We start from the raw sequence: 50181 nt of genomic DNA on the forward strand, positions 1-50181 counted from the left end.
TGCGCCAGCCTACCAATCATCGCCTTGTTCTGGATGGGATATTCTGGATTTCACGCACTGGATCACCTTGGCGAGATTTGCCCGAGGAGTTTGGTAAATGGTCCAGTGTTTACCGCCAATTCCGGCACTGGACGATGGCTGGGCTGTGGGAGGGCATACTCGAAGCCCTGAACCAAAGCGGGGCCGTTCCAAACGCTCTCCAAATGATCGACAGCACCGTTATTCGCGCGCATCATCAAGCAACGGGCGCAAAAGGGGACTCCGAGACAGGGTTTTGGCCGTTCAAGAGGTGGCGTCACGACCAAGATCCACCTCCGCGTCAACGCGCATGGGTTGCCCATGAGAACAGACTTCTCACCGGGGCAAACTTCGGACTACTTTGGTTCTTAATCTCGTCATCGCTGATAATCTGCCTGAGCCGAAAGTGCTACTGGCAGATCGAGTCTATGATGCTGATCGCATTCGGTAAAACATGAATGTACGGGAAATCCTGTCCCGAATTCCGATGCGAAAGACCTGCAAAATGCGCGTCGGTTTGGATCATGGGCTGTACCGATTGAGGAACCTGATCGAACGCTGTTGCAATAAGCTCAAAAATGCCCGCCGCGTCGCCACCCGGTATGACAAAACTGCAGAACGTTACCTCGGGTTCATCGACATCACATCCATCCGGCTCGGGGTGCACCATTTGTCAACATGACCTAGGCACATACATTTCAATTACATTCTCATAGTTTCTCCACGAATGCCGGTTTACGCGAACTATGGAAATACCTTTTTTAAGAAAAACTTTGAGGTCAACGCTAGCTACGTCCGCATGGCTGTCATCTAGTCTAAATTTTTGACGCAAGGGTCGCAAATGTCCGGTCTTCTCGAGGCCTTGCAGCGCGTTTAGGCTGAAACGGCTGGGTAAGGCACTGACTTTTCAAACTCCGCTTTATGCGCAGAGCTGTCATACGTGCTTGGCGCGACGTTCTGCAAAACTGACACAAGTCAGAGTAAAGGCAGTATTAACCAAACATGGCCAATAATCGACCTGCTCGCCAGAGGAGGATATCGATGCATTTTTTGATATACAGCAGTACCGCGCTCGTCCCCGAAACTGATATCGTCGCGCATGATTCCATTCTTTTGTCCGCTTTGGATGTAAATCCTCGGCTTGGCCTAACGGGTTTCTTGCACCGCGAGCGGCAGTTTTTCCTGCAGTATTTGGAAGGTGATGAGCAAAAAATCGATATCCTAATGGAGAAAATCTGGTGTGACAAACGGCACAAGGATATCCACATTTTGGCCCGTGGTCCTTTGAAAGGGCGTCTTTTGCCGGATTGGTCGATGGGGTTCGTCAACGGTCATCAACTCGCATTGAGAGACATGCTGGAAAGCGATGAGAAAGGGTTACGTATTCGAGGCCACGATCCAGTGGAACTTGTGCAGTTTTTCGTGATTAATGCGGATTCTCTTAGCCAAAGGCTTGCTGCTTGAACGCCACCACTGCCGGGTTTGGTCTACGCTGGAGTTGCAAAGCAAAGAAGTTCTGTCCGTTCTAGGGCAATTGGTGACTGCACTTGCAGCGAAGGTCTGCTCCTTCCCCTATCGTACAGCATTGGACCACTGCCCAGCAGCGAGATTCCTCAGATTTGCAAAACTCGCTTTCTGCGCATTCCTGACCTGGCATCCTGCGCAGCATTGGTGTTCTGGCCGATTGAGTTTCCAATGGCTACTTCCACCGAAGCTCCCGAAACTTTCGCGACTGCAGAGAACGTCAGCTTTCCGCCCATCTCACCTTGTGCAACACGCGTTTCGATAACCTTGGGGAGTTGCGCGACAGCCTCGGCCAGTGCTGGAACGGGGGCAGGTTTGCGCCATCTTCCCCAAGTTCTTGATCGATGACTTGGCGCATTCAGTGGCCAAATTTGCGGCCATGGGCGTTATTTTCTGTTTCATAAAGCTCTGTGAAAACACTGATTTGTTTGTTTTTTCGTGCTTTACCGACATAGTCGAAAAAGCCTCTGTCAATCATTTCACAGTGGATCGGAATTATGCGGCGCGATGATAGTTTTTTGATGGGGCGCAACTCGGATTCCTAAATGGAACAGCACCAGATGCCGCAATCTCAATAATGTCAGACAGCGCAAGTCCTGCGATTTCTTCGCGCCGCGCACCTGTGTATGCGCCGATCAGAGGGCACCAGTAGATGCTCCTCGGATCGTGAACCAGTCCAGACGGGAATTTGAACAACCGCATGAAGCAGCTCAATGGAAAACGCTTCGCGTTTATCACGCGCGCAGACGGTTTCTTTTCTAGCAGCTTGGTAGGGTTGAGGTCTGGATCAAATAGGCAGCCCCTTCATCTCGTGCCCATTCCGGAGTTTGGTTGCAGTGTTCAAGAGAGCGGATGACGGTTCCGACAGACAGGCCAACCTTTTCCGGCTTTAAAACGGCGGCTTTTGCCATGAACTTATCGCGGTTTCGGTTTGATCCTTCGGGCTTTTGTCCCAGCTTTTAGGCATCATTGATAGATCCGCGCGAAAAACTTGCCAGTCTTTGGCGATGTTATCAATGCCGGACAATACCGAGAACAGCATCGCAAAATTTTGGTTTTGACGACGCAATTTTTTTCAATACCTTCATAGCGTTAGATGACGCTCCTGCGGTCAGCCACGTCGATTATTTCGGATGATGGCAAATTCCGACAAGAGGTAGGCGTTTCAGGTTGAACCGGCTGAACGACAAGATCTAATTCACCGCCACCGCCACCGCCACCGCCACCGCCACCGGCCCAAGCCTTGGCCTTTCCGGAGACGGAAAAATCAAGAACCTGAGCGTACTCCAATGCCGAAAGGCTCTCGTGATAGGTTTTTTCTTGGAAAGCACTGGTGATGGTTTTTTGTGGAGAGCGCTAGTTAGATTCTTACGGATCAATTCCATGTTGTCACGGACCAAATCGGAAGTCTCCGGGGCAGGGGCATGGCTCAGGCCACTTGTTGAAATCCGATCCCAAGACTCAGCCATTGCGGCGTCATTACCAGCGTCATCCTCTCGATCAAGGCAATCCACACGTGCCAACATCTACAGTCGTTCGATCTTAGCACGTTCCTTGCGGATCACGGCAGCCAGAAAAGCCCGCCTACGTTCGGGTGTGATACGATTCTTAACGATTTATTCCATGTTCAGATCACTCTCTACGCATACTTTTGATATGTACGTGATGGCGATCCCTCGTCCCCAAGGAGAGCTTGATATCAATATTTTCTGTGGAAAATTGCCGTGTTTTACGCTGCCATTGCTAGACCGGGCTACGTTTCGACAGGTGACACTGCGTGTTCATAGTCGTGCCGTTCATCAATAAACGAATTGGACACTTTGTCTGAGTTAGTGGAACACGGTTGTGCAGCATATAAAGACCAACTTCCTCATAAGGTCTTATAGTTCAAGTTCTTATGAGGAAGTTGGCTCCGGCGGTAGGGATCGAACCTACGGCCAATTGATTAACAGGGGATTGGTTTGTGGTGTGGGTTGATCGGATTTGATCGGTGATCATATTGAAAATATGAGGTAAATGCGGTTCTGCAACGAAAAACAAGTTGGTCTTTGTCGCATTGGATCGTATGTAATCGGTGATAAATGTTGCAGAGGATGTTGCAGAATGGCTCGATTGGAAACAAATCTGACTTCCCGACCCGCGATTGCGAAGATCAAAAACCCGCAAGCAGGCACCGACTTCTACTCACACAAAGGCGACGCCTTGAAAGGGATACGCCTTGCTGTTGGGGCGCGGTCGAAGGTGTGGATTTTATCGAAACGGATTGGCGGCAAGGTGCGGTCGATCAAACTCGGTGACTGGCCCGAAGTCGCAAACGGCGACAAGGCATTGATCTTTGCCCGCGACAAGATTGAAGAACTTGAAACGGGCACAGACGCGAAGGCGACAAACATCGCGACCCTGCACGATGCTTTCGAGTCCCATGCAGCACAATCAGATGCAAAGCCCGAGACCATCGCGAACTATAGGCTCCAGATCGCCAATCACCTCGACGACTTGTTCTCGAAACCCGTGGAACAGATCACGTTGCCGATGATGGAGGCCGCAATCAGCGGCAAGACAGTCTCGACGGCAAAGCACCTCGTTCAGATCATCAAGATGGCATTCCGCCGTGCCTCTATCGTCCGCCGCTGTTTTGACGTGTCTGCTGATCTCAAGGTGAAAGGTGCGAAGAAATACAAACCGTCGAACAATGTGAAATTTGATCCAGCGGAGCAATGGCCTGCAATCGACCTGATCTTCGAGTGCAACAGCCTTGTGCATCGAACCGCGTGGTTGCTGATGCTATTCACGGGCTTCCGTTCGATCAACGTGCGCACCCTAAACTGGGATCAAGTCGATCTCGACAAGAAGACAATCAAGCTGACTGCCATGAAGAATGGCCTCGACCGCACATTCCCAATCTCAGACGTTGTGTGCGCGGCGCTGATGCGCCTCCCGCATCGCGAGGGGTTCGTGTTCCCGGCTGACACACCACGGTCGAACACGGGCCATATCGACCAGCTTGCGGCTCGGACACGCGGTATTGAAATGTACCAAGGCAACGAGCGCCCAAAGAAGGCATTGCGACAGCATGATTGCCGCCGCCTGTTCACGACCGCCGCCCGTCGCGCGCGCCTCCCCGAGTATGTCATCGACGAACTTCGCGGTGACACGGCGAAGAAGGTTCAAGACATTTACGACCAAGGTTCGGCCAACCGCGGCGACGCCAACTTGATCGCTGAACGCATCTGCTCCGAATGCGGGATAACACCTGCTTTCGTACTTGAACGGATCAAAAGCGGCGCATAATCATGCGACAGTAATTCGCCCCATCTCACACGCGTCCTTCCGTGAGATGAGGCCGTGGTGCAGACGTCAGGATTAACGCCCGTCACGGGCCTTAGGCATACGCGATCCTGAGCGCGAAGGCATAAGCACACGGTCGAAGGCAACGCCAAGAAAGGCGAACCCTTTGACTACCTCAACAGATGAACTCCGCGCCCTGCGCGATACTGTCGGTCAATTGGCCGACCAACTGACCCGCATCGGTGTCGGTCCAAAACTCATGACAACGCCTGAGTGCGCCGAATTTCTTGGAGTCGGGAAAGACGTGATGTTCGAATGGCGGAAAAGCGGCGAGGGGCCTCCCTACCTGCACATCACCACCCGCACCCTCAGATATGATCGTGATGCTTTGCTCGAATGGGCACGGTCGCACGAAGTGAAATAAACGGAGCGAGGGTCGAGTCCCCGCTCCGGGTTAAGCGTGTCACGAAGTGTTTGGAATAACTGCTTTATAGCAGTTTTTGCGGTGCGCCAAAACCATGGTTTGAGGTGATTGACCACGCTCTCTTAGGAAAGAGAGAAATAGAATGGCCTATGAAAAACTGTTTGCAGGCAACCAAGATCGGTTCCTGACATTCGATCCCGCGAGCCTCAAGCCACGGGAAGAAGACGGCAAGCTCGTGCCTGACTATCGCACGATCAAGCGCGAAGTGTCGGAAAAGGTTTGGAAGCAGCAACTCGGCGGCATTGCTTCGTTGGGGTTGTCGCCGTTGCGCGATGGCAAAGTGAAGTGGGGCGCAATCGACATCGACATTTACCCCTGCCTCGAAACTGAGGACGAACTGTCGGAATTCCTCAAAAAGTGGAACGACCCGTGCCTGATCGCTCGTTCGAAATCGGGTGGTGTCCATGTGATTGCATTTACCAAGGATTGGGTGAGTGCGGAGGTGATGCGCGCCTATCTGACGGCAAAGCGTGACGCTGTGTTGTCGCCTGAATTTTTGGAACACGCAGACGAGATTTTTCCAAAGCAAAACGACGGGAATGGTTCACAGATGAACCTGCCTCAGTTCGGTTCAGAACGTCCCGTGCTGGCTTGGAAGTCACCGACCTTCGTTCAGTATTGCAACACCACAACGAAGTCGGGCGACGAGATCGGCGTTGATTGGGAAGCAGTCGAAAGACAATGTTCCGTGCCTGAGGCGCATATGGCGTCGGTCACGATTGCCGCCCTCACCAAAATGCCGAAACGGGCAAGCAAGGCGCGTGAGAAAAAGAAGTATGCAGGCGGGTTCAAACGCCCGACGAGCGGGCGTGGGATGGAGGGGCGCAATAGCTATCTGTTCAGTTGTGGCGCGTCGGCGCGGGCGCGCGGTGCAGACGAGGACGAAGCGGAGGCGATCATTCGAGAGGTCAACGAATGGTTCGGCGACCCGTCCAACGGTTTTACGAGCAAGGGACCGATTACAGACGAAAGGCGATTGGAGACGGTCATCAGCCAGGTGCAGAAATTGCCGCAGGGAGAGGTTGCCGATCTCGCATTCGACGTGGTCGAGCGGATGAATGCGGAATGGGCGCTCATGTTTGTGGACGGGGCGGCTGAGGTATTGAATACGGTAAAAGAGAAACCGTTTTCCTTGTCCGCCTTCCAACTCAAACTGCGCCCCTACAAATTGCGCGGCAAGGAAGTGTCGGACTTGTGGCTCGATGATCCCGACCGCCGCGAGTACGACGGGTATGTTATCGAAGCGCCTGACTATGAGGGTGACGGGTTCAACATTTTCCAAGGGTGGAAAGTCAAACCTACGAACGGCGATGCAACTCTATGGGAGCAATATGTCCGAGACATCCTTTGCTCAGGCGACGACGATCTTGCCCATTGGGTCATGTCATTCATTGCCGATGCCGTGCAACGCCCATGGTCGAAGCATCCGGGCACAGCAATTGCTCTGCGCGGTGGACAGGGCGGTGGCAAGTCGTTCCTCGGCAAAGCGATGCGCACGATCCTGCGCAGGGAGCAGATAGCCGAGTTCGCGCAATCGGATCGCCTTCTCGCGCAGTTCAACCGCTCCATGTTCGGGGCGACATTCATCCTCGCCGAGGAATCCTTTTTTGCAGGGTCGCGCAAGTTGGCGTCGGCATCGAAGGCGTTGGTTGAGGCTGATACGTGGACCTATGAGCAGAAGTATCTCGCCTCATTCGAAGGCAAGAATGTCCATCGCGTGATCGCCACGACCAACGAGGATCAGGCTGTTCACATCGACTTCGACGATAGGCGGTGGACGGTGATCGAGGTGCCAACAGTGTTCGACGACGAGAATAGGCAGGAGGGGCGTGATTGGTGGGATCCCTATTACAAACTGCTCCGCGATGATCCCGGTGCGATACTGCGCTTCCTTCTTGAGTATGATGTCGACCAAGACTTAATCGCTTCGCCGTGGGTGACAGCGGCAAAGGCAGCGGACAAAATCACGTCCGACCCTGTGGTCGCGTTGATGGATGAAATTGCGAGACACGGTTCCTGTCCCGATGACTTGCGCGGGGATGGGCGCATCTCAACAGCGACGCTTGCCAAGGAGGTTTGGGCGCGCGGTGCATCGCGCCAAGATGCGCCTCGGCGGTTTGCCAACCAAGTGCGCGACAAATTTGGTGGCGTGACAGAAGCGAACTGCATCAATATCGAAAGGGTCGAATACCGCCAAACCCCAGACGGTGTCCTGACGCCATACGTGCTCAAGCGGGCGGATCGTTCGGGAGTGCAACTTCCATCGCTGACCGAGTTTCGCCGCCTCGTGTCGAAGATCACAGGCGAGACGTATCCCGTCCATGGTGATTGGTCGGAATATCGCATCGCCGACCCTGAGACCGTCAACGACATCGACCCGAACGGCGGCGATGCGGACGCGGTGTTGCAGTACGTGAAGGAGAAGGGCGCTATCGTGAAAAACGATGATATTCCCTTCTGAGGCCACGGTAGCGTGGCAAATTCCCATGGACGTCCCACGGAAGGAATTCTTGCGTGGGACGTTTTTTTGTTTGGCATTCAAGCGGTTCGACGGTTTTCCCACGGAAGACACGTTTCCACGGTGGGTTTTGAGAAAGTGCTCTGGCTCGTTGTCGTCGATGCGCGTTGCATCGCTGCTATTATTTCAGAGTAGTTTGTCAAAAGTAGTGTGTGTTCCGTGGGAAGCGTGGTTTTGTCATAAAAATAAGTGGTTTGAACCTCCCACGGAAGAATTTGTAGCGTGGGAAGCATGTGACGTTCCGTGGGAACGCGTCGTTCTGGTTGCCTACCTCCCCCCGAAATCTCCGCCTACTTGTTGCGAGATGGTCGCAACTGAATGCCTGCGATCACGGCAATTGAACAGCAATCAACCGCCAACGGGGTCTAACCGATTCTTCTGAAAGTGGTTTGGTGGAGGCGGTGTTGCAGAACGCTTTGGCTCTGCAACAGACGCAAGTAAGTGAGTGGAAAGGTCACTTTCTAACCCACAGAAAGTGAGCAAATAGGTCAGATTTCTGCAAAGAAATCAGCACCTTCTTTTCTCCATGCTCCACCTCATTCCCCAGACCATCACCCCAACAGCGGATGATACGCAATTCATGCTGGGCCGGTGGCGTGCCGATAAAACACGCCACTTCTGCGCGCATCCGGTGCTCCAGTGGGCTGCATCCTTTCGGCCCGGCCCGCCGGGTGCGCGCGATCACAATGCGAAAGGACAACGCATGACCATCACCGCAACCATCGACGAGCACGAAGCCGTCACCCTCACCTACACGCGCATGAACACCACGTCGAACCTTGGCGTGCCCGATGCAGCAGCCTTCGCTGACGACCTGCTATCGACATTCAAGCCCGATCAAGGCGACATCTACCGCGACGCCTACAACGTCTTGGTGAAACCCGATGGCGTGAAGGTCGAGGTGCATCCCCATTCCTTCCCGATCCCGTGGCAGCATATCGCCGCCGTGGTCGATCAGCTCAAAGCCTGACATGCCCGTTGCACCACTATGGCGTGAACTCCCCCTGACGCGCGGCACGCTCCTTGAACGCGGCCTGCGCGTCCACGGCGTGTGGACAATGCAAATCGGCCTCGACACCCCACCGCGCGTCTATGTTGATTGGCAAGATGCCCCGAACAAGCACGAGATCGACGTTGCCGAACACCTCGTCGTTGCCCGCAAGATCGCCCACATCGAACCCGGCAGCAGAAAGCCGTGGATGGCATGACGGGCACGGCTGAGGGCGCGTTTGTCGCGGCCATCATCTCGCAAGCGTATTCCGACATGCTTGGACCGAATGACGAACACGCATACGCGGCGATAACGTTCCTGACCGCCCCCAATGGCCGACACGCCCGTTGGCGCAACAAACTGTTCGGTCTCTTGGGACTCGACGGTGACATTGCCGCCCGACGCATCGTCGAAGGCCTTGAAGGCAACGCTGATCTGCATCCCTTCACATTGGAAACGAGCGAGCAACACGCTGCTCAGGTCGATCTCGCGCGCAAGCGTTGGCAACACCTTAAATATCCTCAGGCATGCCGCGCTCCACCTTCTTTATCGGTCGAAGACGCTGAGTTTGCTCATTAAATTCAATTCATGAGCGCAACGGTGCGTCGCCTTTTTGATGTCCAATCAGACAAAGAGCGATNNATCGCTCTTTGTCTGATTGGACCAAAAAGGAATGACCATTGCCCGACGATACCACGGCTGCCCTGCAAGCCCTCATCAAGCAGGTTGAAACCCTCACCACAACCGTCACAGATCAGCAAAAGCGAATGGACGGCCTGCACGACTTCAACACCCGTATCCTTGACGAAAAGAAGGACATGCAGAGCCAGCTTGAACAGCAGACAGAGACGGACAAAAAGCTGGCCGATATGGGCTATCAACGCGCCCCTGACGGCAACTACTATCCGCAAGGGACAAAGCCTGCTCATACCTTGACACGGGCCGAGGCACGCGACCCACAGAAGTATCGCGCTGCCAAAGAAGCAGCGGCCAAAGCCGGTGCGACGCTTCAAATCGTAGATTCCACGGACGGTGGCGACACACACCGTCGGTCATCCCGCACAGAAACAGACACCTCCCTCACCACAACTCTCATTCGCGACGACGACCAAAAGGTCGCCTACATGCGCCGGGACGTGATGGGATCAGACGCGCGTCAATACCGCCAGCTTCGCGCTGATGGGTTCAACGTGCAGTCATGGGACAATGCCGACGACCTCCCGCAGCACATGCAAACGAAACTCGCGCTGATGGAGAAATCCAATGACGCCTGAGGACCGTGCCACTATCGAATGGGCCTACCGCGTCGTCCTTGGGTTCTCGGCGGAAGATGAAGTGATCGTGCTGCGTGACCTTACTGTAGTCACCCAGCACGATCACGCCCCCCTAAACCCGTCAGGCAGCAGTCAGGACGCCCTGATCGTTGCCCTCGCGCAAACGATGAAATTCCGCATCCGAGGATTGCAGTTTGGCGAATTGCGCCGCGATCTCATCGCGGCTGGTATGCGGGAACAGGTGGCAGATCGCGTTCATGATCATCTGGTGGATATCTCCGTTGAAGAATGGAACCGCTTGAAGCAGCGGATTGCTTGGTATCGCGACGATAAATGCTCGCCCATCACCCCCTCAACCACGCCTTCAGGAGAAACCTGATATGGCTGGCAACAAAGGATCGGGGCGGCGCGCTGTAATCGACATGCGCCCGGACAAGAACGAGATCGTGAAAATGATCATCAAGCGCGAACTCAAGACTCCTGACAGCATCCCATATGGGGACACTGCCAAGCGCATCGGCGTCGATTTTTCGACCGTTCAACGGTATCGGGAAGAAAAGATCACCGAGGAAATGCGGAGGAAGGTGATGGCCGATTTGCGTGTCGAAGACGTCGAGTCGGACACAGCGGTCCTCAACGACGAACGGATGGACGTTGCCCAAACCTATGAAAGCCTCGCGCGTCGGATCGAAAAGCTGATCACGAAGGCCGAGGACAACGAAGACGACGGGTTCGCTTTGGCCGCGATGGAAGGACTCAGAAAAATCCTCCGCGACATTGCGACTATGCACGGGAAGATGGCGACCAACCTAACAGTCACTCAGTCTCTCGCGGAATCGCCCGAATGGGTGACGCTCAAAGCCGTTTTGCAAGCTGTCTGCGACGAGGTTCCCGATGCGCGCGAGCCTCTCCTGCGCCAGATGCGCCACTATGTTCTCAGCGTCACAAAAGAGGGGTCGGTGCTATGAAGTCGCCCCATTCAGAATTCCTCGGTTGGGATCACTACGCACGCGAATATGCGAGGCGTCTGGAAGCCGCCAACTCGACGGGGCATCCCGAATGGGTTGAACTGCCCGCGACGCGACGAGACGCAAATGGGGCAGGCATGTATTTCACAGGCAAGCCGTGCAAGAACAGGCACATCTCCCCGCGTTATTCGATGGGTTGTTGCCGCGCCTGTCAGATGGGGCAGTAACATGCCTTTTGATGCACTCATACCGTGGTGCGAGGAACTTGAACGCTCGCTCGATCCTGCTGCGCGTCTACGCCATTGGATCGGCCATGAGCCTGATCCTTGGCAGATCGACGCTTTCACGACGCAGGCGACGGAAGTTGCTTTGCGCGTGGGTCGTCAGGCGGGCAAGACGTCCGTTCTCGCCGCCCGCTCGGTCGAGGAATTGCACATCCCGGAATCGTTGACCATCTGCGTTGCGCCTGCGGAACGACAAGCGAAGATCATCGCGCGAGAAATCGGGCGACAGTTGAAGCGCACCGAATTGGTCATTACCCGCTCGACTCTCACCGAACTCGAAATGTCGAACGGTGCGCGCGTCGTCGCGCTGCCGTCTACGTCGGACACCATTCGCGGTTATCCTTCGGTGTCGTGTCTGATCATTGACGAATGCGCATTCTTGCAAGGCGAAGGTGGCGGGGAAGACCTGATTGCGGGCGTCTTGCCGATGCTGACGGAAAAAGGGCAAGTCTACTTCTCGTCAACGCCTGCGGGCAAAAACAACTATTTCGCGCGGCTGTTCCTCGACGCAAAGCCCGGTGACGGTGTTCACCGCATCGTCGTCAAAGGCACCGACATTCCGCGACTGAAAGACAAAGTGGAGCGGATGCGCCGCACGTTGTCCGCGACGAAATTCCGCCAAGAGATCGAACGTGAACTGCTCTCGGACGGCACCAGCTACTTCGACCTCTCAATCATCGAAAACGCAACAAGCACGGAGGGCGCGATATGTCCCAAGATGTGAATTACGAAACCGCACTCGACCTCGTCTATCTGCCTGACGGGCGCGTGGTCAACGAGACCAACCAAGACCCGGCTATTGAACGCGTCACAGGACACCAAAACTATTGGGTGGCGGCTGATCTAGGACAGGCGAATGACTACACCGCCGTTGCCGTGATCAAAGACGAGGCGCTGCCTATCGTTGACGGGTCGAAGGTCATCGTCGGTCCGCGTCACAGATCAATAGTTTACGCCGACCGCTTCCGTGGTGTGTCCTATGTCGATGTCTGCGACCACCTGATCCGCTTGCGCAACGCACCGCCGTTCGGTGGAAAGTCGGAGCTTGTGATTGACGGAACGTCGCTCGGGCGGGTCGTGTCGGATATGTTCTGGGATCAATCAGTCGATCACCACGCCGTGCAAATGACGGGCGGACAGCAGTGGCGCAAGGAAAGCTCACGGTATGTAAACGCGGGGAAGTCTTTCATGATCGAGAACCTATCCGTGCTGTTTGCCTCCGGCGACCTCAAGTTTGCCCACGACCTGCCACTGCGCGACGAGATCGAATCCGACCTGGCTTCCTTTTCCTTGCAGACCACGGCAGCAGGAAACCAAATCATCACGCAGTCACGGTCAGCAGGCGGTCACGGTGATTTGGGGATCGCGGTCATCGTCGGCGCGTTCGCGTCGCAATACCTGCGCCCGAAAATGGTCACGACCCACACATTGCGCGGTTGGTATTGACGTCTCTCGATGATCTGATCCTCGTCACGCCTGTCGTTGCCCGACGAGGCGCACGAAACACAGGTAGACTCCCTCGTACAATCGCGCGCTGATGGGCGTCTTGGAGTATTGGGACCATAGCGCCTGCTGGCCCAGACCCCGCCTTAGACGCGTGCTAAACGAACGAATTAACCTTTGACACTGACAGCAGCCAAGTGACCTTGAGATTCGCCGCCTACCGCGTTTGCAGCTTCAATCTCCAAAATGCGTTGTCCAATAAAACGCGCAATTGGTGGTGCTACTGCGTTGCCAATGAATCGCCCTCTGCGACCGTCCATCCCTCTGGGAACCCCATCAGCTTCTCGCATTCGTTCCACGTCAAGTTTCTGGCCACATAGAATTGGTCGATCTGTGTGCCCTCCTTGATGGCGTCCAGTTTGGGCACGTAGCGTGGGGCTATAGCTTCTTGCTTGGGTAAACCCGAAGCCTCCGCGACGTTGAACCAAAAGCGGAGTGTTTGAAATAAACTCTTCCTGAATATTGGGTCCATTTTCCCGCCGCGCCCGTTCCGCCTCTCGCGGCGAATGATCCCTAAGCAGTTCGCCGCTGTCAGAATAGAATTGGTATACAAGGTCGGACTTATGACATCCGATAAGGAAGATTCTTTCACGGTTGTGGGGTAGGCCCGCGCTGAGAAGGTTGCACGTAAACCAGATCCCCATATACCCGATCTCTTCGAGCTCGTCGATAACTGACTCAAACGCTGTTCCTTTGTCGGCGCTGAGGAGCCCCGCGACATTTTCAAGGACAAGCCACTTCGGAGTAAGCTCTCGAGCAAGCTCCGCAAATCGGAAGAAGAGACCGCTTCTAGCTCCCTGTAGGCCTTCGCGCTGCGAGTTGGCGTGACTGAGGTCTTGGCAGGGCCAGCCTGCTGCCCAGAGATCAGTTTCAGGGATGGTTTTTGGGTCGAGCGTTTCGATGTCCCCATGAAGCGGAACCTCCGGCCAATGGCGTTTCAGGATTGTTTGGCAGTAGGGATCAATTTCGCAATGAAATGCGGGGTCCATCCCGGCTTGTTGAAAGCCCAGATCGAAACCACCGATTCCGGCAAAGAACGATGCAAAACGCATTTTGTTGTTATTGCTCACTGCTGACCACCTAGATATAGTTTTAGCTGAACATCGCGGTTTAGCGCGTCACTGTCAACGATGAAGGCGTTTGGTTAACACATGGCAAAGGCAAGATCGAGCAAGGGGTTTCTGACCACACCAGCATCAGTTCCAAACATGTCGGCAGAGCGCAGGCAGAAGTGGTTGGACGACGCGACTGCTGCTTTCGTCGGTAGCGCAGCCAACAAAACCTACTACCGTCTGATCCTCGATATGCTGTGGCCCGAGGGGCATGGCATACCTGGACCGCATGTGTCGCAAGCCGAGTTGCGAGAGGCTATCGACGCGGCTCGACAGGCCGAGGGAAAGAAGCCCTACGTTGATCCGTTTCGACGGATGCGAGAGTTGCAGGGCGAGGAAGGTTTCACGTCAATCATCAAAGAAGGTGTTAAGTATCAAATGACCTCGCTTGAGGTCACAGCGAAGCGTGAACCCCGCGCAAAACCACCTCCGAAAATGTGGGAACGAATAAAGGCCAAAGCCGACTTTCGTTGTTCACATTGCGGTCAGCAGGAACCAGATGTGAAGCTGAGTCCTGATCATCGCCAGCCCCGCGCACGGGGAGGCAGCAACGATGAAGAGAATTGGCAACCGCTTTGCGAGCAGTGCAACAATCTGAAAAGCTCAGCATGTCAGGGGTGCAATATGAATTGCATGACTTGTTCGTGGGCGTATCCCGAAACATACAAACCAATTAGCATTGCTGACGATAACAAAGTTCAGATTCAGCGGGCCGCTGAAAAACGTGGCGTGCATCAGTCTGATCTGGTGAATCAAATATTGCGCGAGCATTTCAACTCAAGCCGTTAAGCCTCCGAGATACCGAACGGTCAACTCGGGGTCACGCATCGCCTTCCCAACCTTCAACAGGCGGGATTGATCAACGCGCACTTCTCGCTTCCCGCCGACTAACAAATAGTGGCGATTGGGGTCGGTCAGCTCGACTTTCTTAATCACCTTTCGAGACGCCGCAACATTCTGCTGAGGCGACTTCTCGGGATCACCGCGATAGCGGTCAAATTCCCTGCGATCTTCAAGTTCAAGTTCGATTGTAGTGAAGGCTCTTTCACTGCTTCCGGGCTTTGTAGGATCATCACCACCGAACAGTCGAAACAAATCATCCTCTGACTTAATCATCCGGCACCGGGGTTCAAAGGGCGCAATGAGGCGCGGCGATCCCACAAATGAACACGCTCTGCGCGATCAAAGTTAGGAGAAAAGAATTTCGCTATGGCTTTGGCAACCTTCTTTGCGACTTTGGTTTCGGGGGCTGCGACCACCTCAACCGTGCGCTTGACGGTTACATAGAGAAAGCCATCTTCGACGCGCTTTTTCTCAATGCTCCAATCGTCGGCTTCCAGCTTTTCAAACGCGCCTTGGTGTTCTTCAAACTGGCTTTCAACATCCGCCTTTCGTTGATCGGTCACAAGTTTCGAGAATCTAGGCGTCAGAAGGCTTTGTTCGTCCGCGTCCAAGTCATCGCCGCGCTCATACTTGGCCATTGCCTCGTACTGTCGTTGATGATGCTCGTTGATAAGGTCAACCTCAGCATCCGCCTTGGCAATTTCATCTTCGATCTCGCTCAGACGGTTTTTGAGGCGGGCGACACGTTTCTCAGCCGCAGTCTTGGCCGAAACAGTTTCTTCCAGTGCTGTGACAAAGAGGTCGTCGAGACGCGGGTTCAGTTCTCCATCGCTCACACGCTGCGCGACCGCATCGTCTGGGTGGTAGAAGAAACCGTCTGTGTAAGTCTCGATCATGTACCGATTCTGCCCTTAGACGGTTTTACTATCAAGCCTTTTCCACCGGGGAGAGAAAAAGGGGTTGGTGAAGCGTCAGGATCATAAGCGGTTGCTACGGACATCACTTTGGCAATCGTGCCGCCATGCCAGTATTGATGGTGCTTCTCACCTGTGCTTTGAGCCGGGAATTTGACGATATTGCGCAGGCCATCACGTTTCGCCCGGTCAACATAGAATTGGGCGGACGGCTGAACGCCTCGCCCCTCATGCCAATACTTCCCAATCAACGGGCGGCAATGATCACACAACCGAGAATCGAATTGCGTTTCGGAGGTGAGCCAGCGCCCATCATCCCAAGTGAAGGCAATCCCATCACTGAAATCGCAAAACTCGGGATCGTCACCCATTGCCTTCAATACGGCAACGTCACCCGCTGTGAATGTCGCTGTCCCCAAATCTGCACCAATGCTAATTGCCACAATGGACCGATTGTCTGAGGCGAATAGCTGGCCTTCTGCTAATTCGACAAACCCCAGCCAAGGAAACAGCTTTGTCCCACGCCCTCGGAACTTGTTGGCTAGCAAAAGGGAGTCACGGAAACCCGCAGGCACCGGAGTATTGCAAACAGGTTCAATCACAGGCGACCCTCAAACAAATCTTGGGACAAGAAACGCTCGCGATCCTCACTGGTTGGATAGGCGCGCAATACTTCGCTAAATGGTGGAGGCAACACTTCTCCTGCTTCGTTGTATTGCCGAACTCTGGGCGGAAGCCATTTATAGCTCTCGGCAAACGCCTTCAATTCGCTCATACAGATCAAACTCCGCGCCCGTTGATCCGTCAGTGCAAGTGGCCATGGAAAATAGCTTTCGACCTTTTCACGGACCCATTCCCGTTTGCGTTTTGGCAAAAAAGAAATATTTCGGTCATTGCTGATCATCTTCGATTGAGATTTTAAGTCGTAGTCGTCCAGTTCAATACCGATGTGGTAGCCACGATACCGCAGTTGCGATTTTTCGACGATATGTTCTCCCACTCGGTCAAGATCACCGTTTTCTGTCTTCACCAACTTGAATTTGTTCTGCGGATAAATCTCATCCTCGACAAGATCGACTGACCCATAGTAGCCGTGCTCGTTCCAAGCCGCAGAGTCGCCAGACGTTAGGCCAGCCTCACGGATCATGTCGTTCCCTGTTGTGGCAAGGCCGTGCGTCTGCACATTACAACCTAAGTCACGAAGTGCTGCTCGGGCGAGTTGCGCCCATCGCCAACGCTCGCCTTCTGGCTTCTTATTGTTCGGGGAAAGGCAGAGGTATCCCTTTGACTGATCGACCACTTCGAGCAAGCGGCCTTGACCTTCGCCCTAATGGAACACGGGCAGCACACAATCGCCGAACTCAGCACGGAGCGCCGTTAGGTTCCGATCTGATTCCTCAATGGCGGTTCGCAATTCTTGCGGCGTCGGATCACGCCCCTTTTTACCGGGGATCACATCCAAATTGATCAGCCAAATTTCTTTGAACATGCCATCTTCCTCGGTGAGGAAGCGCGAGTAAGCCGATTTGACTTCATCAAGCGTTACTGACGCGCCTGCGTTCCAAGCCGTGAAGGCACCAGAATCAAGCATGATGTGCGAAGGGCATGAAGGCGTTCGGCCCTGGCTGGCCGCGCGCAGAGCCTCAGCGTAAGGCACCCACTCATCCTCAATCCCGCGTTGCACCAGCAACGCCTGTTGCTCTTGATCTTTGCGCTCAAGTCTTGAAGCCGCGCTCGGAGCGTAGTCGCAATAGTGATCGAAAGTACGCACACCAGACTTCACCATTTCGAGCCACTTCATCACTTCGCGTGCATAATCACCGTGCATTGAGAACAGCCTGTGCGAACACATCTGGTTTTCCACCGCTTGAAAGGCGTCGTTCTTTGGTGTGCCGGACATATATAGGTGCATCGCGCCCTCCTGATACGAAGGGTAGCAACCAAGAGGCGATCAGGAAACCAGAATAGCTCAGCCGTTTCCCAATCGACGTCATCCAAGCGTTAACGCCGTGCCGCCAATGTCAATGTTGCAGAGATGTTGCAGAAAACAAAAACCGCCCCGAAGGGCGGCTTTGTAACTCTTTGATCTCTTTAATAGATTTTGGCTCCGGCGGTAGGGATCGAACCTACGACCAATTGATTAACAGTCTGAGATTGCGAGTAAATCATGGTCCATTTGGCCTCATTCGGGGCGTACGACCCCTTGAAAACATAGCAATATCATCCCGGTAGCACCATCCAGGCCCACCTGGATCAATCGCAAACACTGTACTCGGGACTGTACTTTTCATGACTATATTCAAATTCACCGAGGCCCGTATCAGGGACCTCCCACTCGGCTCGGGCATCCATCGGGACACCGATGTGAAAGGGCTGATGTGCATCTGCCACAAGACCTGCAAGACCTTTGCCGTTCAAAGTGACGTCCGGCGGGAAAAGCGTCACGTTCGAACCGTGAGGGTCAAGATCGGACGGGCTGACCATATCCGACTGGCCGAGGCTAGGAATGAGGCCCGAAAACTCATGGCCACGATCCAGTCCGGCGTCGATCCCACGGCGGGGCCGGACTCCACGGGCATCACGTTGGAACAAGCCTTGAAAGAGCACCTGAAAGAACGGGAACTTTCCGACGCAACGGTCAGGAATTACCAGTACCATATGGACAACTACCTCGGGCGTCTTCGGCGTCGTGCCGTGGCTGACATTACGCGTCAGGACTGCCGAGAGCTTATGGACCAGCTCACAAAGCGTCACGGCAAGACCACGGGTGGTTCGGTCATGCGCACTGTTCGAGCTCTTGTGAATACGGCCCGCCGCCATGACGAAACGATTGGGGCAAACCCCGTTGATGCCCTTCGTGTCCCTGCAACCCCGAAACGGGAAGTCGGGGAACTGGACTTGGCAGATTTCTGGTCCACGACCGAAGCCATGTCTCCCCTGATGCGTGACCTGCAACGGACGTTTCTTCTGACGGGTGCACGGAGAACTTCCCTGCTTGGTGTGAAATGTGCCGACTTCGATGCTGACGCTGGCGTTATGACCTTCACCCACATGAAAACGGGTGGAGCGTGGTCTTTCCCCACCGGCCGCTGGTTGACCGAAACTTTGAAGGCCAGAATGAAAGAGAATGAGCCACTAAACTCGCCCTGGCTTTGGCCGTCACCTGGTTCAGCCACAGGCCATGTTGCCGAGCCAAAACGGGCTGGCGTTCCTTCGCCACACGCACTTCGCCACCATGCCAGAACGATGATGATTGCTGCTGGTGTGCCATATGCAGAAGGGGCGCTTCTGTTGGGTCAACGGCTTCCAGGGGCCTCTGGCGGGTATGTGCATCAGACGCATTTGGTTGAAGCCCTTCGGCCCCATGCTCAAGCTCTAGAGGATTTGGTTCTGGCCAAGGCCGGTGTTGCGTGAATGATGGTACGATGCCTTAACATGTCGGCATATCAAGACCTTGCAAGCTGATAACCTGATTTCATCGCTGTCCATTTGGACGCATTTGGATTTTGGAGTTATCAGCATGAGCACCCCACACACTGACACCCCTTGGATGACAACCGAGGCCGCTGCCAAATACCTTTCGGTCTCGCCTGGCACCATGAACAATTGGCGTAGCAAGGGCACTGGTCCGTCTTACCGAACCGTTGGCCGGATCGTTCGATACCACCGTGATGATCTGGACGCCTTTATGATGTCGGGGGCGGCGTGATGCGTAGGATTACAGTCACACAGCACCGAGACCCGATGCCGGATTATTCCAACGAAGAAGACCGGTACGAGATGGCCAAGATGCTCCTGCAGGAGGCTGAATTGGACAGCACCGACCCGGTTGAGCAGGTGATTGAGGCCAGTTGGGCCGCGGGTTTCAACGGCTTTGACGATGCCTGCCTTCGACTGCTTGCCGAGTTCTTGGGGCTTTTCCCGATCGATTGGGTGGAAGACCAGCAAGGTAAAATAACCGTTCAATTCGGCACCGCTTTGGATGCGATCAGCTCTACGGCAGATAACGTGAATTTCTGGGAAAACGGATATTTGCGGGACGAAGCTGCAAGACGCGAGCCGAAACGTTGGCGCATCCCCGAGGCGGAACTGGCAAGACAATTCCACAAGCATTTGACTTAACACTAACGGCCCGCTTCGAAGGCGAGGCTAAAGATTTCCTTACGCCAGCGTCCGTTGCGTGCGGGTCAAGTGTTGGTATGCGGGGGAATTTGGGCACGGTATTGTTCTGATCGATAGACCGGATTGCCACAGCCGCCTAGCAGGGCAATCCGGTCGATACTTTAGCATATCGGAGGCCTGCCATGCCTGAAACCGAAGATAACGCCCCCAAGCCTTCTGGCACACCATTGAAAGACCTTCTGACGACGAAGGAAGCCGCAGCCTTGACCGGGCATCCGGCAACCACGCTGATGGCCTTTCGCAATCGCCGCAACAACACCAAATACAAGAGTGCTGGTCCTGATTACGTAAAGATTGGGACAGCCGTTTTCTATGAACGTTCTGTGATTGAGGCCTACAACGCCAATCGTGCGGGGGCTTGAAATGGGTGTTCATACCGATGCTTCGCAACTGACGCCCTTGCTGGCCAGTGGATACCAGCTTCTCCCTTTGCATAAGTTCTCGGCCGAAGATGAGGTCAAGGGCAAGAAACGCAAACGGGGCAAGTCCCCGATCGACAGCAACTGGATGAAGCGTCCCTATAAATCCCAAGAACAAATCAAGCACATGGAGGCAGGCAACAACGTCGGCGTTCGTCTGCGGCATTTTGAATTGGTCTTGGATGTGGACCCGAGGGCCTTTCCTGATGGCCAGACTTTGGCGTCACCAATCAACCCGTTTGTCGAACTGGTTCTTTGGACTGGTATGGACCCGGACCTCTATTCGACCGTTGAGACCGGCTCAGGTGGCCTCCATATTTACATGACAAAGCCAGGGAATGTTTCCACCAGAGACAGCCTGAACGATAAGTTTCCTGGCATCGAGTTCAAAACGGTTGGCCGTCAGGTCGTCGCTCCTGGCTCGATCCACCCCGACAGCTTGGAAACCTACATCTGGAAGGCTGACACGCCCGAGTTGGATGCATTCGGTGCTGAGGCTGCACCTAAGGCTCTTGTCGATCTGATCCGAAGACCATCAGGCAGCTTGGCAACCGGCGGGGGAGAGCACGATCAGGAAGAATTGGCTCAGATGCTTGAGCACCTGGACCCAGCCGACTTTTCAGACCACGACGATTGGCTCACTTTGATGCAGGCTTGCCACCATGCAACGGCAGGGGATGGCCGGCAGGAGTTTGTGGATTGGTGCACACAGGACCCCGCATATGCAGATCACGGGACCCTGATCGGCATCCGATGGGACAGCCTTCACGCCGACAACGCCGGCAATCGTATAACTTTCCGCACCCTGCATAAATTGCTGCGTGATGCTGGAGCCGAGGATGCCATTCCGAGAACGCCGGCAGCAGATGATTTTGACGACGACCTGGACCAAACCGGAGTGCCAGCAGGGGCAATAACCACGCCCAAGAGGAAGCCCGTGCATGAAGGTGGTTTGATCGTCAACAAGAAGACCGGCGTAGCCCCCGACACACCCAAGAATGCCCTCAAGGCAATTACCGGCTCCAAGCTCGACCCAAGGTTTGACGAACTCAAGCAGCGGGTAGTTCTGATGGGTGAATTGCCCTGGGGTGAGGGCTATGGCCGTGTGCTGACTGACAAGTTGCTCTTGTTGGCCCGCACGTTCTTGATGGAACAGCACCAGCGTAAGGACTACCAGCCGTCGAAGGAAAACGTGCAGGACGCAATCACAACGGTTGCCTATTTCTACAAGTTCAACCCGATCCTGGACTACCTGGCTAGCTTGACTTGGGATGGGACAAGCCGGGTAAAGGACCTCTTCACAGTCGCCTTTCAATGTGGCCGAGACGATTACACCGAGGCCGTCTCACAATGCTTTATGGTCGGGGCCGTGGCTCGTCAAAGGCAACCCGGCTGCAAGCTGGACACGATGCCAGTGATCAAGGGGCCTCAGGGTTCTCTGAAATCTACGGGCATTCGGGACCTGTTTTCCCCGGATTGGTTCAGTGACGCAGAGCTTGGTGATCTGAGGAACAAGGATGCAGCCATGAACCTGGAAGGTGTCTGGGTGCATGAGTTTGCCGAATTGGCCGGTCTTCGGGCAAGTGACATGGACATTCTCAAGGCGTTCATGTCCCGAGCCACAGACAGGTATCGGACGCCTTATGGTCGCAACACCGAAGATCATCAACGCCGTGTTGTATTTGCGGGCACAGTGAACGAAGGCGGATACCTGAGCGACCCAACGGGTGCTCGGCGTTTCTGGCCGTTGGAAATGGCCTCTGGGTCCAGGGTTGATCTGGGTTGGATTGCTGAGCATCGGGACCAGCTCTGGGCCGAAGCTGATGCGTTGTTCAAGTCGGGCATTGGTCACGTTTTGCCCGAGCCGTTGTGGTCGATGGCAGCAGAACGCCAGGCAGACGAAACGGTTGATGATCCTTGGGTTGATAAGCTGGCTGTCATGCTCAGCAACCGGCAATCGGATCGGAAGGCCTTTGAGGCTGGTACGGGTGACTACGCCGATGAAGTGATCGAAGGGGAGCGGGTTGCCTCGCCGTTGCGTGAGCCTCCTCTAGCCGACAAGGTGCATACCCAGGACCTGCTCAGCTATCTCGGCTTGGAAAGCGACCGGCAGAACAAGGGCCATGCGCAGCGTTTGAGGCGGTCTATGGAAACCCTTGGCTGGAAGCACAGACGTGGCGTCAGGTTGGGTGGCCGTGTTTCGGCAGGGTATGTCCGTGCCGATGAGTGACGTTCTGGCAATCGGAGCGTATCAATTCGGTCACGGCGTTGACGGTCGTTGATCTTTGTTGACCTGAGGCGTCGCTTCTAAAGCCTTGTTTCGGAACACTTGTTGACGATGTTGATCATGTTGATCTTAAAGCAATATATCTTGGTAGAATAAGCCGATTAGGCATAGGGCACGGACCAAGGCATAGGGGTAGCGTGCAATCCGGATATATATATAGCGAAAACGGTCAACGAAGATCAACGTCGTCAACAAGGCAATAAAAACAATGCGTTACGGAAAGCTCCAAAAACGCCTTGTTGACGTAGAATTCTTCCAGCTTGGAAGACCGGGACTGCACAACGTTGTGAGCCGGCACACTCCCTTGTAAATCGCTGGCATACGGCTCCAACGGAACACGACATTCTGACCTCGAACGGCAACGAGGATGCTGTCCGTGAAAAATCCGAAGTCATCAGCCCGCACAGAAAGGCGGCCCCATTGACACTGAATTGGGCGTTCTGGCGTCTGGGGCGTGAATGACTTCAAGGGCTTAATCGGCACCTTCCTAAGCCAAGCACAGTGATGAAGACAGAATAGGCACCCAGATGAGCTTGATGAGGATGAACCGGATCAAACCGGCCAGTGACCCGCGGATGCCTTCCAAGATTGCAGCGATCACCCGCCCCATCTACGGCGAGAAGGGTGACGAGTTTCTGCTCTATCTCCGTCAGTTCAGCCACATCACCTATGCGGCCAACATGACTGGCCTGACCCGGCGGACCTTCTATGACCGGCGTGCAAAGCATCCTGACTTTGCGGAGGCTTGGGACGAGGCCCTGGCAGCTTTCGAGGAAGAATTGACCATGCGGGTGGTCCAGACGGCCTTGGAGATGGGGACTGGCAAATGGGTTCAGTGTTTCGATCCTCAGACGGGTGAACCCGAGTTGGATGACGACTTCGAGCCGATTTATCGTTTCGAGACGGCAAGCGTCGATCCACGTGTTCTGAACAAGCTCCTATCCCTGCGGATGAGTTCTATGGATGGACCCGCCCAGACCAATGTCCAAATCAACAATTCCACGAGCGTTCAAACCGCCTTGCCAGCCAAGCCCAAGCTGGTCCAGCCAGAAGGGGCTGTACGGAGGCCCGTGGTGACCGAAACGGTCTCGGGAAAGCGACACGACACGATCGACGCCGAAGTCGTCCAGGGGACGCCAAAGGAGACCGGGGGAGCATCTGATGACTGAGCATTCGTCACAAATCACGCTCGTGCGGCCCGGAGGCGTTGCGACCCAGACCTTCGCCGATGGAGCTGAAACCATGCGGATAAGTCTGGGCTATCTTCATGACCCGGATGATGGGGTGCTGGCCGAGATGCAAGCCAACCACGATCCCGTGCCATGGCAGTCGGCTCAAGTTCGTGATGAAGCAATAAGCGCGGTTGAGGCGCGGGGAGACCTAGACGAACAAACACGCGCTGCGTTGCTGGATTGGATCAAGGAGACTCCCTACTTCGAAAACATCTAACACCGTCAAAAACCACATGGCTTTGGACTTCGCATCCCAAACTGATCCAAAATCGAAATAGTGTGCGTTGCTGCAAAATGCTGCGGCCAACTGAACTAAGCCCAACGCGCTGCACCCTTCCGGGGGGAGCAATGACAGGTTAGATCATTGCAAATGTCAAACAGAGTTGCCATCCTTTGTCATGAAGCAATTTGGGGTTTCCATGACTTATGCTGTTGGAATGGTGCTTGATAAGGGTTTGGCGTTCATCTCAGATACAAGAACAAACGCTGGCATTGACAATATTTCGACCTTCAAAAAGATGCATATCTTCGAGAGTGAAGGCAGTTATTGCATCACTTTGCTTTTGGCTGGAAACTTAGCGACTACTCAAGAAGTTGCCGAGAGGGTCCGGGAGTTGCTGAGTGAAGAGAAATTCCTTGAACAACATCTTTCAATGTTTCAAGTGGCAAAGTCTGTCGGCAAAATAACAAGAGAAGTTATCCGGGAGGCTTTGGGAGAGTCATCCGATCCCCCACCCGGAGCGTTCGGTATGACAGCAATTGTTGGTGGTGAACTCCAGGCGACGGGTCCACGGTTGTTTCTGGTCTATCCCGAAGGGAATTTTATTGAAGCTCAGGAAGAGGCACCGTTCTTTCAAATTGGTGAGACCAAATACGGAAAACCACTTCTCGTTGCCAGATACCAAAGCGGCATGAACGAGAGTGAAGCATATGATTTACTAGTGAAATCGCTCGAGATAACCTCCTACGCGAACCTATCAGTAGGCCTTCCTGCGGATTTTCATTTATACCGGTCCAAGTCATTGAAGAAGGGTCATACGCAACGACTGACAGAGTTCGACCAAAAAAATTCTGTGATTGCCGAACTCTCAAGAGTTATAAAACCGGACCTCCCTAACCCCGCACTCCAAGAAGGCGACGAAGACGTGATGAAAATGCTGGTGGAGTTGAGAGATCTGATTCAAAGACTCTCGGGTTACATCCGTAGCATCAACGATCCGGTACTTGCCAGTGCGGACGTAAAGGCAGCACGGGCCTATATTGATTCATTTCAAGAGTTCATAGATTTGGATGGCGCAAACAAACCAGAAACCATTCCTGGAGACCTTACAAGCGCAACACAGAATAGCCTTAAAAAAGTGGATTGGGCCAAATTATCTGATCATGCTCAGAAGTGGGCCAAAGCTATTTCTGACCTAATAAAGGCTTTCGGTGGGTAGACAAACTACTAGTCGACGGAAGCCAGCGTTTGAGGATGAAACCCGCATTCAATTGGTCGAATGGATCGTAGTCACGCCCTATTTTGAGGACACCTGACCCCTTTTACAGTGTTCAATGCTGTACTTGGCTTGCAGGCTAAAGCCTACGCATATGATTCCTATCCTCTTAATGGGGAAGGCTCATTTGATCTCATGTCAGAGGGGCGGCTTGTTGGCTTACGTGCCTGCGAGAAAACGGCACGGTGTCTCGGACGCTAATGACGCCCGAGCCCCAAATGAGTGAACCAGCGATCCGGCCAATTCCGCCCTTGCCCTCAATCTCCTACGCCAAGACCAGACAAGCGGCCGAGGCGTTGGTCATGGAGGCGCTTGGGGATTTTCCGCCGTCTTCTGATTTCTCAATGCGGGCCAATGCCGTTAGGTTGCTGGTGGGCATGTGGTTCGTCCACGGCAGCATGTCCTTTCCTAGAGGCTGGGTAACACCGGCAATGCAGGCATTCATTGAACGCGGGGTTGATTGCCCCAATCCTCGATGCTGGCGCTCTTACCGGTCAGATGTGAAAGACAACCTAGGCCAATTCCTTTCGACACCGGGGGTGCCGGTTGATCTTATCCGTCAGATGGAGCTCGACCTGATGGGCGAAGCCTGAGCCAGCATTTCACGCTGCACAGTCACACGCTGGTCCCCCGCAGCAGGCAAACGCGGCATCGTATTGTTGTTGGGTCATTTCAACTCCTTTCCCGACACCGGATGGCTAGCATGTTTCTCCTTTTCAGCTAGCCGTCCGGCTCCCCGACGATCACCAACTGAGGACCGATATGGACAAGAAGGAACTGGACCAACGCATTGATGAACTGAAAGCCGAGCGTGAACGCCTGAGTGGGGAACTCGACAAAGCCCGCATTGAGGCCCGTGAGGCAATGATTGCCGGGAAGAAACCCGCCGGGACAGCTGCCGCATTGGCTGAACGGATCGCAATCGTGGACGATGCCCTGGCCGAGCTTCAAGATCGCAGCCAAGGGGCTGCCGAGAGTGCCGAACGGAACAATCGTCGGCGTCGTGCTGAGGCCGCGCTTGATGCTTCATCGAAGCGGGCCAAGCTCGCTACTGCGGTGGACGATGCGCTCAATGCTCTGGCGTATTCCTGGGATGCCTACGCCGATGCCCTGCGAAAGGACGTTGGGCAGGTTTCGGGTGCCGGTGGCGATCTGACCGCTGTCGAACGGGCACTCACGAACAACCGTGCGGCGGAGCCCTTGGTGAAAGCCCTGATCCAGTCGGGCGGCGTCAAGCTCGCCCGCACCTTTGGCATCGATACCCCGATCCGGGAACGCCACGCCATTTCCCTCACCGATGCTGAAAACCGGGTGGCGGAAAGCCTCCGGGTGGAATTGCTCCGTATCAAGGCATCATCTCCGCAACCATACGTGTCCCGAGAGGCACAAGCCGAATTGGAAAAGATGGAGGGCATCCGATGAGCCAAGAAGGACAACGCCACGCCGAAGAACTGGCACGGCTGGAAGCACGTAAGAAAGACCTGGAAGACGCTTTGATGCGGCTGGCCCGTGATGAGGCCGAAGCCCAGGAAGTCGCTGAATTGGCCCAGGAGGTCGAACAGCTTGAAAATCAAGTGGAGACCGCCCGAGCGGCGGCGAATATGGAGAAGACCATGACCAAAGATGTGCGTAAGGCCGCACGGCTGAACCGCGAAGCCGCCGAAACCCAGCTCGATACGCTGGCCAAATCGATGCAGCAGGACGGGGAGAGCTTCGAGAAAGCCTACCTGCGGGTGCTTGATACCGACATGGGCAAGGCGCTGATGCGGACCCGTAACGATGCACAGGAACTGGAGCGGGGCGGCATCACCAGCATGGACGTGGCCGAAGCCTGCAAACGGCTTGGCGGCTAAACCGATCTATTGCTTGCCCTTCGCCAAAAGGGCCTCAACAGCATCGGTCAGCGATGCAATCGAACCGTGCCGGTGCCCCGAGTACTTATCCTTCGAGGTCGATAGACGGCTGGGCGCCAGTACGTACTTATTAGGGCGGTCGGTGGCACCAGCCGGAATGTCAGTCGTCGGTATCATCCAGGCCGTTTCGATGGCCAGGGTCTCAATTTCCAGCACGACACAAATCAACGCCCCCGACTTGCCTTCCCCAAAAGTCGTTTTCTGGACATCGAACTGCACCGTCTTGACTGGCTTGTCTGGGTCGAGCAGCCAAGATTTTACCTGGATCGGCAAAGCCCGACCGCTGATCTTGTCGAGCACGACCAAATCGATGCCGTGATCGTCAGACAGAGGTTCAAAGGGCGACAACCTTCCCCCAGACTGTGACATGAGCGCAGTTGCCACATGCAACTCAGCGATCTTGCCTCTTTGTGTCGAAGTCAGATTTTGGCGCAATCGCATTGCTTTATCCTGTTTTGGGATAATTCTACATCGGGATTATCGCGACCAGCACGAGCAGTCAAATGGAACGTGCGGTTGTCAAAGAGCATCTACGATGAAGAATACAGGAAGCTCATCGACGATTTGCGTTCTGAGCGTAAGGCGGCTGGGCTGACTCAGCAGGCCTTGGCAGATAGACTAACGAAGCCTCAATCATTTGTTGCCAAGGTCGAAGGCTATGAAAGACGCTTGGATGTAATCGAGTTTTTGCATTGGTGCAGAGTTCTCGACGTTGATGCAGCGGAGTTTCTAAAGAACTTAGGCGATATTTAACAAGGGCTTAAGGCTGCGAACTCCGCTCTGAATAATAATATCAATGCCTCTTGATTTTTCTTATCTAATGGACCGTTCCGATTCGGGAACGGCCATTCGGAGATAAATCATGACTACGAACCACACCAACTTGGCGGAAGCAATCTCGACTGACGTCGTCGGTCTGGAGAAGCGCCGCAACGAGCTCGCAAACCAGCTTGAGGATGCGGAATGCTCACTTTGGACTGAGATGGTATACCTTGCCATCCAACTCAAGGAAGGACGATCGATTTGACCGGTTGCCGCTCTGGTGCTGGCACGGAATGATCTTCCAGATTTCGAAGACTCGGAATGAAAAATTGTGTCGTCCATCTATTGGTGGTCGGCTCTTCTTGTTTTCAACAGCAAAAAGGAGATTGATATGCCCCTAAATACCTACCAACTAACTTGCGAGATTCTGAACCGTAGCCCCAATTGTCCCAAAGATGCACTGGCGCAATCGCTTTCCTGCTCTGAAGGGCGTGCGGAAACTCTCCGGAGTTTGTACGGTACCTGCAAAGGAAACGCGGAGACGATGCGTCAAAAACACAACGAAGCTAGTCGACGTTGTCGGGCCAAGAGTTCTGCGTCAGAGAAGCTAAATGCCTCGATGAGAAATTCACAGACAAACCCGTGTGCAATCTCGAATGCCTCGGCTACCAGATCAGATGGCGCATCGGTAAAAATGGCGGGCGTATTCTCAGGACCTAATCCCGGGAGCGCGCCCGATTCCACGAACCAATTCCGTTCCTTTAGCCAACGCGCGGCTAAATCCATATGGAGCATCTCTGTCGAATAGAATTGCGACTCCACGAGGTCAGCATTCTTCGTAGGGAATGGGATGATCGTTGCGGCCAAGTTGCTTCTCCTTGTTGCTGTGACGATTGGATTGTGAACTTCGAAGCTGTTTCCCGGAACCCTCATGTCCGATGGCAGGGCTCAAGGTGGGCTAAGAAATGACTGCTATTTCGCTTGAAGCAGTTTTTGAGCGGTTGGCCGGCTCGCAGGAGCCTGCGTCTCCGACAAGGTGGCTCCATCAGAGATGAAGAGGAGGCCAGCCTTGACCAAAAATATATTTGTTGCAATTGCACCGGATGGATCGGAATACACCCGCAAGACCGACCGGACTTATACCCACGCCGTCCTACTTAAAAGCGACAAGGGATGGGGGGTCATTGGGTTTTGCGGTCGCTTTGATCTAGCCGACAAGAAGCGCAGACAACATCCTAACTCAGTCGTGGTCGAGTGTGGCATCCTCGGTGCCGGTCATGCCGACGAGTCAACGCCCGAGGCCGCCGAATATGTCACCGCATCGAAACCAGAGGCCGAGCAGGTACCCAAGCAGCCGAGGAGGACCATCGGACGAATCGTCGAGGAATTGCTGGTGGACGAGGCGCTGGACTACGCGGCCATCGTTGATAGGGTCGTGCTCGAGTTTCCCAAAGCCAAGACAACGGCGCGTAGTGTGGCATCGGTTGCGGCGGTGATGAGAAAGAAGGGATTAGACGTCCCTTCACGGAGGCGGCGGAAAGGAACGTAGGTTGCTGCATCTGTGCTTAAAAAATGGTAGGAATTGTTGCTTGAAGGAACGCTCGACCTTCAGTTCCTCGGCGTCTAGAGTGACACCACTCGACTATTTGCTGTGTCCAACACTCAAATGAGACGCTATATCTAGTGTTGTCAGTTGAGTCGAGCTCATCGCACTGGTCAGGGTGTGTCGCATTGATATGGAAGAAAGGACCTTTGTGAGTGTGAGCAACGCGCAAACACGTGGAACTTGAACCTGGCTCAAGTCGCGCCAATGGCAGACAGGAAAACCATTAGCACAAACTGAAAGTGCCGTTTATAGTTTTTCGCAAGAGGTCAGGACGTGAAAGTGAGGGATTGTGTCCGATAGCTACTTAGACTTGGCGCGGAGAGTGCTGCTTGTCGAGCGGCGTCCTCTTTCGGCAAAAAACATACTTGAAACGGCTATCCGTGCGGACGGGTTGCCGCCGCACCTTTACGGGCGAACACCTCACAAAACACTTCAGGCGAGATTAAGCGAAGACATCCTTAATCGAAGAAGCAGGAGCCAGTTCTTTAGGACGGATGCTGGCAAGTTCTTTCTCAGAGAGTTCTTAAATGACCCGCGAATTCCTGAGGAAATGAAGTGTGAATATCCGGCCCCAAGGCGAAGCCTGCAACTAGAAAACAGAAGTGTACTTTCGGTATCGAGGGATAATTGGAAAAGAAAATTCGACGATAAGTTGTTGGTGAAAGCCGACGTTTTTCGTGAAAACATTGGAGAAGAAGATCTTGAGTATATTGAAGTTGAGAGCCTTGCAAAACAGGATGTTTTTCTTCCAATTTTGAGCTTCGTCCTGGTACATCGAGAAAGAAGTGTCCTCTCCTATATGATCGGAAGGCTCCGCTCCGCTAGTGATCCCTTGAAACGCCCGAGGAGCATTGGTTTTGGTGGGTATGTTTTGGAAGATCATCGTGATATTACATATGACGCATTTTTCGGTGTGTTGGAGTCAGGCATTACAATCTTGGCTGATGGAACTGGTATGCCGCTGGAAATAGCTGAGAGAGCTCGCTATGAAAGTGAAATTGTTCCCAGAATGTGCGTTATTTCAAAGACGCATCTAGGAGATGAAGCTATTTTTGTCGTTGCTGACTACAAGTGTGCCGAAGAGTTTGACCCAGGTCGACCAAACTTGTCTTTCACAGGACTTAAATGGCTTAGTAGTTCCAATATGCCCAACGATCTATCGAATTATGATCCACTTTCTTGGTCCATGTTGTGTCCAAATAGTCAAGAGGGCTTATCAGCATTTCCATCATAAGCTTGCGCCCCTCAAGAATTCTTGAGAAAGCAGAATCTGATTTACTGGTCTATTTACTCTCACTGACGGGACAACCACGGACCGTAAAATCTTCGCTTCAACGGCTGTGCGAGCTATTGGAGCAAAATGTTGTTATCAGAGAGCCGACAAGATTTCGTAGCACAGTTCTGGGTTTACTGTGGAATGATGATGTCTTGGTGCGCCGATGGGCTAGCAAAGCAATCACATTGCTCGGTTTGGGCACTGCTACGAACGTGAATGTACTCTACCAGTCGCTTAGGTCGGAGATCGATTTTGAGAATAGAGCGTGGTTAATCTCATCAATTGGCAAACTCGCGAACCAAACCAATGTTAAGAAGATTTGTGACGACGCTGGAATCGACTACCAAAAAGAGTATGAGCTTGCTGCAAGGCTGTTCAGTGAAAGGCGATTTGACAGCTTAGGAAGCAAATTCATTGATATTGAGAGTGACTCAAACCATGCGCTTTTGTGGCTCTCCTTGTCAGAAGGCTATCAAAAGGCACCAGAGAACGTCGCTCACGTAACGTATGAAAATGTAGAGATAGTCAGGCAATTAAGCACACATCCTGACCCGAAAGTAGCCGAGTATTCGGTTTGGTCGTTGTGGCAACATCCGGATCGGTCGGCAAAGGACCTTTTCCTAGAGGAGGAGAAGTACGCTGTGCAGCCATCCGGAGTTCGCCGCTGGATATACCGGCTGCACGCCAAAGACCCAGATGAACTGCTCAAAAGGACCGACTTTTTGCAGTCATTTTATCAGGATACTTCACGAGAGGCACGGGAAGGCCTGGCCCTTGGTTTGAGGGATGTTCGGGTTCAGCAGGCTCAGAGCGAAGTTGTCAAATGGTTCACAAATGAGGAAGATGTCGCTATCTCGGAACTCCTCTACGAACACATGGCGCGCAACAGTGAAGGCGAGGATAGGTTTGAGGCCTTGGTGGTGTCCAAGTATAAGGAGGAGGCAAATGACGGGCCATTTAGAAACCGCATTCTCGGCGCTGCGTCCGGAACGCCGCTTCTTAACAAGCTCCGTCTTATCGATTTGGATGAAAGCGCAACCAAACTGAAATCCGAAATTGGCGAACATCAACCACAACTTTTTTCAACTGGAGGTAACACTACAATGGTCAATGTCTATGGAAACGTCGGAAACCTTTCCTTGGGGAATCAAAAAATCAAGGCCGACAAAATTGTTCAAGACTTTTCGTCTTCCGGCATTTCGGCCGACATAATTGCCGAAGTATTGAAGGTCGCGGAAGCTAAACTTGGCAAGGACGAGCGAGAGGGACTGGCGGAAGAAATCAACAAATTTGCGGACGAACCGAGCCAAGAAAGTGCGATATCGTTAAAGGACAGACTCATCACACTAGCCGGAACCGTTGACGCTGGTGGAAAGGCCGCCACCGCGATTGACAAGTTTTTGGAAGTACTTCAGGGGATCGCCGGATAGTGTCACTACCTTTCATTAAGATCTATTTGTCGGGAAGCATCAGGAAAGGCGAAGAGGACTCTAGGTCCGATGATCATTTTTGGACTGATTTCGACGTTGAAGTTGTTAGGAACGGGATAGAAGCAAGTGTCGAAATCCTAAACCCGGCGATGACGAAAATAGATAGAAATGATACGCGATTAAACTTTGGATGTGACCTCTACTTGGTGTCTATCAGTGACTTGATCCTCGTAGACCTTAGAAAAAAGAAGGGCATCGGGGTTGGTGCTGAACTGATGTTTGCGGATCAAATGAAAATTCCTACTTTTGGAGTTCTCGGAAGTAGATCCGAGTATAAGAGGACAACCTTAACCAATTTGTCCGGTCAGAACATTCAAGACTGGACGCATCCTTTTGCTGAAGGTCTTTGCGACGAGCTGTGTGTTGATGTCGACGCCGCGTGTGATCGCATTAACACGTTCACGCGAAGCAGTGAAATTTCGGCTGCCTACAAAGAAAAGTCCAAAGCATCAATACGTTACTTCCACGGCGCGGCGCCAGAAATTGTTGAACAGTATGATTGATGGACCGCCCAATCGGATTGAACTAGGCCACGGGATCTACATGTTCGAAGGAGACCCTGAGAAGGGTGATAGTGGGCCATACATATTTTTGGACAAAATTCTGTTGCCCTGTAGCTTGCCAGAACTAACTGTGGACCAGATCAAAGTCATTAACCGATATCGAGAAAGCATTGAAGATCAGGATGGGAGAAGTGGACGAGCAGCGGGGTCCAGAGAAATGTTCCTCTATCTTGTAGAAGAACTACGTCCACGAAATTTTTTGGAAATTGGGGGCGGAAAATTCCCGATTGTTCCAATTTCTCGAGAAGGATCATATCGCGGAGTTGAGATTGACGACGACGCCATCGCCGAAGCCCATCGAAATGGGCTAATTATTCATGACACCGCATCGTTCGAACGTTTATGCCAATTTGAATACAGGCGACATTTTGATTTGATATTTGGCTCATTTTCCTTTCACTTTGGCTTCAACGAAGCTTTTGTGGAGGCGATTTGCGACGCTTTGACTTCTCCAGGGGGAGTGATTGCATTCAATTTTATTTCGCAAGACAGTATAGACATCTTCAGCAAGCTTTCGCTTTTTTGCTCTCGAAACCTTTTTGTCAGAATAGTTAAAGGACCCGATTTCTCAAAGCGGGAGTACTTGGCGCTTCTCTCGCCGGAGTGTTCAATATTGGAACTTGATGCGTTTGCACGGCTTGAGAAAGGTTCTTGGAAATGAAGATTGGGTTTTCAGGTTATCATGCTAGCGGAAAGACCACAGCAGCACATGAAATAGTCGCGCAGATCAAGCGCTCTTTGTGTACTTGTTCTCTGGTAACAGGCGCGGCTCGCTCAAGCCGAAGACTTGCTGCTGGGGACCTTGGCGTAGATATGCATCTTGAGATAATTGGCTTGCAGTTGGTGCTTGAGCTGCGTGCATCACAGAATTCTACGCATGTTGTGTGTGACAGGACGATGCTTGACTACTTGGCTTACGGTGAGTGTCGTAACCTTGCATCGTCTGAACTGGGAGAACTGTTCTCCTCAGCGAAGGAGTTTTGTCGGTCCTATCTTCGATCATTCGACGCAATCTTCATTGTTGATGGATCATTCGGCAATGTCGATTTCGACGAAGCAAGAGTGGTGAACGATGTTCTGGAGGCCGAGTTCATGATGAGCTTGAACAGGCTTGTGGAAGAATTTGGCATACAGGAATTGGTACATGTGTCTCCTGCCGATGAACTTTCATCCAGGGTGTCGGCGTGGGTCCAGAAGCGTTTTGAGGCCGCGAACTGAATACTGGCTTGATTTCGATTGCCTGAAAACACCGATCCAGACAGTGTTTTCTGTACTTATTCTGTGCTCAGAAAGAAAAAGGACTTAGCGGATGAGCGCTAAGTCCTTGAATTCTTTGGCTCCGGCGGTAGGGATCGAACCTACGGCCAATTGATTAACAGTCAACTGCTCTACCGCTGAGCTACGCCGGAATATGTGGGGTGTATAGCTATGGTGAATTCGGGCGTCCAGAGGGTTTTCGTACAAAATGCAATTTTTTTTCAACGCGGCCTAAATTCGACGAAACACAGCTGTTTGCGACAGGTCTGACACCGGTTCGATCATAGATTTGTCCATGAGATCAATAAGGTGCGCCAATACATTGCGGGCTGCTGCCGGTAGAAGGGCCTTGGGCGTGTCCGTGTAAATCAGCTTGGCCAAGGCCTCAGCGTTGGCAGGCCCCAAAGCCAGTGCTTCAAGAATAGAGCTTTCCCGCGCCAAGCGGTGCGCCAACAGGCCTTGGACGCGATCATTGGGGCATTCAACCGGGGCACCATGACCGGGATAGAATAGCTGCCACTCCCTGTCAGCCAACCGGCGCAGCGATGCCATAAACCCTCCCAGATCGCCATCTGGGGGCGAGACAAGCGAACTGGCCCAGCCCATAACCAAGTCCCCCGAAAACAAAACATCGCCCCAGACAAAACACAGATGGTTTGCCATATGTCCCGGTGTATGGAGCGCTGTGAGGCGCCAACCGGCACCCACAACGCTGGCCCCGTCTTTCAGGCGTATATCTGGCTCAAAGGCGTCATCAACACCTTCACCTCCGCCAACACAGCCAGAGTCGGCAAGCCGAACCATCGTTGGGCTTCTACCGTCCTCGGCGCGACCAAAACCCAAGACTGGTGCGCCGCAGGTTGTTGCAAGCTGTCGCGCCAGCGGAGAATGATCGAGATGGGCATGCGTAACAAAGATATGGCTGATGCGTTGGGTCGGATGCAGCGCAGCCAGAATCGCATCATGATGCTGTTGTGACGATGGCCCCGGATCAATGACCGCCAGTTCGGTTGTGCCAATTAAATAGGTATTTGTTCCCCGAAAAGTCATCGGCGACGGATTTGGAGCCAAAATCCGGCGCAATCCCGGTGCCAATTCTTCGACGATTCCGGCAACAGGTTGAAAATCGGGTTGGGGATCTTGCATCAAATGTCCTTTTCGCGATGGTAGCGCCACGCGGCTTTGGCTAGGTTTAACGCATGTCGTTCAAATGGCTCAAACACTATATGCCGCGAAGCCTATATGGCCGGGCTGCCTTGATACTGGTTCTTCCGGTTGTGACTTTGCAATTGCTGGTCTCGGTTATTTTTATTCAGCGGCATTTTGACGGGGTCACCCAACAAATGAGCCGCGAATTGGCGCGGGCAACCAATCTGGCGCTCAATTTGGCCGACAGCCAAGGCGACGTGCTCGACCAGCTGGATCTTGAAATTTCAACCATACCGCCAAGCCAGATCCCGGCTGCCGACATTCGTCTCTGGTATGATTTCACTGGTGTTGTTGTGATCCGAGAGCTTAATCAACATATTGACGGTCTAGAGCGGGTTGCTTTGCTGGATGATGGGCAAGTCCAGCTCTATATTGAGCGCGGGGACCTCGTATATCTTGTTGAAATGCGCCGAGGCCGCGTTTCGGCGACCAATCCGCATCAGCTCTTGGTAAATATGGTGTTTTTCGGCGTTCTGATGACATTGATCGCCTTCTTGTACTTGCGCAATCAGCTGCGCCCGATCACCCGGCTGGCCTCTGCAGCTGAAGCTTTTGGCCGTGGTCGACATGAGCCCTATACGCCCTCGGGGGCCGTCGAGGTCCGGGCCGCAGGCAGTGCGTTCCTAAACATGAGATCACGCATCGAGAGACATATCGAACAACGCACCATGATGTTGTCAGGGGTAAGTCATGATTTGCGCACGCCGATCACGCGCCTGCGACTGGGCTTGTCTCTCTTGGATCAAGAGGATCGCGAACCGCTTGAGCAAGACGTCGAGGAGATGCAGCGTCTGATCGATGCGTTTTTGGATTTTGCGCGCGGTGATGCACAGGATGCCGACACCGAACTGGTTGATCCCTTTGAACTTGTCGGCAGCATTGTTGAGGACGCACGGCGGTCTGGGCAACAGATCGAAATCGCCGAAATGGACGGCGAGGGTGACGTGTCGTTGCGGCCCGGCTCCTTGCGGCGAGCGGTTGAAAATCTGGTGGCTAATGCTGGGCGCTATGCAAGCGCCTGTCAGGTGTCGGTGTTCCTATCGGCCAAGGCCCTGCGGATCAGAGTCGAGGACGACGGACCGGGCATACCTGTTGATCAACGTGATCGCGCCATGCGGCCCTTTGTGCGGCTTGATCCGTCGCGCAATCAGGACCGCGGTTCTGGTGTTGGATTGGGGCTTGCGATTGCTGCAGACATCGCCCGCGCGCATGGTGGTGTTTTACGCCTTGGCGATAGCGTGGATTTGGGCGGTTTGCGGGCCGATATTGTGATCGGCTTCTAATTTCGGCTTCCGACAACATTCAAATAAAATCCGACGGTTTCGCCGCTTTTTGGCCGCATTCAAACCATGCGGATGTTCTGCTTGCCCGGCAGAACTAGGTCATCAGTCGGGCCAAGGGCGCGGCACCGGATTTTAAGTCTAAGGGAGACCTTCAACATGGGCATTACCGCATTCGTTACGCTGGCCACACTGGGCCTTGCCACTGTTCCTGACCACGCACCAAAGGGTGAAGTTCTGGCGCAGGCCGCTCCGTTCATTTCGACCCAGGGTATCATGACACCGCGCGGCGATACGATGACAACCGCCAAGGGCTGCACCTATCTGCGCACGCAAGCACCCGGCCATCCGCCGCGCTGGATTCTGATCGTTAACCCACAGCGACTTGGCTTCCCCATGCCGCCCAAAGGATGCCGTGGCATGATGTAAGCCGTTAGCTGGATCCGGTCGCAACGGAATCCAAAAACGCACCAAGTTTATGACGGTCGAGCGGCTTTGGCAGCAGCTCGATCGCATGTGTTTGACAGGCATCCTGCAAATCCGGGGTGCGATCTGCGGAAATCACAGCGCAGGGCAGGGTGCCCAGACGCGCCCTGATCGCCGCATAAAGATCAAGGCCCGACTTGCCGGGCCCCAATTGGTAATCCACCAACAAAACATCTGGCGCAATCTCAATATCTTCGAGCAATGACAGCGCGGAATCGGCGTCATCCGCTTCGATCACATGCACCCCCCATGCCTCAAGCATCACCGACAATGCTCGGCGCAACTGGGTTTCGTTCTCGACAAGCAAAACGATGAGCCCCGCCTGGGCGAGACCAACCGGAGCCGCAATCCGACGCGCCGTCGTTTTCTTGCGATCCGCGCGCCCCGCGATCGGGACAGTCACCATAAAACAGCTGCCACGCCCCGGTTGCGACCGAAGGTCCAACGCATGGCCAAGCCGCGCACAGGCACGTTCCACAATCGCCAATCCAAGGCCAAGGCCTTCATTGGCGCTGGCATTGGGGTCAAGGCGCCGAAACTCTTCAAAAATAGTGAGCTGATCGTCGTCGCTGATACCCGGCCCGGTATCCCAAACTTCGATGCGAGCAGAGCCGCCAACCCGGCGTACCCCCATCAAAACCCGACCAGTTTGTGTATAGCGCACAGCGTTAGAAATTAGGTTCTGAACAATGCGCCGCAAATAGGCCGGATCGGTTTCCACCATCAAATCCGAAGGCACATAACGCAATTCCAAGCCGTTTTCCGCGGCCAAAACCTCCATTTCGTCCCGTAAGCTCCCCAAAATATCGCGCAGGGCAACCGAGCGGACGTCAAAGGTGATACCTTCGTCTGAGTCCAGTTTCGAAATATCAAGAAGCGCGTCGATGATCTGCCCGGCACTGCCCAATGCGGCTTCGGCTTTGCCCAAAACGGCTTGTTCATGCGCATCCTTATTGCCATCGGCCAGCGACGAAATGAACAGCTTTGCCGCTGACAAAGGTTGCAAAAGATCATGACTGGCCGCTGCAACAAAACGGGATTTGGACGCATTGGCACGTTCGGCCGCGGCCAAAGCATCTTCAAGCTCCATCGTCCGCTCAACAACACGCTGCTCCAATATCTCGTTGATTTCGGCAAGTTTTTGCGCCGCTTCGCGTTCGGCAGTGACATCGGTCACCGAAATAACAAACCCACGGTCTGGCATCCCGCGACCAAAGATTTGCAGGGTCATGCCCGCGCCGCGCTTGATCTCAAAACTGATCGGCCCACGCGGCCCATCTGAATAGGCCCATTTTTGAAACCCATCTGGGCCCAATCCACGGGTGAAAACGATCTTTTCGTCCAACTGCTCCAACAAACCCGAGAAAGACACCCCCAATTGCAATCGGCGGGCAGGCAGGGCCAGCAACGCGCCGATTTTGCGGTTCCATCCCACCAGACGCGCGTTCTCATCAAAGACGCAAACCCCTTGGTTCAAATGGTCCAACGTCGCCCGAATAACGCGGGTTTGTTTGTCCTTTAGGCGATCCCGTTCCTGACGCTCCAGCCGGATCAGATCGGTCACATCGGTTTGCAGCACAACAGTGCCGCCATTTGCGGTGCGATGCTCCGATACCTGCAGCCAGCGGTCTTTCACCAGCCGCACGTTGAACATCACATGGCGGTCTTCGTGGCGCCGAATACGTTGTTCCGCCCAATTCGCCGCAGTTATGCCCTTGGGGAGCGCAAGAAAGGCAGATCCGCTGATGTTTTGTACATAGTCTTGAAACGGCAAACCTGGGTGAAGAACGGGAGATATACCCTTGAAATCTCGACAGAACCTAGAGTTGCACATAACCAGAATATCATTGGGATCAAACAGCGCAAACCCTTCCGATACGGTTTCAATCGCGTCTGCCAAATTGCGCCGGGCTGCTTCGGTTTCCTCATTGGCCTGCGCCAATTGGGCATTGGATTGGTGCAAAAGGTCCAGCGTCTGCTCAAGTTCCAGTGTCCGTTCTCGCACCCGTTTTTCAAGCAGGGCCGCGCGTTCAAACTGCGCATAGGCCGCACTGGATTGCTCGCTGCCATATTCCACCCGCATCATCAAAGCGTCGGCGATTTTCAACAGCTTTTCGTTTTGGCGTTCAAGACTGTCGTCTGGGTCTATCAGGGACATGGGCGTATCAGCTGCTTTTCTCAGGGTCTATTCCATGGGACTATGCCTAGGATTGTTTATTCAGGGTCTCTCGGGGTTGGTGGGTAAATCGCAACTCCGGTCAAGGTTTGGTTCACATGCAAGCCGCCGATTTGCTCACCGTATGTTGAGAAGCCAACAACGTTGTGACGCTTTAGAATGCCGGAAATTTCATGCGTTTTTTGTTTTTGTTCCGCCTCAACCCGGCGCAACAGACAGTCGCAGCCAAGGATATGATCGGGCGGGCCATCGACGGCAAATTTCGACAATCCCTGTTCCAAGTGTCCCGCCATATCCTGATGATTGGCGAGGGTCAGAACCATGCCTTCATTCACAGCAGAAAAGAACACCAAGTCACCGTTTTCATTTACTCTTTGGATGGCGCGAACATGGTGAGTGTCACCAAGGCGGACCACCACCGGATAGGCAGCAAAGGTAAAGGCCGACAGCTGAAACGGGTCTTTTCCGGTCAGGCGGGCATATTCTTTGGCGGCCGGTTCTGCGTTGATTTCATGAACCAGCCGATTGGCTGGATCGGCCCCCGTGACAACCATGCGGGTATTTGTTGGAACCAAATGGTCAAGACTAAAAACCCTAACCGGGCAATGGCTTCGAACCAAAGCGACCACGGCGGCGTCCTGGCGAATAACCCCGTTATAGGCCAGCCAGGTCTGTCCAAACTCAGTTCCGTCGCCAGACGAGCCGCCAAACAAAGGCATTGAACCCAATCCAGAAGCCAGAACGCTGGTGAGTTTTTCTTCGCAAAGCGACAGTCCATCCACCATCAGAAACGCAAACTCAGAACCCATTGTATTGGCCCGATGATTGAGATCAAGACGCCGTTGAATGAGCGTATCAACGATGTTTTGCTCATCCATATTGCTAATGTCATCAATGACATAGATTGAAGTCGCAAAGTTTTCGGCTGGAAATCCGACGGCGATGATTTGACCATCTTCATAGCCATCCTGACCAAGCTCACCCGCCGTTGTACAAGACAAGACTTCGGCGCCCTCAAACAGGCCCTGTATCGCCCCGGTCAGGGCTTCAAAATCCGCGTCGGGAGAGGCGAACAAACAAACCATCGAAAACGGCCCATCGCCCAACTGATCCCGCAAGGATGTCGCTGGGTTGGGGGCATCTGCAGCAACCTGCGCGGTGCGCAAGGCTGGCGATCTGGTTAACTCCTCCCGAGCGGAGCTGTGTGTCGCTCCGTCCACTCTTCTTCTTTCCTCAGATCAGGTCACAGAGGATAGGGGGCTTACCCCTCGTTTGGCAAGACCCGGGAAAACCGCGCCTCTTGGGCGACCAAAACCGCCTGTGTTCGTGAATGTACGCCCAGTTTGCGCATGATCGCTGTAACATGCGCTTTGACTGTGGTTTCTGCGATCGACAAATCATACGCGATTTGCTTGTTCAGTTTGCCTTCGCAGATCAGATGCAAGATGCGCGCCTGTTGATTGGTCAGCGATCCAAGCCGTGTCAGGGCGTCTTCTGGCGCGTTGTCCTGGCCGCCTTGCGGATCGATATACCCATCGGGAACAAAGCTTTGTCCCGTCGACACGGCTTCGAACGCCCGCCGGAAAACCGACCGTTGTGAATGTTTGGGTACAAACCCATTGGCACCGGCCTTGAGCGCGTGGCTTATCATCCGATTGTCCGCCATGGACGACGCGATGATAATAATCGCCTCGGGGGCTGCATTGCGCAGGCGCACAAGACCATCCAGACCATTCACATCGGGCAGATTCAGATCAAGGATGATCAGGCCGATCTTGGCATCCTGCCCGACGATCTCTAGCGCTTTTTCCAGCGTGCCGGCGGTGCGGATCTCCTCAAAATCCGCAATCGACTGCAGGGTCAGCGTCAAGGCATCGCAAAACAAGGGATGGTCATCAACGACCAAAGCAGAACTGGTACCGGCTGCCAAAGCGGTGTGTGGGCTGTTGGTCATAACGCATTCGTCTTTCTTGAACATATGAACAGGATAAGGCGGTCGCGGCCCTGGGTCTTTAGCCGAAAGGTCGCATATGCAGATGCAAAAACGGCGGGGATCCCCCCGCCGTCATTGGTTTCACCTGATGTAACCAGGGTTATTTGTCTTCCCACCACCAGACATCGGACTGCCAGGTGATCCAGTCACCATAAACAGGAATACGTTCCGGGAACTGCAATTCCTTGGCATGCGCCAAACGGCCGTTGGTGAAGGTGTAGAACGGAATGACATAACGCCCTGTGGTCAGAACCCGATCAAGTGCGCGGGTCGAGGCGATGAAATCATCTCGGGTTTTGGACGTCAGGATTGAGTCGATCATCGCATCTGCAGCAGGCGAATTGATTCCCATCCAGTTGCGCGTACCGTGGTTTTCAACGCCAGCAGACCCCCAGTAGTTATACTGTTCGTTGCCAGGGCTAAGCGACAGCCCACGCCGATAGAACGTCATGTCAAAATCGTATTCCTGCGTGCGCTCTTTGTACTGCGCGGAATCAATCGCGTTGATCTCGATTGAAATCCCCATCCGGGTCAGCGCCTGTTCAAACGTGTCGGTTATGGTGTCATGCTCGGAATTGCCTTTGCGGATAAGGATTTCAAAGGTGAACGGCTTCCCATCCGCATCTTTCATCACCCCATCCTGAACGGTGTAACCGGCCTCTTCCATCAGGGCCAAAGCCTTGCGCAGGTTCTTGCGATTGCGCTCAGAGCCATCCGAGACGGGCAGGGCATAACCGTCCAGTGCGCCGGGCAATAATTCGGCTTCGAACGGGGCCAACAGCTCTTTGACCTTGCCGGTGGCAGGGCCGTCTTGCATCCCCAAAACCGAGTTGGAGAAATAAGAGGTGATGCGGGATTGTTTGGACCCTGTCAGGATTTCATTGATGTACTCGAAGTTAAACACATGGGTCATCGCATCGCGCACGCGCCAATCGGCAAAGACATCACGACGGGTGTTCATCCCCAAACCGGTGATCCCGGATGGGCGCGCATGGGGCACTTCGGACTTGACCACTTCACCGGCACTGATCGCGGGGAAACCGTATTGCCGATCCCATTTCTCGACGTTGAATTCGCGGTTGGTGTTCAAAACACCGGCCTTAAAGGCCTCAAACATCGCGGTTTCATCACCAAAGAATTCCATCCGAATCTCGTCGAAATTCATGGTCCCACGGCGAAAGGGCAAATCCTTGCCCCAATAGTCGGGGTTACGTTTGAGCGACACAAACCGCCCGGCTTCGTAGGTGTCGATCACATAGGGTGCTGAGGTTATCGGAATAAGATCCATTCGCGATTGTTCAAAATCTGTCCCGTCCCATTGTGCCTTTTTCAGGATCGGACGCATTCCGACGATAAGCGCCAATTCGCGATCTTGGACGTTGAAAGTGAACTTGACCTTGTTGGGCCCGGTCTTCTCCATCTTTTCGATTTTACCCCAAAGCCCGCGGTAGCGACCATGCCCTTGGGTTCCGAGCGTCTCATAACTCCACATGACATCGTCGATGGTCACCGGGCTGCCGTCTGAAAACGTGGCACCGTCGCGCAAAGTAAATTCGGCCCATTCGCGATTCGGTCCAACCTCAATCGATTCGGCCAAAAGTCCGTAAAGCGAGAACGGTTCGTCCCAATTGCGCCCCATCAGACTTTCAGAGCCCATAAAACGCAATTGCCAAGGCACCCGGCCTTTTTGGATATAAGGGTTAAGGCTATCGAAACTGCCAACCTCACCGGCGGCGATAATACCGCCTTTAGGCGCATCCATGTTCACATAGGGCAAAGACACAAAATCCGGTGGAAGGGCGGGTTCCCCATACATAGCTATGCCATGTTGGGGCTCTGCCCAGGCTAAGCCACTGGATAGAATCAGAGAAATCGCACCGACAGTGCGGCCTGCATTTCGGAAAAAGTTTAAGCTCATTTTGGCAACAATCCCTGTTAACCCTTGTTTTATTGACGCTCAGCCTACCGGTGCTTTTACGCCTTTTCAAACTTTTAGCTTGGACTCGGGCAGGTTAACGCTTATAACAAGGTCACTGCTCGATAGGTTTCTTGCCTGTATGAAACCTGCCTCAATGACTTAACCCCGGCTTCGCGCCGGGGTTTTTTTCTGCCTGATTGCTTTTCCAAACTTAGGCCATGCGGCGCTGGATGCCCTTGCATTTATGGGCAATGCAGCATGATATGCTGCGCATGCAAAGTCATCGAGTTAGGGGAGTATCCACGATGCCGCTTCAGGGAAAGACCGCCGTAATCACTGGATCAAATTCGGGAATCGGTTTGGGAATCGCTTGGGAAATGGCCAAGGCTGGTGCCGATGTGGTCATCAATTCCTTTACCGATCGCGACGAAGACCATGCCATTGCCGCAGAGATCGCAAAAGAAACCGAACGCACGGCCCGCTATATTCAAGCCGACATGTCCAAAGCCGCCGATTGCCGTGCCCTGATCGAAAAGGCCGGCCGCTGCGATATCCTGATCAACAACGCCGGTATCCAACATGTCGCGCCGATTGATGAATTCCCGCAGGACAAATGGGATGCAATCATCGCGATCAACATGAACTCGGCCTACCACACAATGGCAGCCGCGCTTCCAATGATGCGCGCAGCGGGCTGGGGCAGGGTGGTCAACATCGCCTCTGCTCATGGTCTTACGGCCTCGCCCTACAAGGCGGCCTATGTCGCGGCGAAACACGGCGTTGTCGGCATGACCAAAGTTGTTGCGCTCGAAACCGCGCAGGAGCCGATCACCGCCAATGCGATCTGTCCCGGCTATGTGCTGACCCCCTTGGTCGAGGCACAAATCCCCGACACGATGAAAGAATACAACATGACCCGCGAAGAAGTGGTCAAGAACGTCATGCTGACCCGCCAGCCATCCAAAGAATTCGCCACGGTCGAACAGATGGGTGGAACAGCTGTGTTCTTGTGCTCAGACGCCGCCGCCCAGATTACCGGCACCACCATAAGCGTCGATGGTGGCTGGACCGCTCTCTAACCACGCGTGCCCGGCATAACAGCCGGGCATCCGCTTTTGTGCTGCCGTTGTTTGGCAGCGCTCCTTTGGCCGCGCTTATTTGAAGCTCGGATCACGCTTTTGGAACTGGGCAAAAACCGCTTCCATTTGGTTGGGTTGTCCGATGATCTGCGCCTGAAGCTCGGCCTCTAAACGCATGGTTTCAGCGGCATCACCAGTCCACGTCTCGTTCAACAATTGCTTGTCGCGGCGGATGGCATCGGGATTCTTGCCTGCGATCAGAGTCGCCATGGCCCGAGCCTCCTCAAGAGGGTTTTCCACCACACGGGTGACCAGACCAATTTCCGCGCATTCCTCGGCCTCAACAATCCGTCCAGTGAACAACAGCTCTTTGGCGACATCCATCCGCACGAGACGCGGCAAGGTCTGAGTGATGCTCATATCAGGGATCAGACCCCATTTGATTTCCATCACCGACATGCGTGTGGTTGGGGCTGCCAAACGAATATCGGCCCCCAGCGCGATCTGTGTGCCAGCGCCATAGGCCACGCCTTGTAGCGCTGCAATAACCGGCACGCCGACTTCCTGCCAAACATAGCCCGGCTTTTGAAACATGTTGGCGATTTCGCCCTCGGGAAAGGTTTGGATTTGCTCAACCAGCTTTGCCGGGTTCAACGCCCCGGTGAAAAAACCGGTATCAATACCTGAGCAAAAATTATCGCCTTCACCGGTTAAAACCACGGCACGAATGGTCTTATCCGTCCGAATCTCTTCACCAATTTGGGCCAGGCCTTCGAAAATCGACTGATCAACGGCATTGTGTTTTTCTGGACGGTTCAGCCAGACCTCGGCCACATGGCCATCGCGTTTCAAAATGACAGAGTCGGTCATAACAGACACCTTTCTAGACGTTGCTTGTCCACAGGTATTCCCGCAACGCAGGCCCTTGGAAAGCTTTACGTTGCACTCCGTTACGTCACTTGAAAACCTGCCCATACGACATATTCCCGTTGTGGCCTTTGTCTAAACAGAGCGTTAGGATTAGCCGGCAGCGTGGTGAAAGGGCGTATTATGGTAAAAATTAATTTGGCCTTGCAAGGAGGCGGCGCACATGGGGCATTTACCTGGGGTGTTTTGGATCGTCTCTTGGAAGAAGACGGCATCGAAATTGCTGCCATTTCAGGGACTTCTGCGGGTGCATTAAATGGTGCAGCCCTCAAATCTGGCCTTCGAAAAGGCGGGCGCGACGGCGCGCGCGAAAACCTCGATTGGCTTTGGGAAAAACTTGGGGCCAGTGATGTGGTCACTCCTGATTGGATGCATCCTTGGTTGCCCAATCCTGGCAGCGTGTCCAAAGCCGTCGAAACGTCTCTTCCTTATGTTTGGAGTGAAACCATGGGGCGCATGATGTCGCCTTATGCCTGGGGGCCAGCCTATCGAAACCCGTTGGAGCGCATCGTCGATGCCTTTGATTTTGATACGATTTGTGGCGATCAAGGTCCGCGGTTTTACGTCGGCGCAACCCAAGTCCGCAACGGCAAAATCCGCGTGTTTACAGGGGACAAGATCAACACACAGGCGATTTTGGCATCGGCCTGTTTGCCAACGTTGTTCCAGGCGGTTGAAGTCAAAGACCCGGAAACCGGTGTCACTGAGGCATTCTGGGATGGCGGATACACCGGGAACCCACCGCTATTTCCGTTCTTCGACAAAGAGTTACCGAACGATGTTGTTGTGGTGAATATCAACCCATTGCACCGCGAAGCGATCCCCAAAACACCGCCGGAAATCCAAAACCGGATCAATGAAATCAGCTTCAACTCATCGCTTCTACGCGAACTCAGAGCCATTGAATTTGTTCAACGCCTGTTGGAGCAAGGTGCATTGCAATCCGGTTCCATGAAGGCGATGCGTGTCCATATGATCGCTGATGATGATCTGATGAATGATCTGTCGGTCGCGACCAAATCCATTCCAATTCCATCGGTTTTGACACAGCTAAAAGACGCCGGACGGCGGGCCTGTGGCGGCTTTTTGGAGCAGCACAAAGGCGATTTGGGCAAACGTCAAACCGCCGATTTGCGCGAGATGTTTGGCTAAGGTTAGCTGGCCTTCTTTAGCTGCCGCTCCACCGCCTCTTTGGCCTTTTCGCCATTCGGATAGACAAGGCCTGCGGAAATCACCAGCTTTGCGGCTTCTTCTATCGACATGTCCAACTCAACCACGTCTTCGACCGGGAAAAACAAGAGAAATCCAGAGGTTGGGTTTGGTGTTGTTGGCACAAACACCGAGATCAGGTCGCCCATTGCGTCGGTTTTTTCAACAACTTCGCCGCGCGCGGTTGTCGAAATAAAGCCGATCGCCCAGATGCCTTTGCGAGGGTACTGGATCAGGCAGGCTTTTTCGAAACTGCGTTCGGTCTGAGTGAAAACGGTTTCGGCCAGCTGCTTCAACCCCGAATAGATTGACCGCACGATAGGGGTCCGGTCGACCACGGTTTCGGCAAAATTGATCATTGATCGACCAATCAAACCTTTGGCGATCCAACCGACCAAAACTGTGAAAACCAGAAAGATAACAACGCCTAAGCCGCGGACGTTCACCTCAATCCGATCATCCCCCTCAAGCTCAAGCAAGCGATTGATCACGGCTTCGGGCTGGTAGGAGCCTGGCACAAACGGCCAAACGAAACTGTCAACCCAACCGACCACGGTCCAAATTAACCAGACCGTCAAGCCGACCGGTGCGATCACGATGATCCCGGTCAGAAATGAGTTCCGCAATCTGGTTATGAAGCCCGGGCGTTTGGTATCGTGGTCAAAAGGTGTGGTCATTGATCGACATTTCGAGATGAGGTTAAAGGGAAATTAGTCGTTGATCCGACGCTCTACAATGGGCAGAGCGCAAATGCATGACATCACGCGTCAAAATTGCACATTTCTTGGGCAATTTCAGCGGCTAGACGTGCGTTGTTGAGAACCAGCGCGATGTTAGCCTCAAGCGACAAGCCATCTGTCAATTCAAAGATCCGTTGCAGCAAATACGGCGTCACGTCCTTACCCGAAATACCATGATTTTCAGCGTCTTGCGTCGCCTTCGCAATAATCGGCGCGAGGGTTTCACGCGGGATTTCTGCGTCTTTGGGGATTGGATTGGTCACCAACTGGCCACCGGGCAGGCCCAGCTTGCCTCGCATGATATGCGATTTCGCAATATCCTGAGCGCGGTCCATACGCAATGGCGCGCGCAAACCAGCTTCTCTTGACCAGAAGGCAGGCACCTGATCCTGACCAAATGCGATGACAGGAACCCCAAGGGTTTCAAGCACTTCCAGTGTCTTAGGCAAATCTAGAATGGCCTTTGCACCGGCGGCAACAACCGTCACAGCGGTATGCGACAACTCTTGCAAATCCGCCGATATATCAAAACTATTCTCAGCGCCCTTGTGAACCCCACCAATCCCACCGGTGGCGAAAACACTGATCCCAGCCAGCTTGGCAGCAATCATCGTCGCCGCCACGGTGGTTGCGCCGGTCCGGCCCTGGGCCATACACACCGCCATATCAGCGCGGCTCAGCTTGGCGACGCCGCGCGCCTGTGCCAATTCTTGGAGTTGCTCATCTGTCAGGCCGACATGCAATGTCCCGTTGATCACCGCAATTGTCGCCGGTTCCGCTCCGGCAGAACGCACGGTTTCTTCAACTTTCCGTGCAACTTCAAGGTTTTGCGGCCACGGCATGCCATGGGTGATAATCGTGCTTTCCAATGCGACAACGGGTTTTCCAGCATCAAGCGCAGCTTGGACAGCGGGCGAGGGGACTACGATGGTCATATTGCTACGTCTCCAGACACATAGGCTGCGGCGGCGTGCAGAGCGCGGCTGAGCGCCTCTGAACGATCAGCACCGTCACATTCAGCGGCGATATGCGCCGCCATAAAGGTATCACCTGCGCCAGTGACGCGCGTCACCAACACCTCAGGTGGACATTCGGTTACCAAACCGTCACGCGTTGCATCGCAACAGCTTTCGCCGCCATTGGTCACCAAGACCCGCTGCGCACCGCGCTCAAGCAGTCGTGTGGCAGCATCGGATGCATTGTCAAAGCTGGCTTGGCACAACAATCCGGCTTCTTCGAGATTAACATAAAGCGTGCCACGTCCTGATTTGACAAAAGGAGACAAACGTTCAGCCTTACCCGGGCTTGCTGGGGCGACACGCAAATCTGCCATTGTAAATGAAGGGCTTACAGCGATTTCCTCAAGTAGTGACGCAGTTAAGTTCCCATCCAACGCAATCAGTCCTTCAAACGGCGATACGTCGCTTCCCAATGGTCCAAAGATCAATGGATTCAGAATCTTATCGCCTGCAGCTTCCAAAGAATGGGCATCCGCAATCGCGGCGATCAATCCATTTGCCGCCTCGATGGCCATATATCGGTCGGTCGGAAGGTCCGCCGAGCGATACAAATGATCGGTCCCCAAACCGCGGCGGGCACATTCAGACACCAGCTCATTGCCTTCAGCATCTTGTCCAACTGCAGATAACAGATCGGGTTTCAGGCCAAAACGTGACAGGGCCATCGCGATGTTCATCGCAACGCCACCCGGATTACGAATGATCCGCCCCGGAACATCTGAGCCGGAGCGCATATGGCTGGCGGACCGTCCGATAATGTCCCACAGGACTGAGCCAACGCAAAGGATTTGAGTTTCTTGTGTCATATCTGCCTTGTGGCGTTGAACACCGTATTACGCAAGACTTGAAGCGTAGGGAACGCGTACTGTGGTGCCCCAGTCCAGGCATCACAACTCCTATAATCAGCAGTATGTAAATCCTTGAAAAGTAAGGCAAATTTCGGGCTACGGCCCTCCCCCCGAGGGCATGGTTTTGCTAAAAATCAACTTTCGGGGGGAGGGCGCGGCAAGAGCCGCTTGCCCTATATCTAGTGATCTACTGTAAATAAGGCAATGCCCCTTGTGCCAAGAGGGCGAACAAAGTGGCACGAGCAAAATTCTTTACCGAAACAGAAGATCGGTTGATAAGGCTGTGGATAGATACGGGCATTTCCAAGGCGGAAGTCGCCAGTAGGTTGCAACGATCTAGGCAAAGTATTTATCAACGCTTAGAATGAATGGAGAACATTGGGGAAACGGCACAATATATGGTGCCGCTCGGGAGTTCTAAGAATGACCAATAAGTACCCCTTTGGACCCGTTTACAGAGAAGCAGTTTTAGTCATGGCGCGGCAACGCGGGGCCAAAAACTCAAAATTGAATACCCTTAACGCCCTTTTGGGGTTCTGCAACGCCAAGAGTGGGCAAGCTCGACCCGGCAATAAAAAGCTAATGGAACGGGCTTGCATCACTAAGGAAACGCTTAGGCTGTCGCTCAAATGGCTAAAGGAAAATGGGATCATCGCGCCGATTGCATACGCAAACGGCGGGAATGGTAGGGCAGTGGTTTGGGGCTTTGGTTTGCCAGCATATGCACCCCCCCCAAAAAACGCGGGGGAAAAAACACAGGTCGCAGTGATTAACCCCCCCCAAAATCAGGAAGAACCCCCCCCAAAAATAGGCCAACCCCCCCCAAAAAATGGGGAACCAACAGAAAGAACAGAAAAGAACAGAGGGATTAAGGGCACGGCTGGTCGCCGTGGAGCTTTACAGGTGGGTGACGCAACCCGCCGGGAAGAACTCAGGCTGTTGAGCCAATGGACGGATCAGCACGGTTTTGGAGAGGCGCAGCGGATGGTTGACGCGTGGAAATCAAATCAGACCGTAGCGGCTGAGTAATTCCAAAAGAGGAAGGGGGGCCTTCGGCCCGCTGAGAAAAGGTGTGGGGGAAAAAGGTGTTGCG

At 53.8% G+C, this 50181-nt stretch carries 55 protein-coding genes, 1 tRNA gene and 1 pseudogene (1 of these 57 only partly in view); 38 read left to right on the forward strand and 19 right to left on the reverse strand.

Annotated elements, in window-relative coordinates:
* The 5 genes and pseudogenes from ACRBB0_RS14870 to ACRBB0_RS14890 all read left to right on the forward strand — a co-directional run.
* A pseudogene (locus ACRBB0_RS14870) lies at positions 1 to 700 on the forward strand (IS5 family transposase) (it extends 82 nt beyond the left edge of the window).
* 359 nt (positions 701 to 1059) lie between these two features.
* On the forward strand, positions 1060 to 1482 hold the full coding sequence (locus tag ACRBB0_RS14875; RefSeq protein ID WP_431375226.1) for a BLUF domain-containing protein: 423 nt from the start codon (positions 1060 to 1062) through the stop codon (positions 1480 to 1482).
* A gap of 2163 nt (positions 1483 to 3645) precedes the next feature.
* Positions 3646 to 4833, forward strand: a complete 1188-nt coding sequence (locus ACRBB0_RS14880; RefSeq protein ID WP_431375227.1) for a tyrosine-type recombinase/integrase — start codon at positions 3646 to 3648, stop codon at positions 4831 to 4833.
* 163 nt (positions 4834 to 4996) lie between these two features.
* The gene (locus tag ACRBB0_RS14885; protein ID WP_431375228.1) at positions 4997 to 5254 is read left to right on the forward strand and encodes a helix-turn-helix transcriptional regulator; all 258 of its coding nucleotides are present in this window, start codon (positions 4997 to 4999) and stop codon (positions 5252 to 5254) included.
* Between the two features lie 142 nt (positions 5255 to 5396).
* The gene (locus ACRBB0_RS14890; protein ID WP_431375229.1) at positions 5397 to 7775 is read left to right on the forward strand and encodes a DUF5906 domain-containing protein; all 2379 of its coding nucleotides are present in this window, start codon (positions 5397 to 5399) and stop codon (positions 7773 to 7775) included.
* Between the two features lie 511 nt (positions 7776 to 8286).
* Here ACRBB0_RS14890 and ACRBB0_RS14895 read toward each other — a convergent pair.
* Positions 8287 to 8460 carry a hypothetical protein gene (locus ACRBB0_RS14895; protein WP_431375230.1) on the reverse strand — a complete coding sequence of 58 codons (174 nt, stop codon included), beginning with the start codon at positions 8458 to 8460 and terminating at the stop codon, positions 8287 to 8289.
* A 75-nt stretch (positions 8461 to 8535) separates the two neighbouring features.
* Between ACRBB0_RS14895 and ACRBB0_RS14900 the strand changes: the two genes are divergently transcribed.
* The 8 genes from ACRBB0_RS14900 to ACRBB0_RS14935 all read left to right on the forward strand — a co-directional run bounded on the left by ACRBB0_RS14900 (position 8536) and on the right by ACRBB0_RS14935 (position 12795).
* Positions 8536 to 8802 carry a hypothetical protein gene (locus ACRBB0_RS14900; protein ID WP_431375231.1) on the forward strand — a complete coding sequence of 89 codons (267 nt, stop codon included), beginning with the start codon at positions 8536 to 8538 and terminating at the stop codon, positions 8800 to 8802.
* Position 8803: 1 nt separating this feature from the next.
* Positions 8804 to 9040, forward strand: a complete 237-nt coding sequence (locus ACRBB0_RS14905) for a hypothetical protein (protein ID WP_431375232.1) — start codon at positions 8804 to 8806, stop codon at positions 9038 to 9040.
* Complete coding sequence (locus ACRBB0_RS14910) at positions 9028 to 9402, forward strand: hypothetical protein (RefSeq protein ID WP_431375233.1); 375 nt, start codon at positions 9028 to 9030, stop codon at positions 9400 to 9402. The genes ACRBB0_RS14905 and ACRBB0_RS14910 overlap by 13 nt, the downstream gene beginning before the upstream one ends.
* 101 nt (positions 9403 to 9503) lie before the next feature.
* Positions 9504 to 10097 (forward strand): hypothetical protein, encoded by a 594-nt coding sequence (locus ACRBB0_RS14915; RefSeq protein WP_431375234.1) that lies wholly within the window; start codon positions 9504 to 9506, stop codon positions 10095 to 10097.
* Positions 10087 to 10476, forward strand: a complete 390-nt coding sequence (locus ACRBB0_RS14920; RefSeq protein WP_431375235.1) for a hypothetical protein — start codon at positions 10087 to 10089, stop codon at positions 10474 to 10476. The genes ACRBB0_RS14915 and ACRBB0_RS14920 overlap by 11 nt, the downstream gene beginning before the upstream one ends.
* Before the next feature lies 1 nt (position 10477).
* Entirely contained in the window at positions 10478 to 11065 is a 588-nt protein-coding gene (locus ACRBB0_RS14925) for a hypothetical protein (protein WP_431375236.1), read from the forward strand.
* 228 nt (positions 11066 to 11293) lie between these two features.
* On the forward strand, positions 11294 to 12073 hold the full coding sequence (locus ACRBB0_RS14930) for a terminase large subunit domain-containing protein (RefSeq protein WP_431375237.1): 780 nt from the start codon (positions 11294 to 11296) through the stop codon (positions 12071 to 12073).
* Positions 12058 to 12795 (forward strand): hypothetical protein, encoded by a 738-nt coding sequence (locus ACRBB0_RS14935; protein WP_431375238.1) that lies wholly within the window; start codon positions 12058 to 12060, stop codon positions 12793 to 12795. Before ACRBB0_RS14930 ends, ACRBB0_RS14935 begins: the two co-directional genes overlap by 16 nt.
* A 167-nt stretch (positions 12796 to 12962) precedes the next feature.
* Here ACRBB0_RS14935 and ACRBB0_RS14940 read toward each other — a convergent pair whose 3' ends face one another.
* Positions 12963 to 13922, reverse strand: coding sequence for a DNA cytosine methyltransferase (locus ACRBB0_RS14940; protein WP_431375239.1), 960 nt, complete (start codon positions 13920 to 13922; stop codon positions 12963 to 12965).
* A 165-nt stretch (positions 13923 to 14087) separates the two neighbouring features.
* On the opposite strand from ACRBB0_RS14940, the gene ACRBB0_RS14945 reads away from it, so the two are divergent.
* Positions 14088 to 14753: an HNH endonuclease gene (locus tag ACRBB0_RS14945; RefSeq protein WP_431375240.1), complete on the forward strand. Its 666-nt coding sequence runs from the start codon at positions 14088 to 14090 to the stop codon at positions 14751 to 14753.
* Here ACRBB0_RS14945 and ACRBB0_RS14950 read toward each other — a convergent pair.
* The 5 genes from ACRBB0_RS14950 to ACRBB0_RS14970 are packed head-to-tail and all read right to left on the reverse strand — an operon-like array spanning position 14742 to position 17633.
* The gene (locus ACRBB0_RS14950) at positions 14742 to 15059 is read right to left on the reverse strand and encodes a hypothetical protein (RefSeq protein ID WP_431375241.1); all 318 of its coding nucleotides are present in this window, start codon (positions 15057 to 15059) and stop codon (positions 14742 to 14744) included. The two genes, ACRBB0_RS14945 and ACRBB0_RS14950, sit on opposite strands and share 12 nt — an antisense overlap.
* A 17-nt stretch (positions 15060 to 15076) precedes the next feature.
* Positions 15077 to 15703, reverse strand: a complete 627-nt coding sequence (locus ACRBB0_RS14955; protein ID WP_431375242.1) for a hypothetical protein — start codon at positions 15701 to 15703, stop codon at positions 15077 to 15079.
* Complete coding sequence (locus tag ACRBB0_RS14960; protein ID WP_431375243.1) at positions 15700 to 16323, reverse strand: hypothetical protein; 624 nt, start codon at positions 16321 to 16323, stop codon at positions 15700 to 15702. Before ACRBB0_RS14960 ends, ACRBB0_RS14955 begins: the two co-directional genes overlap by 4 nt.
* A complete protein-coding gene (locus ACRBB0_RS14965) occupies positions 16320 to 17030 on the reverse strand; it encodes a hypothetical protein (RefSeq protein ID WP_431375244.1) in 711 nt (236 codons plus the stop codon). Before ACRBB0_RS14965 ends, ACRBB0_RS14960 begins: the two co-directional genes overlap by 4 nt.
* An 18-nt stretch (positions 17031 to 17048) precedes the next feature.
* Positions 17049 to 17633, reverse strand: a complete 585-nt coding sequence (locus tag ACRBB0_RS14970) for a hypothetical protein (protein WP_431375245.1) — start codon at positions 17631 to 17633, stop codon at positions 17049 to 17051.
* 377 nt (positions 17634 to 18010) lie between these two features.
* Here ACRBB0_RS14970 and ACRBB0_RS14975 point away from each other — a divergent pair, with 377 nt between their 5' ends.
* From ACRBB0_RS14975 to ACRBB0_RS15025, 11 genes are all read left to right on the forward strand, one after another.
* Positions 18011 to 19135 carry an integrase arm-type DNA-binding domain-containing protein gene (locus ACRBB0_RS14975; protein ID WP_431375246.1) on the forward strand — a complete coding sequence of 375 codons (1125 nt, stop codon included), beginning with the start codon at positions 18011 to 18013 and terminating at the stop codon, positions 19133 to 19135.
* A gap of 106 nt (positions 19136 to 19241) precedes the next feature.
* Positions 19242 to 19430 (forward strand): helix-turn-helix domain-containing protein, encoded by a 189-nt coding sequence (locus tag ACRBB0_RS14980; protein ID WP_431375247.1) that lies wholly within the window; start codon positions 19242 to 19244, stop codon positions 19428 to 19430.
* A complete protein-coding gene (locus ACRBB0_RS14985) occupies positions 19430 to 19843 on the forward strand; it encodes a hypothetical protein (protein WP_431375248.1) in 414 nt (137 codons plus the stop codon). Before ACRBB0_RS14980 ends, ACRBB0_RS14985 begins: the two co-directional genes overlap by 1 nt.
* 182 nt (positions 19844 to 20025) lie before the next feature.
* Positions 20026 to 20265 (forward strand): helix-turn-helix transcriptional regulator, encoded by a 240-nt coding sequence (locus tag ACRBB0_RS14990; RefSeq protein ID WP_431375249.1) that lies wholly within the window; start codon positions 20026 to 20028, stop codon positions 20263 to 20265.
* A gap of 1 nt (position 20266) precedes the next feature.
* Positions 20267 to 22552 (forward strand): VapE domain-containing protein, encoded by a 2286-nt coding sequence (locus ACRBB0_RS14995; protein WP_431375250.1) that lies wholly within the window; start codon positions 20267 to 20269, stop codon positions 22550 to 22552.
* 599 nt (positions 22553 to 23151) lie between these two features.
* Complete coding sequence (locus tag ACRBB0_RS15000) at positions 23152 to 23778, forward strand: hypothetical protein (protein WP_431375251.1); 627 nt, start codon at positions 23152 to 23154, stop codon at positions 23776 to 23778.
* On the forward strand, positions 23771 to 24058 hold the full coding sequence (locus ACRBB0_RS15005; protein ID WP_431375252.1) for a hypothetical protein: 288 nt from the start codon (positions 23771 to 23773) through the stop codon (positions 24056 to 24058). Before ACRBB0_RS15000 ends, ACRBB0_RS15005 begins: the two co-directional genes overlap by 8 nt.
* 202 nt (positions 24059 to 24260) lie before the next feature.
* Positions 24261 to 25280, forward strand: a complete 1020-nt coding sequence (locus tag ACRBB0_RS15010; RefSeq protein ID WP_431375253.1) for a hypothetical protein — start codon at positions 24261 to 24263, stop codon at positions 25278 to 25280.
* 275 nt (positions 25281 to 25555) lie between these two features.
* Positions 25556 to 25930: a hypothetical protein gene (locus ACRBB0_RS15015; protein WP_431375254.1), complete on the forward strand. Its 375-nt coding sequence runs from the start codon at positions 25556 to 25558 to the stop codon at positions 25928 to 25930.
* 169 nt (positions 25931 to 26099) lie between these two features.
* Positions 26100 to 26759, forward strand: coding sequence for a hypothetical protein (locus ACRBB0_RS15020; RefSeq protein WP_431375255.1), 660 nt, complete (start codon positions 26100 to 26102; stop codon positions 26757 to 26759).
* Complete coding sequence (locus ACRBB0_RS15025) at positions 26756 to 27190, forward strand: hypothetical protein (RefSeq protein WP_431375256.1); 435 nt, start codon at positions 26756 to 26758, stop codon at positions 27188 to 27190. Before ACRBB0_RS15020 ends, ACRBB0_RS15025 begins: the two co-directional genes overlap by 4 nt.
* 6 nt (positions 27191 to 27196) lie before the next feature.
* Here the strand turns inward: ACRBB0_RS15025 and ACRBB0_RS15030 are convergent, their stop codons facing one another.
* Entirely contained in the window at positions 27197 to 27691 is a 495-nt protein-coding gene (locus ACRBB0_RS15030; RefSeq protein WP_431375257.1) for a hypothetical protein, read from the reverse strand.
* A gap of 75 nt (positions 27692 to 27766) precedes the next feature.
* On the opposite strand from ACRBB0_RS15030, the gene ACRBB0_RS15035 reads away from it, so the two are divergent.
* Both ACRBB0_RS15035 and ACRBB0_RS15040 read left to right on the forward strand, forming a co-directional pair.
* A complete protein-coding gene (locus ACRBB0_RS15035) occupies positions 27767 to 28003 on the forward strand; it encodes a helix-turn-helix domain-containing protein (RefSeq protein WP_431375258.1) in 237 nt (78 codons plus the stop codon).
* Between the two features lie 109 nt (positions 28004 to 28112).
* Positions 28113 to 28277 (forward strand): hypothetical protein, encoded by a 165-nt coding sequence (locus ACRBB0_RS15040; protein WP_431375259.1) that lies wholly within the window; start codon positions 28113 to 28115, stop codon positions 28275 to 28277.
* Between the two features lie 284 nt (positions 28278 to 28561).
* On the opposite strand, the gene ACRBB0_RS15045 is transcribed toward ACRBB0_RS15040, so the two are convergent.
* Positions 28562 to 28879: a hypothetical protein gene (locus ACRBB0_RS15045; protein WP_431375260.1), complete on the reverse strand. Its 318-nt coding sequence runs from the start codon at positions 28877 to 28879 to the stop codon at positions 28562 to 28564.
* A gap of 202 nt (positions 28880 to 29081) precedes the next feature.
* Between ACRBB0_RS15045 and ACRBB0_RS15050 the strand changes: the two genes are divergently transcribed.
* The 6 genes from ACRBB0_RS15050 (at position 29082) to ACRBB0_RS15075 (ending at position 34165) form a co-directional block, all read left to right on the forward strand.
* Entirely contained in the window at positions 29082 to 29561 is a 480-nt protein-coding gene (locus ACRBB0_RS15050) for a hypothetical protein (RefSeq protein ID WP_431375261.1), read from the forward strand.
* A gap of 346 nt (positions 29562 to 29907) precedes the next feature.
* Positions 29908 to 30852, forward strand: a complete 945-nt coding sequence (locus ACRBB0_RS15055; protein ID WP_431375262.1) for a winged helix-turn-helix domain-containing protein — start codon at positions 29908 to 29910, stop codon at positions 30850 to 30852.
* Between the two features lie 194 nt (positions 30853 to 31046).
* Positions 31047 to 32324, forward strand: coding sequence for a hypothetical protein (locus tag ACRBB0_RS15060; RefSeq protein WP_431375263.1), 1278 nt, complete (start codon positions 31047 to 31049; stop codon positions 32322 to 32324).
* Positions 32324 to 32887, forward strand: coding sequence for a hypothetical protein (locus ACRBB0_RS15065; protein WP_431375264.1), 564 nt, complete (start codon positions 32324 to 32326; stop codon positions 32885 to 32887). The genes ACRBB0_RS15060 and ACRBB0_RS15065 overlap by 1 nt, the downstream gene beginning before the upstream one ends.
* A 40-nt stretch (positions 32888 to 32927) precedes the next feature.
* Positions 32928 to 33608, forward strand: coding sequence for a hypothetical protein (locus tag ACRBB0_RS15070; RefSeq protein ID WP_431375265.1), 681 nt, complete (start codon positions 32928 to 32930; stop codon positions 33606 to 33608).
* Positions 33599 to 34165, forward strand: a complete 567-nt coding sequence (locus tag ACRBB0_RS15075; RefSeq protein WP_431375266.1) for a hypothetical protein — start codon at positions 33599 to 33601, stop codon at positions 34163 to 34165. Before ACRBB0_RS15070 ends, ACRBB0_RS15075 begins: the two co-directional genes overlap by 10 nt.
* Before the next feature lie 116 nt (positions 34166 to 34281).
* Here ACRBB0_RS15075 and ACRBB0_RS15080 read toward each other — a convergent pair.
* Positions 34282 to 34356, reverse strand: a tRNA-Asn gene (locus ACRBB0_RS15080).
* Positions 34357 to 34435: 79 nt separating this feature from the next.
* Positions 34436 to 35350 (reverse strand): MBL fold metallo-hydrolase, encoded by a 915-nt coding sequence (locus tag ACRBB0_RS15085; RefSeq protein ID WP_431375267.1) that lies wholly within the window; start codon positions 35348 to 35350, stop codon positions 34436 to 34438.
* A gap of 53 nt (positions 35351 to 35403) precedes the next feature.
* On the opposite strand from ACRBB0_RS15085, the gene ACRBB0_RS15090 reads away from it, so the two are divergent.
* The gene (locus ACRBB0_RS15090) at positions 35404 to 36696 is read left to right on the forward strand and encodes an ATP-binding protein (RefSeq protein WP_431375268.1); all 1293 of its coding nucleotides are present in this window, start codon (positions 35404 to 35406) and stop codon (positions 36694 to 36696) included.
* A 156-nt stretch (positions 36697 to 36852) separates the two neighbouring features.
* Positions 36853 to 37122, forward strand: coding sequence for a hypothetical protein (locus tag ACRBB0_RS15095; RefSeq protein WP_431375269.1), 270 nt, complete (start codon positions 36853 to 36855; stop codon positions 37120 to 37122).
* A gap of 4 nt (positions 37123 to 37126) precedes the next feature.
* On the opposite strand, the gene ACRBB0_RS15100 is transcribed toward ACRBB0_RS15095, so the two are convergent.
* The 4 genes from ACRBB0_RS15100 to ACRBB0_RS15115 all read right to left on the reverse strand — a co-directional run bounded on the left by ACRBB0_RS15100 (position 37127) and on the right by ACRBB0_RS15115 (position 43266).
* A complete protein-coding gene (locus ACRBB0_RS15100) occupies positions 37127 to 39337 on the reverse strand; it encodes a PAS-domain containing protein (protein ID WP_431375270.1) in 2211 nt (736 codons plus the stop codon).
* A gap of 56 nt (positions 39338 to 39393) precedes the next feature.
* Complete coding sequence (locus tag ACRBB0_RS15105; protein ID WP_431375271.1) at positions 39394 to 40575, reverse strand: FIST N-terminal domain-containing protein; 1182 nt, start codon at positions 40573 to 40575, stop codon at positions 39394 to 39396.
* Positions 40576 to 40616: 41 nt separating this feature from the next.
* Entirely contained in the window at positions 40617 to 41309 is a 693-nt protein-coding gene (locus ACRBB0_RS15110) for a response regulator (protein WP_431375272.1), read from the reverse strand.
* Between the two features lie 139 nt (positions 41310 to 41448).
* Complete coding sequence (locus tag ACRBB0_RS15115; RefSeq protein ID WP_431375273.1) at positions 41449 to 43266, reverse strand: extracellular solute-binding protein; 1818 nt, start codon at positions 43264 to 43266, stop codon at positions 41449 to 41451.
* Between the two features lie 305 nt (positions 43267 to 43571).
* On the opposite strand from ACRBB0_RS15115, the gene ACRBB0_RS15120 reads away from it, so the two are divergent.
* The gene (locus ACRBB0_RS15120) at positions 43572 to 44345 is read left to right on the forward strand and encodes a 3-hydroxybutyrate dehydrogenase (RefSeq protein WP_431375274.1); all 774 of its coding nucleotides are present in this window, start codon (positions 43572 to 43574) and stop codon (positions 44343 to 44345) included.
* Positions 44346 to 44420: 75 nt separating this feature from the next.
* Here the strand turns inward: ACRBB0_RS15120 and ACRBB0_RS15125 are convergent, their stop codons facing one another.
* Positions 44421 to 45215 (reverse strand): crotonase/enoyl-CoA hydratase family protein, encoded by a 795-nt coding sequence (locus ACRBB0_RS15125; protein ID WP_431375275.1) that lies wholly within the window; start codon positions 45213 to 45215, stop codon positions 44421 to 44423.
* A 180-nt stretch (positions 45216 to 45395) separates the two neighbouring features.
* Here ACRBB0_RS15125 and ACRBB0_RS15130 point away from each other — a divergent pair, with 180 nt between their 5' ends.
* Complete coding sequence (locus ACRBB0_RS15130) at positions 45396 to 46424, forward strand: patatin-like phospholipase family protein (protein ID WP_431375276.1); 1029 nt, start codon at positions 45396 to 45398, stop codon at positions 46422 to 46424.
* 2 nt (positions 46425 to 46426) lie between these two features.
* Here ACRBB0_RS15130 and ACRBB0_RS15135 read toward each other — a convergent pair whose 3' ends face one another.
* The 3 genes from ACRBB0_RS15135 to ACRBB0_RS15145 form a co-directional block, all read right to left on the reverse strand.
* On the reverse strand, positions 46427 to 47158 hold the full coding sequence (locus tag ACRBB0_RS15135; protein ID WP_431375277.1) for a DUF502 domain-containing protein: 732 nt from the start codon (positions 47156 to 47158) through the stop codon (positions 46427 to 46429).
* Positions 47159 to 47241: 83 nt separating this feature from the next.
* Positions 47242 to 48156, reverse strand: coding sequence for a pseudouridine-5'-phosphate glycosidase (locus ACRBB0_RS15140; RefSeq protein ID WP_431375278.1), 915 nt, complete (start codon positions 48154 to 48156; stop codon positions 47242 to 47244).
* Positions 48153 to 49046, reverse strand: a complete 894-nt coding sequence (locus ACRBB0_RS15145; protein WP_431375279.1) for a PfkB family carbohydrate kinase — start codon at positions 49044 to 49046, stop codon at positions 48153 to 48155. Before ACRBB0_RS15145 ends, ACRBB0_RS15140 begins: the two co-directional genes overlap by 4 nt.
* 465 nt (positions 49047 to 49511) lie before the next feature.
* Here ACRBB0_RS15145 and ACRBB0_RS15150 point away from each other — a divergent pair, with 465 nt between their 5' ends.
* Positions 49512 to 50117: a hypothetical protein gene (locus ACRBB0_RS15150; protein ID WP_431375280.1), complete on the forward strand. Its 606-nt coding sequence runs from the start codon at positions 49512 to 49514 to the stop codon at positions 50115 to 50117.
* Positions 50118 to 50181: the final 64 nt, after the last annotated feature.

The organism is Pelagimonas sp., from assembly GCF_050633425.1.
Classification (GTDB): Bacteria; Pseudomonadota; Alphaproteobacteria; order Rhodobacterales; family Rhodobacteraceae; genus Pelagimonas.

Excerpts from the sequence above, each read along its gene's own strand:
- ACRBB0_RS14875 (WP_431375226.1), top strand. The coding sequence starts at position 1,060 with ATGCATTTTTTGATATACAGCAGTACCGCGCTCGTCCCCGAAACTGAT.
- ACRBB0_RS14880 (WP_431375227.1), top strand. The coding sequence starts at position 3,646 with ATGGCTCGATTGGAAACAAATCTGACTTCCCGACCCGCGATTGCGAAG.
- ACRBB0_RS14890 (WP_431375229.1), top strand. The coding sequence starts at position 5,397 with ATGGCCTATGAAAAACTGTTTGCAGGCAACCAAGATCGGTTCCTGACA.
- ACRBB0_RS14895 (WP_431375230.1), bottom strand. The coding sequence starts at position 8,460 with ATGCGCGCAGAAGTGGCGTGTTTTATCGGCACGCCACCGGCCCAGCAT.
- ACRBB0_RS14900 (WP_431375231.1), top strand. The coding sequence starts at position 8,536 with ATGACCATCACCGCAACCATCGACGAGCACGAAGCCGTCACCCTCACC.
- ACRBB0_RS14905 (WP_431375232.1), top strand. The coding sequence starts at position 8,804 with ATGCCCGTTGCACCACTATGGCGTGAACTCCCCCTGACGCGCGGCACG.
- ACRBB0_RS14920 (WP_431375235.1), top strand. The coding sequence starts at position 10,087 with ATGACGCCTGAGGACCGTGCCACTATCGAATGGGCCTACCGCGTCGTC.
- ACRBB0_RS14925 (WP_431375236.1), top strand. The coding sequence starts at position 10,478 with ATGGCTGGCAACAAAGGATCGGGGCGGCGCGCTGTAATCGACATGCGC.
- ACRBB0_RS14930 (WP_431375237.1), top strand. The coding sequence starts at position 11,294 with ATGCCTTTTGATGCACTCATACCGTGGTGCGAGGAACTTGAACGCTCG.
- ACRBB0_RS14935 (WP_431375238.1), top strand. The coding sequence starts at position 12,058 with ATGTCCCAAGATGTGAATTACGAAACCGCACTCGACCTCGTCTATCTG.
- ACRBB0_RS14955 (WP_431375242.1), bottom strand. The coding sequence starts at position 15,703 with ATGATCGAGACTTACACAGACGGTTTCTTCTACCACCCAGACGATGCG.
- ACRBB0_RS14970 (WP_431375245.1), bottom strand. The coding sequence starts at position 17,633 with ATGCACCTATATATGTCCGGCACACCAAAGAACGACGCCTTTCAAGCG.
- ACRBB0_RS14975 (WP_431375246.1), top strand. The coding sequence starts at position 18,011 with ATGACTATATTCAAATTCACCGAGGCCCGTATCAGGGACCTCCCACTC.
- ACRBB0_RS14980 (WP_431375247.1), top strand. The coding sequence starts at position 19,242 with ATGAGCACCCCACACACTGACACCCCTTGGATGACAACCGAGGCCGCT.
- ACRBB0_RS14985 (WP_431375248.1), top strand. The coding sequence starts at position 19,430 with ATGCGTAGGATTACAGTCACACAGCACCGAGACCCGATGCCGGATTAT.
- ACRBB0_RS14990 (WP_431375249.1), top strand. The coding sequence starts at position 20,026 with ATGCCTGAAACCGAAGATAACGCCCCCAAGCCTTCTGGCACACCATTG.
- ACRBB0_RS14995 (WP_431375250.1), top strand. The coding sequence starts at position 20,267 with ATGGGTGTTCATACCGATGCTTCGCAACTGACGCCCTTGCTGGCCAGT.
- ACRBB0_RS15000 (WP_431375251.1), top strand. The coding sequence starts at position 23,152 with ATGAACCGGATCAAACCGGCCAGTGACCCGCGGATGCCTTCCAAGATT.
- ACRBB0_RS15005 (WP_431375252.1), top strand. The coding sequence starts at position 23,771 with ATGACTGAGCATTCGTCACAAATCACGCTCGTGCGGCCCGGAGGCGTT.
- ACRBB0_RS15010 (WP_431375253.1), top strand. The coding sequence starts at position 24,261 with ATGACTTATGCTGTTGGAATGGTGCTTGATAAGGGTTTGGCGTTCATC.
- ACRBB0_RS15015 (WP_431375254.1), top strand. The coding sequence starts at position 25,556 with ATGAGTGAACCAGCGATCCGGCCAATTCCGCCCTTGCCCTCAATCTCC.
- ACRBB0_RS15020 (WP_431375255.1), top strand. The coding sequence starts at position 26,100 with ATGGACAAGAAGGAACTGGACCAACGCATTGATGAACTGAAAGCCGAG.
- ACRBB0_RS15025 (WP_431375256.1), top strand. The coding sequence starts at position 26,756 with ATGAGCCAAGAAGGACAACGCCACGCCGAAGAACTGGCACGGCTGGAA.
- ACRBB0_RS15030 (WP_431375257.1), bottom strand. The coding sequence starts at position 27,691 with ATGCGATTGCGCCAAAATCTGACTTCGACACAAAGAGGCAAGATCGCT.
- ACRBB0_RS15040 (WP_431375259.1), top strand. The coding sequence starts at position 28,113 with ATGACTACGAACCACACCAACTTGGCGGAAGCAATCTCGACTGACGTC.
- ACRBB0_RS15070 (WP_431375265.1), top strand. The coding sequence starts at position 32,928 with ATGTTCGAAGGAGACCCTGAGAAGGGTGATAGTGGGCCATACATATTT.
- ACRBB0_RS15085 (WP_431375267.1), bottom strand. The coding sequence starts at position 35,350 with ATGCAAGATCCCCAACCCGATTTTCAACCTGTTGCCGGAATCGTCGAA.
- ACRBB0_RS15090 (WP_431375268.1), top strand. The coding sequence starts at position 35,404 with ATGTCGTTCAAATGGCTCAAACACTATATGCCGCGAAGCCTATATGGC.
- ACRBB0_RS15095 (WP_431375269.1), top strand. The coding sequence starts at position 36,853 with ATGGGCATTACCGCATTCGTTACGCTGGCCACACTGGGCCTTGCCACT.
- ACRBB0_RS15100 (WP_431375270.1), bottom strand. The coding sequence starts at position 39,337 with ATGTCCCTGATAGACCCAGACGACAGTCTTGAACGCCAAAACGAAAAG.
- ACRBB0_RS15110 (WP_431375272.1), bottom strand. The coding sequence starts at position 41,309 with ATGACCAACAGCCCACACACCGCTTTGGCAGCCGGTACCAGTTCTGCT.
- ACRBB0_RS15115 (WP_431375273.1), bottom strand. The coding sequence starts at position 43,266 with ATGAGCTTAAACTTTTTCCGAAATGCAGGCCGCACTGTCGGTGCGATT.
- ACRBB0_RS15120 (WP_431375274.1), top strand. The coding sequence starts at position 43,572 with ATGCCGCTTCAGGGAAAGACCGCCGTAATCACTGGATCAAATTCGGGA.
- ACRBB0_RS15125 (WP_431375275.1), bottom strand. The coding sequence starts at position 45,215 with ATGACCGACTCTGTCATTTTGAAACGCGATGGCCATGTGGCCGAGGTC.
- ACRBB0_RS15130 (WP_431375276.1), top strand. The coding sequence starts at position 45,396 with ATGGTAAAAATTAATTTGGCCTTGCAAGGAGGCGGCGCACATGGGGCA.
- ACRBB0_RS15135 (WP_431375277.1), bottom strand. The coding sequence starts at position 47,158 with ATGACCACACCTTTTGACCACGATACCAAACGCCCGGGCTTCATAACC.
- ACRBB0_RS15140 (WP_431375278.1), bottom strand. The coding sequence starts at position 48,156 with ATGACCATCGTAGTCCCCTCGCCCGCTGTCCAAGCTGCGCTTGATGCT.
- ACRBB0_RS15145 (WP_431375279.1), bottom strand. The coding sequence starts at position 49,046 with ATGACACAAGAAACTCAAATCCTTTGCGTTGGCTCAGTCCTGTGGGAC.
- ACRBB0_RS15150 (WP_431375280.1), top strand. The coding sequence starts at position 49,512 with ATGACCAATAAGTACCCCTTTGGACCCGTTTACAGAGAAGCAGTTTTA.